Source organism: Shimwellia blattae DSM 4481 = NBRC 105725, assembly GCF_000262305.1.
In the GTDB taxonomy this organism is placed as follows: domain Bacteria; phylum Pseudomonadota; class Gammaproteobacteria; order Enterobacterales; family Enterobacteriaceae; genus Shimwellia; species Shimwellia blattae.
Window position 1 is genome coordinate 3,972,823 of the sequence record NC_017910.1, and the last position, 57,311, is coordinate 4,030,133.

A 57,311-nucleotide genomic window follows, 5' to 3' on the forward strand; every position below is an offset into this window, starting at 1 on the left:
ATTATGGATAAACCGCTGGCAAAAGCACTGATTGTCGGACGCCAGCGCAAAATCACCCGCGTACTACCGTGGATCTTTATTCTGGGCGCCGTGGCACTGGCCGGGCCAAGCTGGCAACGTCAGTTGCCCGCCGCCCTGACACCGCAGAGCAATGTGATGGTCATTTTGCAGCAAGACACGGCCATGCTGGCGGGCGATCTGGCCCCCAGCCGCCATCAGCGTATGCAGAATAAGATAATGTCATTGACAGAGCGCATGCCCGGCACCCGCTTTGGCCTGGTGGTCTATAACACCGGCGCGTGGCTGACAACGCCACTGACGGTCGACAGCGCATTCTACTCGCTCTTTTTACATGCACAATCTCCTGCCCTGTTACCGGCAGGCGAAGGCTCCGGACTCCGCCACGCGGTCGATCTGGCGCTGAAAAATATGCCTTCCGCACCACGCAGTATCATTGTGGTGGCAGATACCCTAAGCGCTGAAGACGCCCGCTGGCTCGCCAGCCAGCAGACCCCCCTGCAACTCTGGGTTCCGGGGACAGCCGACGGCGGCGCGCTGCCGGAGAAATACGCCGCCAGCGCCACCGACACCCGGCTTAACATCGCCCGTTTTCAGACGGTACGCGATAGCGGCGTTCCGGTGACACTGGTCACGGCAGATGAGAGCGATCTGCCGGTGATCCAGAGCCATATTGAACAGAGCGTTACCGCACAGAACAACGCACGCAGCGACCTGCACTGGCGTAACGATGGCTGGATAGTCATCATCCCGCTACTCGCAATAGTGCTGGTCTGGCGGCGGCAGCTCTTTTGCTGGCTGCTGGTCGCCCCGCTATTGCTGTGGCAGCCCGAAAGCCAGGCGGCCTGGCTGGATGCATGGATAAGCCCTGATATTCAGGGGCAGCACGCCTTCTCCCGCGGCGAGTATGAGGCTGCCGCCCGGCGTTTCGCGGATCCGCTGAGAGCGGGGATCGCCTGGTACCGTGCAGGGAACTATCCCGCGGCGACGGTAGCGTTTCGCCAGGCGCCGCAAACACCCGAAGCCCTACTCTGGACGGGCAATAGCTATGCGCAGCAAAAAGAGTGGCAGCAGGCCCTGAACAGCTACGATCGGGCGTTAAGCCTGCGACCGGACTGGCAACTGGCACAGGGAAACCGGGCAAAAATCGCCGCCATCATCATGAAACTGCGCCAGAAAGAGCGCGATCGCCAGTCGGCTCAGGGCGAAGAGCAGGATTACAAGCCCGATGCCATCAGGCACGATCTGAAGCCGGATCAGGGGGTGAAACAGCAGGATATTCAGCCCGTGGCGGGCGGCAATCCACAAATTAACCAGTGGTATGAAAACCTTGCCGTCTCCCCGGCGGGCCTGCTGGAAAACCTCTACCGCACGCAGCCAGGAGACGCCCAATGAAACTGCTCTGGTTATTGCTGATTGCTGTTCTGCCCTGTCAGGCGGCGATGACTATCACGCGCGAACTGATTGCGCCGGAGCATGTGGCCCCCGGCCAGCCAGTACGCGTCGCCGTGACCTTCTGGACTGATACCTGGTTCAATCCGCCACCCGAATGGCCGGATTTCCCGGTGGAGAATGGCACATTGCTGACTACCGCATCGCCAAATCAACTGCTCACCCGCCGTGAAGGCAGCACCAGCTGGAGCGGCGTGCGGATGGAGCGGCAGATAGCCGCATGGGATCAGGGCATGTTGCGGTTACCGGCGACAGAGATCACCCTTTCTGGCGCGGGACAGGCACCGGTAACGGTTCCGCTGCCCGCGCTGGAAAAAGCAGTGACCTGGCCGGAGGACGTGCAGCAGCCCGACCATTTTCTGCCCGCCTCCGGGCTGTCACTCAGCCAGAAAATAAATCTCTATCACAGCAGTGGTGATAACACACTGCGGGCCGGTGATGTTGTTGAACGTGTCGTTACCGTGCGGGCAAGTGACGTGGCAGCTGCGCAGATTCCACCGCTGCTCTACGCCATTGCCGGGACGCACACTCAGCGTCTGACGCCGGTGAGCCAGCCGATAACCACCGGGCGCGGAGAGACGACAGGCACGCAACGGACAGAAACTCTGCGCTATCTGCCAGTGGACGCGGGCGTCGTCACGCTGCCGCCTGTCCGGCTACGCTGGTGGGATACCACACATCAGCAGTGGCAGGTCGCCGAACTGCCCGGTAGCACCTACCCGGTGGCAGCTCCGAAGGCAGCAGGAGCTGAAGCGGCGCTGCGTGGGGAGATTCACACCCCCGCCTGGCTGACGACCCTGCAGGCCGCCGCCGTGATCGCTGCCGCCTGGTTGCTCTTTTTCTTTCGCCGCGCGTTACTGCGCAGCGGCCGTTTTCTCTTTCGCCGGTGGCATCGTTTCTGGCATCCCCTTTCGCTGCCGGGACAAATCCCGGAAAACAGGAGTAAATAATGAAACGCACGTTGATTGCAGCTCTGCTACTCAGCCTCTGTGGCACCGCCGCCGCAGACCCGCTCTCCGCATGGAACGATACGGCATCGAAGCGCGCCATTGAGGCGTGGGTTCAGAATGCCACTAAACCCGGCAGTGACACCTTTATCCCGCCGGAAAAACGCTACGTGGTGTTTGATAATGACGGCACCCTGTGGCCGGAAGCACCGCTCACTTTCCAGATCCAGTTCGCGCTGGATGAGATAAAACGGCTTGCCCCCGAACACCCGGAGTGGGCGAAAGATCCGCTGCTCAGCGCGGTGATGAAAGGCGACACCAAAACTATCGCCGCTGCCAGTCAAAAGGGGCTGATGAAGATCCTGGCGCTCACCCATAGCGGCATGACAACCGGGGAGTTTAACCAGCGCGTGGCCGAGTGGGTCACCTCGCACAAAGATACCCGCTTTGGCTGCCGCTACGACCAAATGGGTTACCAGCCAATGCGTCAGCTGCTGGATTACCTGCGTGAAAATGGTTTTAAAACCTGGATAATCTCCGGCGGCGGCATCGATTTTATGCGCGTACTGTCGCAAAAAATGTACGGTATTCCGCCAGAACAGGTAGTCGGGTCATTCTCTTTGAGCGAGTTCTCTCTCACGGACAACGGCACCCAGTTGCGTAAAACGATGCAGGGGGCATTCAACGATGATGCCACCAGCAAGCCCGTGGCTATACACCTTTTTATGGGGCAGCGCCCGGTTGCCGCCTTTGGCAACAGTGATGGCGACCTTGCCATGCTGCAATATACCGCCGCGAACCCGGACGCCAAAACCTTCGGCCTGCTGGTACATCACACTGATGCGGCCCGCGAATATGCTTATGACAGCCACCCGCCCGCCAGCGGGAAACTGGTAGAAGGATTAAAACAGGCGAAAGAGAAAGGCTGGACCATCGTGGATATGAAGCAGGACTGGAAAACAGTCTTCGATCCCGCTCAGTGCCCGGTTAAACCCATACCGTGATATCACCCCCCGCAGGGGACGCGTACCCCTGCGGGATAATGGCATTTATTGCTCAACTGTCGAACAGTTCGCCTTATAATATTAACCTTTTAATTACAATTAGAAATGATTATGAATCTGACGCCTCCACAACGCCCAAATAATGCATTACAACGTGTCTGCACTATTCTTAAGCCAGAATCAGAAGAGCTCCGGGTTCCCCCCAGAAAGTACATTACGTGGAAACACAAAGGCCACCAGCAAATTTATTTCTTTCTGGACGGCCAGTTCTCCATTTTACGGGAGTCAGATAAACTGCTGCTGGTTACCGTCTTTGAGCCCTATATATTTGGCATTGCAGAAATGATTCAGCCTGTGAACAGCCATATTATGCGTACCGAGTCTGAAGTCACATTATTACGAATAAGTGCGGAGAAAGCCCATCAGCTCATTCAACAGCACCAGTTATGGGAAGATATCGCCTCTATTCTGGCTTATAACACGGCCTATCTGGTGTATCGTGACGTCTTAACCTTACAGCAAGGAACGTACAACATTATATGTAACCATCTTCGGGACATGATCTTATTGCCGGAGGAGATGCGCTCAAAAATAACCATCCTTAAATATATTCAGGACAGAACACACCTGTCCAGAAGTAGTATATTGAACATCATATCCAGCCTGAATAAAAATCATTACATCAGTTACAGGCGCGGAGGATATTTAATATCCGTCAATGACCTGCCTGACCATTTATGAGCATCAGCAATGACAGGTTTCATTGCTGTTCACCTGATGAAAGCAACGCCATAAAAAATAAGTAAATTTTTCATTTACATCACATTGCCGCATTGTGGATACAGCATTTCTGCAATGCATGGTGGTGCCATAAAACGCGTATTTAATCATTTTTATTTATATTAGTATTTTTATAGGAAACATACACTTTGACACAATTATAAAACCCATAAATAAAATGATTCAATGTTATCTTTATCCTGTTTTTTAATTTAAATGGAGCGCCAAATGAAGGCCGGTTTTTTCACAAAAATAGTTCTGTGTTCTACGTTTATTGCTGTCGTGGGTTGTTCATCCAAAGTACCGGATAAAGAAAAATACTCTGGTTTTTTAAGTGATTATTCAAAACTTAAAAAAACGGAAAGCAGCACAGGCAAGCCAGTATTACGCTGGGTTGATCCAAATTTTAACCCGGATAACTATGACAGCATCGTATATAACTCATTAATTTATTATCCGACCCCAAAACCATCCACTCAAGTGGGTGAAGATATGCTTAACCAGTTACTGACATATACTGATAATAGCCTGAAAAATGCCCTTGCGAAGCGTAAACCACTGGTAAAAACCCCCGGACACCGGAGTTTAATTTTCAGAGGGGCAATCACAGGCGTCAGCAGCACAAACGAAGGCCTTCAGTTCTATGAAGTATTACCGGTGACGCTACTGGTTGCCGCCACTCAAATGGCGACAGGACACCGTACCATGGAAACCCATTTATTTGTTGAGGAGGAGCTTATTGATGCATCAACCCATAAACCTGTATTACAGGTCGTCAGATTAGGTGAAGGGAAAGATATCAGAAATCAGAGCACACCAATGAACTTAGCCAATCTGAAGCCGGTTATTGATAACCTGGGAACGGATGTCACGGCATTCAATATTAAGAAATAATTTTTAACGCGCTGAAATTCCACGGCCCGAACAAATATCCCGGCGTCATTTCCAGACTGATACCACAAAACAAACAGGGCGCCACTGGCGCCCTGTTTGTTGCCCTGTCCGCAATCAGTCAGAGAGCGTTGCGTTCCGGGCTTTGACCTTAAAGCCAATCCAGAACACCAGCGCAACCGACAGTACCGACGGCAGGAAGTTAGAGCCGATAGCCGGGTATTCCGCCCGCACCACGGCGCTGTACAACAACACGCCGAGAATAAAGCAGGCAGCGGCCAGGCCGGGTAACCCCACGGGCATGGTCTGATTCTGATACCGCTGATGCAGGCAGTATACCGCCAGCACCAGGGCAATAATCGGAAACACAGAAAACGGAACAATAGAGCTGAATAACGCAGCACAGCTACCGTTAATCGATAACCCGGCAATTAATGCCAGTAGCAAGGTGCCGCGTTCCTGAATGGATTGTTTCATTGCTTATCCTTTACTACATCTTCAGATTTAACACCCGCCGCGACTTTTTCCTGTTCGCGACGATACCAGTAATACGCCCCTTTAGAAATCATCCGCAGCTGTAGCACAAGCCGCTCTTCCAGCTGGCGGCGCTGCTCGGTATCGATATCCAGCGCCTCTGCCCCGGCACTGAATACGATGGTCACCATCGCTTCAGCCTGCGCTTCTGTAAAGCTGCGCGGCATGCGGTTTTCCAGTTCCAGATAATCCGCAAGCTCGGCAATAAAGTGCTGGATCTCCCGGGCGACCGCCGCACGAAACGCGGCAGACGTGCCGGAGCGCTCACGCAGCAACAGCCTGAAAGCATTGGGATTATTGCCGATGAATTCCATAAATGTGGAGACAGACGTGCGGATGACACTCCCGCCCCTGGCGATGCGCTGGCGCGCCTGGCGCATCAGCTGGCGCAGCATCAGGCCGCTCTCATCCACCATGGTCAGCCCCAGCTCATCAACATCACGGAAATGGCGATAAAAAGATGTCGGAGCAATTCCGGCCTCTCTGGCCACCTCACGTAAACTCAGGCTGGCAAAACTGCGCTCCGCACTGAGCTGGCTAAATGCCGCTTCAATTAGGGAACGTCGTGTTTTTTCTTTTTGTTGCGCTCTGACACCCATCACTCTGCCTGAATCCCTCCACACCCAATCAGGGCACTATACCAGAGTTTCACGCTATCCGGTTTGCAATGGTTTGTGAATGAATGTTTACGAATTATATCGTCCGGATCCCGGTAAAGCGCACAATGATAATTGGGTTATCCGGGCATCGATGTTACTATTGTGTTGCTTTTATGTATAAGAACAGGTAAGCCTTACCATGCCACACACCTACGATTATGATGCAATAGTGATTGGTTCCGGTCCCGGGGGCGAGGGCGCCGCCATGGGGCTCGTTAAACAGGGCCAGCGCGTCGCGGTTATCGAGCGCTATACCAATGTGGGCGGCGGATGTACCCACTGGGGAACGATACCTTCCAAAGCTCTCCGCCACGCCGTCAGCCGCATTATTGAATTCAACCAGAACCCGCTTTACAGTGACCACACCCGTCTGCTCCGCTCCTCCTTCGCTGATATTCTCAACCACACGGATAGCGTCATTAACCAGCAAACCGCTATGCGCCAGGGTTTTTATGAGCGTAACCGCTGCGAGCTGCTCAGCGGCCATGCCCGGTTTATTGATGAGCACACCATCGCTCTGGAGTGCGAAGACGGCACCATAGAAAACATCACCAGCGATAAGTTTGTCATCGCCTGTGGCTCCCGCCCTTACCGGCCGGAAGATGTCGACTTCACCCACCCGCGCATTTACGACAGCGATTCTATTCTCAGCCTGCACCATGAGCCACGCCATGTCATTATCTATGGTGCCGGGGTGATCGGCTGCGAATATGCGTCTATCTTCCGGGGGATGAACGTAAAAGTTGATTTGATCAACACCCGTGACCGGCTGCTGGCTTTCCTTGATCAGGAGATGTCAGACTCCCTGTCCTATCATTTCTGGAACAGTGGCGTGGTCATTCGCCATAACGAAGAATATGAAAAGATAGAAGGCGTGCAGGATGGCGTTATCGTCCACCTGAAGTCCGGGAAAAAGGTCAAAGCCGACTGTCTGCTGTATGCCAACGGCCGCACCGGCAACACAGACTCCATGGATTTGCACAATGTCGGCCTTGAGGCTGATGGCCGCGGGTTGCTGAAGGTCAACAGCATGTACCAGACCGCACAGCCCCATATTTATGCTGTCGGGGATGTTATCGGCTACCCGAGCCTGGCCTCCGCGGCCTATGATCAGGGGCGTATTGCCGCCCAGGCGATGGTCCGTGGCGAGGCGAGCGCCCACCTGATTGAAGACATTCCGACCGGGATTTACACCATTCCGGAAATCAGCTCAGTGGGGAAAACCGAGCAGCAGCTCACCGCCATGAAGGTGCCTTATGAAGTGGGACGCGCCCAGTTTAAACACCTGGCCCGGGCGCAAATCGTCGGCATGAATGTCGGATCGCTGAAGATCCTCTTTCACCGCGAAACGAAAGAGATCCTCGGGATCCACTGTTTCGGGGAGCGTGCCGCCGAGATAATACACATCGGCCAGGCCATCATGGAACAGAAAGGCGGCGGTAATACGATTGAATACTTCGTTAACACCACCTTTAACTATCCCACTATGGCTGAAGCCTACCGGGTTGCGGCACTGAACGGGTTAAACCGCCTGTTTTAATGTACCGTCAAAGTGGCCATCCATCTGGCTGCGGATGGCCTCTGCCAGCTGCTCATAGCGGCTGCGCAGCGGCGAGCCCGGGCGATAGACCAGCCCGACGGTGCGCCGTGGCTCGGGTTTATTGCACGGCAGATACACCACCCCATCCCGGCGGCGCTCTGGCGGCACCGCCAGGGCGGGCAGCAGCGTAATACCGCTACCGGCCGCCACCATATTGCGCAGCGTTTCAAGGCTGGTTGCCCGGAAATGGGTGTCTTCATCAGCCCCGGCTTCAAAGCAAAAACCCATCGCCTGATCCCGCAAACAGTGGCCGTCTTCCAGCATCAGCAGCTTTTCGCCCGCCAGATCGTGCATCGGCACTTTGTCGCGGCTGGCCCAGGGGTGATCTTCATAAATCGCCAGCAGCATCGGCTCGTCGAACAGCGGCACCTCAATAAACGCCTCGCTCTCTTTCACCAGCGCGAGTATTGCACAGTCGAGTTTGCCGCTGTCCAGCTGGGCCAGTAGCTGGTGTGTCTGGGCCTCATGCAGGTACATTTCCAGTTTGGGGAAGGTCTGGTGCAGCATCGGAATAATATGGGGCAACAGGTACGGCCCAACGGTGGGGATCAGGCCAATATGCAGCGGGCCGGACATGGTTTCCCCCTGCTGGCTCGCCATCTCCTTGAGGACTTTGACCTCCCTCAATACGGTGCGCGCCTGCTCCACCAGCAGTAAACCTGCCTGGGTAAATAACACTTTACGGCTGGTGCGTTCCAGCAGCATCACCCCCAGCTCATCTTCCAGCTTACGAATCTGCCCACTCAGGGTAGGCTGGCTCACATGACACGAATCTGCAGCACGCCGGAAATGGCGATGCTCAGCAAGCGCAACAAGATACTCCAGATCACGAATATTCATTAATCATCCTCCACCGCCATGATAGACCATGGCGATAGAAAGCATAGCAACCAACGATTATCCCTATCAAGTGCCCCGGGTGATAATCCTTACCACTCACCGGCAACCTGGCACGATATGCCTGGTTACCCTCTCTCCGGTGAACTGAATTACTAAAGCCAACGTGAACTTTCGGCGGACTTGATGTCCGCCATTTTTTTATCCGCCACCCAAACAAAAAACCCGGCATACGCCAGGTTTTGTTGAGTATTGCCCGGTTACGCCAGGCGCTGCTTTGCCTCCGCTATGGCGCTGGCGACCTGAGGGCCACTGACCCCGCCCTTCGCCGCACGCTTCTCAAGGCAGGAAGCCAGGGACAAAATATCATACACATCCTGCCCAATGACCGGGCTGAAGGCCTGCAATTCACCCAGCGCCAGCGCTTCCAGCGGCTTCGCCTGGCGAATGGCTTCTACGACGGCCTCGCCAACGATATGGTGCGCCTCGCGAAACGGTACGCCTTTAGCCACCAGATAATCGGCAAGCTCGGTGGCGTTCGCATAGCCCTGCTGGGCCGCTTCCTGGCAGCGCGGGCGTTTTACCTGAATACCGTCCAGCACCAGCACCGCCATGTGCAGGCAGTCCGTCCAGGTGTCGAGAGCATCGAACAGCCCTTCTTTGTCTTCCTGCATATCTTTGTTATAGGCCAGCGGCAGCCCTTTCAGGGTCATCATCATGCCGGTAAGCGCCCCCTGCACCCGGCCGGTTTTACCGCGGATCAGCTCCAGGGCATCCGGGTTCTTTTTCTGCGGCATCAGTGATGAGCCAGAGGTCACCCGGTCAGACAACTCCACAAAGCCTGCTTCGCCGGAGTTGAAGAAAATCAGATCTTCGGCAAAGCGGGACAAATGCACCATCCCGATAGCCGCATCGGAGAGCAGCTCCAGCACATGGTCGCGATCGGAAACGCTGTCCAGGCTGTTACGGGTAGCGCTGGCAAAGCCCAGCCAGCCGGCTAACTGCTCACGGTCAATGTTATAGGCCGTTCCCGCCAGCGCGCCGCACCCCAGTGGGCTGACATCCAGGCGTTTGAGTGTATCCTGCAGGCGGCTCTCGTCCCGGGCCAGCATCTCCACGTAGGCCATACACCAGTGGGCAAAGGTCACCGGCTGGGCGCGCTGCAGGTGGGTATAGCCCGGCATCACCGCATCCTGGTTATTTTCCGCCGTTACCACCAGCGCCTGTTGCAACTGGCGGGTGGCCGCCAGCAGCTCGCTGACCTGCGCTTTACACCACAGCTTCAGATCGGTCGCGACCTGATCATTACGGCTGCGCCCGGTGTGCAGCTTCTTACCCAGCTGGCCGACTTTCTCAATCAGTTTTCCTTCCACCCAGCTGTGAATATCTTCCGCGTCGCTTTCCAGAATGGCCTGCGGATGCGCCTGCACCTCTTCCAGCAGCGCGGTCAGTGCCTGCTCCAGCTGCTGCTGCTCTTGTGCGGTCAGCACACCAACGGTCACCAGCGCTTTGGACCAGGCGACAGAGCCCGTAATATCCTGCTCAGCCAGGCGATAGTCGAAGCGTAAAGAGTCGTTAAACTGTTTAAACCGCTGATCCGCTGCCTGTGTAAAACGCCCGCCCCAAAGTGCCATAATTATGCTCCAGAAAATCCAGTCATTTCAGAATCACAGGGCACCATGCCCTGCTGTTACTCTTAAAAAATCACGCAATACCGGTTACGCCAGAATACGGGTGCCGATGGCGACCCCGTTAAACAGCGCCGGTAACTGCTCTGCATGACGCCAGGAGGCAATATCCACCGGGCGGCCCAGCGTGCGGGCCGCATCCAGCGCCGCGTTCACCTTCACAATCATGCCGTCGGTAATAATGCCCTGGGCTATCAGTTGTTCCGCTTTTGCGGCGGTCATTTCAGCAATACGCTGGCCCTTGCCGTCGAGGATGCCGCTGACATCCGACAGCAGAATCAGATCCGCCCCGAGGGTTTCCGCCAGCGCCGTTGCCGCCTGATCCGCATTCACGTTCATCAGCTCGCCACTCTGCGTGACGCCAATTGAGCTGACCACCGGCAGGTAGCCACTACTCAGCAGCAAATTCAGCAGGTTCGGGTTGCCCGGGGTCGCCTTGCCCACATGGCCTAAGGATTCATCAAGCTGCGTGACATTCACGCTGCCGCCATCGCCCAGGAACAGGCCCACTGCGTCCAGGTGGTGCTTAACCGCCCAGGCCAGCAGGGTTTTGTTGGCGCTACCGGCCAGCGCCCCGGTGATAATATCAATCTGATCGGCAGGCGTTACCCGCAGGCCATTTTTTTTCTCTACCGGAAGGGAGAGCTTTTTCATCAGCTCATCCACGACACAGCCGCCACCGTGCACAATTACCAGAGGTCGCTGATGGGTCTGACGATACTCAACAAGCGCGCTAAATAACCGCGCCAGCGCTTCTTCGCTATCCAGCAGTACACCACCAAGTTTGATAATTAACGGGTTCATCTTTTCACCTTGCGACCGGTTAAATAAGTGATTGTGTTTCGGCAAAATCAAACCGAATATTCATGCACTGAATGGCCTGCGCCGCAGCGCCTTTCAGTAAGTTATCTTCTGTGGCCACCACGATAAGGTGCGTGTCCTGCACGGCAAACCCGATATCACAAAACGGCAGCCCGACCACGTTTTTCAGTGCCGGTACGCCGGTGTCGTACAGCCGCACCAGCGGTTTATCTTCGTAGGCCTGCTGATAGCACGCCGCCACCTGCCCGTGCGTGACGCCGGGCTTCAGACGGCAGGTAATGGTTTCCAGGATACCGCGCGGGAAGTTACCCAGATGGGGGGTGAACACCACCTCCGCCCCCAGGTGGCTGGCAATCTCCGGCTGATGCCGGTGAGTAAACAACCCGTAAGGTTGCAGGCTCACTTCACAAAAGCTGTTCCCGAGCGCCGCTTTACGCCCGGCTCCGCTCACCCCGCTGGTGGCGTTAATCACCGGCCACTGGGTCAGATCCAGCAGCCCTTCTTCAATCAGCGGTTTCAGCGCCAGCTGGGCCGCCGTCGGGTAGCACCCCGGCACCGCAATCAGCTGTGCTTCTTTCAGGGCACCGTGTTCCCATTCCGCCAGGCCATATACGGCCTGCTCCAGCCACTGTGGGTGCTGGTGGGTAAAGCCATAATAGCGGGTATAAAAATCAGGATTATTTACCCGGTAAGCACCGGACAAATCAAAAACAACGCAGCCTGCCGCCAGGAATTGCGGCGCCAGATCGTGGCTGACCTCATGGGCCGTTGCCAGAAAAACCACATCAACGTTATGGGCGAATGCGCTGATATCCGCCATCGGCTGCAGGGGAAGGTCAACAATACCCTTCAGTTGCGGGTGTAAATCAGAAATCAGTTTTCCTGCATCTGAACTTTGCGCAGAAACCGTCAAAGCGGTTATGTTCATATGGGGGTGGCGGTTGACATAGGTAGCAAGCTCTGCGCCTGTGTAACCGCTGGCACCCACAATCAGCGTATTCAACATCGGGGCTGTAAACCTTATTTGCGTTGTCATGGTTTGTCAGGCAATGGCTGCCGCCATACCCACGGTGATGAGCGTGGTGGTTGTACACCCGAAACCGGGGTTTCTTTACGCTCTGCGTTATTGTATTTTTATTCAAAATAAATGCATGAATATTGATACTATCCAACCAAAGGTATGTCAACAGTGAAGATGAAATTACCGCCATTTATCGAGATTTACCGCGCCCTGATCGCCACACCATCGATCAGCGCCACCGACAGCGCACTCGATCAAAGCAATGCGTCTTTAATCAATCTGCTGGCCGGATGGTTTAGCGATCTGGGCTTCACGGTGGAAGTGCAACCTGTTCCCGGCACCCGCAACAAATTCAACCTGCTGGCCAGCACCGGCACCGGGGCCGGTGGCCTGCTGCTGGCGGGCCATACCGACACGGTGCCGTTTGATGACGGCCGCTGGACCCGGGACCCCTTTACCTTAACTGAGCACGACAACAAACTTTACGGCCTCGGCTCTGCCGATATGAAAGGCTTCTTTGCCTTTATTCTTGATGCATTACGGGATGTGGACGTCACAAAACTGGCGAAACCGCTCTATATCCTGGCCACCGCAGACGAAGAAACCAGCATGGCCGGTGCCCGCTACTTTGCCGAACACGCCACCATCCGGCCGGACTGCGCCATTATTGGTGAGCCCACCTCTCTGCAGCCGGTGCGCGCCCACAAAGGCCATATGTCCAGCGCTATCCGGGTGACCGGCCAGTCTGGCCACTCCAGCGATCCGGCCCGTGGCGTTAACGCCATTGAGATTATGCACGATGCCATCGGCCATATTCTGACCCTGCGCGACACGCTGAAAACCCGCTACCACCACGCCGCATTTACCGTGCCGTACCCCACCCTGAATCTCGGCCATATCAGCGGTGGTGATGCCGCTAACCGGATTTGCGCCTGCTGCGAGCTGCATATGGATATTCGCCCGCTGCCGGGGCTGACGCTTTCTGATCTTAACGGCCTGCTGGCTGATGCGCTGGCACCGGTGAGCGAGCAGTGGCCGGGGCATCTGGCTATCAGTGAATTACACCCGCCGATCCCGGGCTACGAATGCCCGGTAGAGGATCCGCTCGTCCAGGTGGTGGAGAAACTGCTCAACACCCGGACCGAAGTCGTGAATTACTGTACCGAAGCGCCGTTTATTCAGAATCTCTGCCCGACCCTGGTGCTGGGCCCGGGCTCCATTGAGCAGGCCCACCAGCCCGATGAATATCTCGAAACCCGGTTTATCAAACCAACCCGGGAATTAATTACCCAGGTTATTCATCATTTTTGCTGGCACTGATCATTCGGTAAAAAGGGGGGAATTCCCCTTTTTTATCCTCCGGTTTTTTACTTTTCGATAAGAATTACTTATTTGCCATTCCCCGGGTTAAATTTCGTAAATTTGCGCGGTTTACTCGTTTGCTGAACCGTTTTCGCAACAATTGACGAATGGGATCTATCGTGGCTTTATAAAAGACGGTGTTGAACCCGCGAGGGTGAAATTGGGTAATTCTTCCCGAAAACTGACTGGTACAGTCCAGCGGGCTGTTTTTCCGGAAAGCACAGGGTAAAAATAAAAGATTGGGTGTCTGGGGTCATATGAACGAACGCTATTCCGCTTTGCGAAGTAATGTCAGTATGCTCGGCAAACTGCTCGGGGATACCATCAGGGACGCGCTGGGAGAAAATATTCTCGACCGCGTAGAAACCATCCGTAAATTGTCCAAATCTTCCCGTGCCGGCAATGAGTCAGATCGCCAGGCGCTGCTCACCACATTGCAGAATTTATCGAACGATGAGCTGTTACCGGTAGCCCGCGCCTTCAGCCAGTTCCTGAATCTGGCCAACACTGCCGAGCAGTACCACAGTATGTCTCCCCACGGCGAGGCGGCCAACAACCCGGAAATTATCGCCAATACCGTGCGCAAACTGCGGGAAGAGCACGCCCTGTCTGATGCGGATATCCGGCACTCGCTGGAGTCCCTCTCCCTGGAGCTGGTGCTGACCGCCCACCCGACCGAAATTACCCGCCGCACGCTGATCCACAAACTGGTGGAGGTCAACAGCTGCCTGAAACAGCTCGACCACAACGATCTGACCGATTATGAGCGCAATCTGGTGATGCGCCGTCTGCGCCAGCTGATTGCCCAGTCATGGCACACGGATGAGATTCGTAAACACCGCCCGACCCCGGTAGACGAAGCCAAATGGGGCTTTGCCGTGGTGGAAAACAGCCTCTGGGAAGGGGTGCCGAATTACCTGCGCGAGCTGAACGAACAGCTCGATGAAACCCTGGATTACAAGCTGCCGGTGGACTTTGTCCCGGTGCGCTTTACCTCCTGGATGGGGGGAGACCGGGACGGTAACCCGAACGTGACCGCCGATATTACCCGCCACGTGTTGCTGCTCAGCCGCTGGAAGGCCACCGATCTGTTCCTGAAAGATATCCAGGTGCTTATTTCTGAGCTGTCGATGGTGGAATGTACCGATGAGCTGCGCCAGCGGGTGGGGGATGAAGGCGAACAGGAGCCATACCGCTACCTGATGAAACAGCTGCGCAGCCAGCTGATGTCCACCCAGGCCTGGCTGGAAGCGCGCCTGAAAGGCCAGAAACTGCCGAAGCCCAAAGATCTTATCACCCACAACGCCCAGCTGTGGGACCCGCTGCTGGCCTGTTATAACTCCCTGCAGGCCTGCGGCATGGGGATAATCGCCAACGGCGAGCTGCTGGACACCCTGCGCCGGGTGAAAGCCTTTGGCGTGCCGCTGGTGCGGATAGACATCCGCCAGGAGAGCACCCGCCACAGCGAAGCGCTGGGCGAAATTACCCGCTATCTGGGCCTTGGCGACTATGAAAGCTGGTCAGAGGCCGACAAGCAGGCGTTCCTGATCCGCGAGCTGAACTCCAAACGCCCGCTGCTGCCGCGCCAGTGGGAGCCCAGCGCCGACACCCGTGAGGTGCTCGATACCTGCAAGGTGATTGCCGAAGCGCCCCAGGGCTCCATTGCCGCCTATGTTATCTCCATGGCGAAAACCCCGTCCGACGTGCTGGCAGTCCACCTGCTGCTTAAAGAGGCGGGGATCAGCTTCGCCATGCCGGTGGCCCCGCTGTTTGAAACCCTCGAAGACCTGAACAACGCGAACGACGTAATGAGCCAGCTGCTGAGTATTGACTGGTATCGCGGGTTTATTCAGGGCAAACAGATGGTGATGATTGGCTATTCGGACTCGGCCAAAGATGCAGGCGTGATGGCGGCCTCCTGGGCCCAGTACCAGGCGCAGGATGCACTGATCAAAACCTGCGAAAAAGCCGGTATCGCGCTGACCCTATTCCACGGGCGCGGTGGCTCTATTGGCCGCGGCGGCGCACCGGCCCACGCGGCCCTGCTGTCGCAGCCCCCGGGCAGCCTGAAAGGCGGCCTGCGGGTGACCGAACAGGGCGAGATGATCCGCTTCAAATACGGGCTGCCGGAAGTGACCGTCGCCAGCCTGTCGCTGTACACCAGCGCCATTCTTGAGGCCAACCTGCTGCCGCCGCCGGAGCCCAAACCGGAATGGCGCCGGATTATGGACGAGCTTTCGACCATCTCCTGCGATATGTACCGTGGCTACATTCGTGAGAATAAAGACTTCGTGCCCTATTTCCGCTCCGCAACGCCAGAGCTGGAGCTGGGTAAACTGCCGCTTGGCTCGCGCCCGGCCAAACGCCGCCCTACCGGTGGCGTTGAGTCGCTGCGCGCGATCCCCTGGATCTTCGCCTGGACCCAGAACCGCCTGATGCTGCCCGCCTGGCTGGGTGCCGGTGCCGCACTGCAAAAAGTGGTGGAAGACGGCAGGCAGAGCAAGCTGGAAGCCATGTGTCGCGACTGGCCGTTCTTCTCTACCCGCCTGGGTATGCTGGAGATGGTGTTTGCCAAAGCGGATCTGTGGCTGGCGGAATACTACGATCAGCGCCTGGTAAATACCGCCCTGTGGCCCCTGGGGCTGGAGCTGCGCAAACAGCTGGAGGCCGACATCAAACTGGTGCTGGCCATCGCGAACGATGCCCATCTGATGGCCGACTTACCGTGGATAGCAGAGTCAATTACGCTGCGTAATATCTATACCGACCCGCTTAACGTGCTCCAGGCCGAGCTGCTGCACCGCTCGCGCCAGGCCGAAGAGCAAGGCGCCCAGCCGGATCCCCGGGTGGAACAGGCGCTGATGGTGACCATCGCCGGGGTTGCGGCAGGTATGCGTAATACCGGTTAATCCCGTTTATCCTCCCTTCGCGACTTTCTGGCCAGCCGGAAAGTCGCGAATTGTGCTATAGTTGCCCGGCGCAATTATTTATGCTGCCGTCTGGCTGACGCTCAGGATTGCTTAAGGTTTTGGCATTACCCTCAGCGTATTTTCACCAGACAGGTCATAATATGCACACTACTCACTCCCAGGCTAAACCAACATTTAGCTGGAAAGCCCTTGGCTGGGTACTTCTCTATTTTTGGTATTTCTCCACCGTTTTACAGGTTGCCATACTTATCTCCGGGTACAGCGGTACGAACGGTTTCCGGGACTCTCTGCTCTACAGCTCCCTGTGGCTGATCCCGGTATTTTTATTCCCGAAATACACCCGCACAATTGCCGCAGTGATCGGCGTTATCCTGTGGGCCGCCTCCCTGGCGGCGCTGAGCTATTTTGTTATCTACGGCCAGGAATTCTCGCAAAGCGTGCTGTTTGTGATGTTTGAAACCAACGCCAACGAGGCCCGCGAATACATTGGCCAGTATTTCAGCCTGAAACTGGTGTTGTGTACCGCCGCCTATACCCTGGGTGCCGTGTTGTTGTGGACCCGGCTGCGCCCGGTCTATATCCGCAGGCCCTGGCACTGGCTGGTGTCGTTCGCCATTCTGTTCGGCCTGATCCTGAACCCCATCGGCCTCAATATCCTGAAGGGGAAAAATATCGCCCAGGCCTCTGGCGCACTGATGGGCCGGATGGAGCCCGCCGCCCCCTGGCAGCTGGCCGTGGGGTATGTGCAGTACCGCACCCAGCTCAACAGCCTGAACGCCCTGCTCAGTGAGAACAACGCACTGCCGCCGCTGCAAAACCTGAAAGACCTCTCCGGCAATGCCCCGCGCACCCTGGTCCTGGTGATAGGCGAATCCACCCAGCGTGGCCGTATGAGCCTGTATGGCTACCACCGGGAAACCACCCCGGAGCTGGACGCCATACACAAAAACGATCCGCGCCTGGCGGTATTCAACAACGTGGTGACCTCACGCCCGTATACCATTGAAATTCTGCAGCAGGCGCTGACCTTTGCCGACGAAAAAAACCCGGATCTCTACCTGAGCCGCCCCTCGCTGATGAACATGATGAAGCAGGCAGGCTACAAGACATTCTGGATAACCAACCAGCAGACCATGACCAAGCGCAACACCATGCTGACGGTGTTCTCTAAGCAGACGGACGAGCAGTTCTATATGAACCAGCAGCGCACCCAGAGCGCCCGGGAATACGATACCAACGTGCTGGAGCCGTTTAAAAAAGTGCTTGCGGATCCGGCGCCCCGGAAATTTATTATCGTGCATCTGCTGGGTACACACATTCGCTATGAATTCCGCTACCCGGAAAACTGGGGCAAATTCGACAACAAAACGGATGACTTACCCCCGGGGCTGAACGACACGCAAATTACCGACTACAACACCTACGACAACGCGAACCTGTACAATGACCACGTGATAGCCAGCCTGATTAACGACTACAAGGCCACGGACCCTAACGGCTTCCTGCTCTATTTCTCTGACCACGGGGAAGAGGTATACGACACGCCGCCGCACCAGACCCAGGGGCGTAATGAGGAGACCCCCACCCGCCATATGTATACAGTGCCGTTTATCCTCTGGACATCAGAAAAATGGCAGCAGGCTCATCCGCGCGACTTTAGCGGCGATGTGAACCGCAAATACAGCAGCGCCCAGCTTATCCATACCTGGTCTGATTTAGCCGGTCTGCAATATGACGGCTACGATCCGAGCCGTTCGCTGGTCAGCCCGCAGTTTCGCGAAACCACCCGCTGGATAGGTAACCCGTACAAGAAGGGGGCACTGCGCGATTACGATAAACTGCCCTACGGGGATCAGGTGGGGAACCAGTAACCGGAAACACAAAAGCCACCGTCAGGTGGCTTTTGTCGTTCAGGCAGGCGGCTTACAGGGCCGGGCGCACGCCGAGGGTATGGCAAATGGCGTAGCTCATTTCTGCCCGGTTCAGGGTGTAGAAATGGAAATCCTTCACCCCTTCGCGGCTGAGGATTTTCACCATATCCATGGCGATATTGGCCCCCACCAGCTTGCGGGTTTCCGGGTCGTCATCCAGCCCCTCAAACATGTTGCTCATCCAGCTCGGCACCCGCACGTTGGTCATGGTGGCGAACTTCTGCAGCTGCTTATAGTTACTGACCGGCAGGATCCCCGGCACGATCTCCGCGTCGATCCCGGCGGCCACGCAACGATCGCGAAAGCGCAGGTAGCTTTCCACATCAAAGAAGAACTGGGTAATGGCGCGGTTAGCACCGGCATCGATTTTACGCTTCAGGTTAATCAGATCCGCCTGGGCGCTTTTTGCCTCCGGGTGGACTTCCGGGTAAGCGGCCACCGAGATGTCAAAATCCCCCACTTCCCGGAGCAGAGAGACCAGATCGGCGGCGTACATTTCCGGTTTGCCGCTGTTGGGCGGTAAATCCCCGCGCAGCGCCACAATATGGCGGATACCGTTTTCCCAGTAGTCCCGGGCAATGGTGCGCAGCTCGTCGCGGGTGGCGTCGATACAGGTCAGATGCGGGGCCGCTTCCAGACCGGTGCGATCTTTAATGCCTTTAATAATGCTGTGGGTGCGGTCGCGCTCGCCGGAGTTTGCCCCGTAAGTTACGGAGACAAATTTCGGCTTCAGGCTGCTTAAGCGATCGATGGAGTGCCACAGGGTTTGCTCCATTTCACTGGTGCGCGGCGGGAAAAACTCAAAAGAAACATTAATCGGGCCGGCTTCTGCCAGGCTCTGATTCAGAGCATCCCGCTGACTGGCGTGAAAGAAACTCATACCTTACCTCATCAATCGCTTCTGATAATTATGTGTTGTGTATTGTGTTATTTGCCGTCTATCCGTTTAGACGTCCAGATGTAAAAATGACGGAAAAGCGCGGTGCCGTCAACTAAATAATCACCACCGCCGGTGAGGAATTTTCAGCTAACATGAATTTTCTTCACCATGCAAATAAAAACGGGCTGGCTTACGCCAGCCCGCACGGGGATCGGAACCACTTACGCTGATGCCGGTTACAGTAACTGGGCCAGCCGGTTGATGTCGGACTGGAGAGCCCCGGCCGTTACATCGCGCCCGGCCCCGGGGCCACGAATAACCAGCGGGTTATCGCGATACCAGCGGCTTTCAATGGCAAACACATTATCGCAGGGCAGTAACGCGGCCAGCGGCTGCTCCGGGCGCACCGCCTCGACACCCACCCGGGCTTTGCCGTTGGCATCAAAACGCGCCACGTAACGCAGCACCAGACCCATCTCCTGGGCGGCCTCAAGGCGCTGAGTCATCTGCTCGTTCAGGGCGTCTCCGTTTTCAAAGAAGAAGTCCACCGATCCCGCTTCGCAATCCTGGGGCACCAGAGACTCCACCCGCACCTGATCCGGCTCGATGTCATAGCCCGCTTCCCGGGCGAGGATCACCAGCTTGCGCATCACGTCTTTGCCGGAAAGATCCACCCGCGGGTCCGGCTCGGTCAGCCCCTGCTGCCACGCCTGATCCACCAGCTCCGTGAACGGCACGCTACCGTCGAACTGCAAAAACAGCCAGGACAAGGTGCCGGAGAAGATCCCACTCAGGGAGAGGATAGTATCCCCGCTGTCGCGCAGATCGCGCACCGTATGGTTCACCGGCAGGCCCGCGCCCACCGTCGCGTTATACAGCCAGTGGCGGCCGGTCTTGGCAAACGCGTCGCGGATCTGCCGGTACTGCTGGCTACCGCTGGCGCCCGCCAGCTTGTTGGCGCTTATCACGTGGAACCCGTGGCTGGCAAAATCCAGGTAGCGATCCGCCAGCTCTTCACTGGCGGTGACATCCAGCACCACCAGATCGTCATACGGGTGGTTACGCATCCACTGGAACAGCTCTTCTTCATCCACGCCGGTGGCGTCGTCGTTAAAGAACGCCAGCGCCCGGCTGGCATTCAGCCCCTGGTAATTCAGCAGGCTGCGGCTGCTGTCTACCACACCGGCGAGCACAAACTCAAAACCAGTACGGGCAGAGAGCGTCTCCTGCTCGCGGGCAAACAGCTCCAGCCAGCGGGAGCCGATATTCCCTTTCCCGAACAGCACCAGACCAATGCGCTTCTCAGCGCGGAACAGTGACTGGTGCAGCCCCTGGACCAGGCTCTCGGTCGGGCCGCCGCGCAGTACTGCCACCAGGCTTATCCCCTGCTCGGACTGCCAGACAAACTCCACCGGCTGATCGTTAAGCTGCTGCCAGAAACGGTGGCCGTGCAGCGGGTTGCGGCAGACACCGGCCCCCACCATCGCTACCAGCGCCATCCCCTCACGCAGGGTCAGCTCACCCGGCAGCGCCGCCTCCTTCAGCAGCCGGAGGGCGCTTTCCACCACTTCTGCGGTATAGCAGAATTGCAGCAGATGGCGATCCGGATGCACACCGGTCGCCAGCGGGCGCACCTGGGCACGCTTGAGCAGCGTCTCTATCTCTTTTTGTACCCGTTTCACGTCCTGGTCTGCCGGTACGCGGTATTCAATCAGCGCCACACCATCGTGGCTGGTGACAATACGGGCACCGGTCCCGGAAGCCAGCACCCGCTCAATACGGGTAGAGCCCTGCTCCGGGGTGTAGCTGCAGCGCAGTTGCAGATCCACATCGCTGCCGGATACCGGCTGCAGGGTGCGGGTGTGCAGCACCGGCGCGGCCAGGCGGGCCAGTTCACTGGCTTCATCCAGGCGCAGCAGCGGCAGCAGGCAGGCGTCTTTAACTTTGCGCGGATCCGCGCTGTAGACCCCGGCCACATCACTCCAGATAGTCACCCGGTTCACCCCGGCCAGCGCGCCGACCTGGGTGGCGGAATAGTCAGAGCCGTTGCGCCCCAGCAGCACCGTTTCCCCGGCGTTGTTGCGGCAGATAAACCCGGTCACCACCAGGCGCTTATTCGGGTGCTGGGCCATCAGTTGCTGGAGCAGCGGCCAGGAGAGGCTTTCATCTACCTCGGGTTGGGCGGCCCGTTCGGCGCGCAGAAAATCCCGGGCATCCAGCCAGGCCGCGGCCATATCCTGCTGGTTCAGAACCTCAGCCATCAGCCGGGCAGACCAGATCTCCCCGTGCCCGACCACTTCGGCGTAGACCGCATCGGTAATGTTGCCGTCCAGCAGCGCCGCCAGGCGCTCCAGATCGTGAATAAAACGGTTAATCAGTATCCCGGCGGCATCGGCAGGCAACAAACCGCTAATCAGCTCGCTCTGGTAGCGGCGCAGCGACTGCTGGACCTGGTGCGCCGCAAGACGATCGGTCTGGCTCAGCTTCAGCCAGCTTATCAACTGATTGGTGGTACTCCCCGCCGCAGACACCACCATCATGTCACCCGGGCGGGAATAATCGGCCATGATACCCGCCACGCGCAGGTAACATTTCACATCGGCCAGGCTGCTGCCGCCAAATTTATGCAGTTGACGACCGGCCGTCTCTGCAGGCACTGAAACACTCATACTTACCCCTTTGCTGCTGCCCGGAAGCCATTTTCCAGGTCAGCAATTAAATCATCACTGTCTTCAATACCCGTGGAAATACGTAACAGCATGTCAGAAATGCCCGCTGCGGCACGTGCCTCTGGCGCCATGCCCGCATGGGTCATTGTCGCGGCGTGGGAGATCAGGCTCTCCACACCACCTAAAGATTCTGCCAGTGTAAACAGAGATAACCCGCTCAGAAAGCGGCGTAATGTCTGCTCATCACCGTGCAGCTCAAAACTCAGCATCGCCCCAAAGCCCTTCTGCTGGCGGGCGGCAATCTCATGGCCCGGGTTCCCCGGCAGCGACGGGTGGTACAGTTTTTTAACCTGCGGCTGGTTTTGCAGATACGCCACAATGGCCTGCGCATTACGCTGGGCTGCGTCCATACGCGGCCCCAGGGTACGCAGCCCGCGCAGCAGCAGGTAGCTGTCAAACGCCCCGCCGGTCACGCCAATATTATTGGCCCACCAGGCAAGCTCCGTGGCCTGCGCCTCGTCTTTGGCGATAACCACCCCGGCCACCACATCCGAATGGCCGTTAAGGTACTTGGTGCAGGAGTGCAATACCAGGTCCGCCCCCAGTTCCAGGGGGTTTTGTAGCGCAGGGCTCAGGAAGGTATTGTCTACCACGCTGACCGCCCCCGCTTCCCGGGCCAGGTGGCAAATTTTCGCAATATCTACCACGCGTAACAGCGGATTACTCGGACTTTCTACCAGGACCAGTTTAGGTTTCTGCGCCAGGGCGGCGGCCAGGGCCGCTTCATCCCCCTGATCCACAAACAGCACCCGGTAGCACCCGCGCTTTGCCAGGCTATCAAACAGGCGATAACTGCCGCCATAACAATCATGGGGGGCGACCAGCAGATCACCGGGCTGTAAAAAGACCGTGGTCACCAGATGAATCGCCGACATGCCGCTACTGGTCAGCACCGCGCCAGCCCCGCCTTCCAGCTCGGCCAGTGCACGCTGCACCACGTCACGGGTCGGATTGCCGCGGCGTGAATAATCGTGGGCGCGGGGTTCGTTAAACCCGGTGAAATTATAGGTGCTGGAGAGGTGGATAGGAGGAACAACGCAGCCAAACTGCTCATCGTTGTTTAAACCGCTACGTACTGCAATGGTGGCCTGTTTACGCGTCATGATCGGTTATATCCTGGCTTGTCGGGTAATATTTGGCCTTCAGAGTAATCATTGTGAATATAGACGTCAATACATCTGGACATCTAAACTTCTTTGCGTATAGATTGAGCAAACCGTGAATAGCCGTTAAAATTATACGCATTAGTGTGGTAAAACCGCGCAGGCCCTGGCAAAACGCTTTATCCTGCACGCTTACACCCTAAATTACATGTAATCATTCTGGCCGGTATCGCCCTGGCAGGCGGCTGGCGCACAATAACGATTGAGAGGATTAAAGGTATCCCATGGCTGAATGGAGCGGCGAATATATCAGCCCTTATGCTGAGCACGGTAAAAAGAGCGAACAGGTTAAGAAGATCACAGTTTCCATTCCTCTGAAAGTACTGAAGATCCTCACTGATGAACGTACCCGTCGCCAGGTGAATAACCTGCGCCACGCAACCAACAGTGAACTGCTGTGTGAGGCATTCCTGCACGCGTTTACCGGGCAACCACTGCCAAACGATGACGACCTTCGTAAAGAGCGCAGTGATGAAATTCCGGAAGCGGCAAAAGTGCTGATGCGTGAACTGGGGATCGATCCGGACACCTGGGAGTATTGATCTCCGCCCGCAGAAACAAAAAAAGCGCCCGCAGGCGCTTTTTTTGACTCGTGCAACTTATTTGCTGCCCGGGATGCTGAAGCGTTTGTTGAAACGCTCAACACGACCACCGGTATCAACAACACGCTGTTTACCAGTGAAGAACGGGTGGCATTTGCCACATACGTCCAGGTTCAGGTCGTGACCCACGGTAGAGCGGGTTTTGATAACATTACCGCAAGAGCAAGTTGCAGTAATTTCAGTGTAATTCGGGTGAATACCTTGTTTCATGGGAAACCTCTGTCTAAGGCCGCGTCGCTCTTCCGGCCCTAACGCCAGACACCACGCGTGGTTGATAATGATGTATATTGAAGGCGAAAATCGCGCATCAAAGGCGGCGAATTATACAGAGAGTTTCCGCCCTGTGCAATCTGATCCGCTTTTCTCACTGGTGCAGTGTACACTGTGCCGTGATTTTTCACATCCCGGAGCCTGAATGCCTGTTGCCCATGTTGCCCTGCCCGTCCCCCTGCACCGCACCTTCGACTATCTGATCCCGGCAGATATGCCGGTCGCTGAGGGTTGCCGGGTTCAGGTGCCGTTTGGTAAGCGCAACATGACCGGCATCGTCACCGGATGCGCAGACACCAGCGAGCTGCCGCCCGACGGGCTGAAGACCATCGAATCCCTTATCGACACCACCCCGCTGCTCCCGGCCTCCTTATGGCAGCTGCTACGCTGGGCGGCGAACTACTATCACTACCCCATTGGCGAAGTTATCTTCCATGCTCTGCCGGGGTTACTGCGCCTGGGCAAACCGGCACAGTCCGCCCCCCTGTGGTACTGGTACGCCACCGAACAGGGCATGGCCACCGATATCAACACCCTGAAACGCGCCCCGAAGCAGCAACAGGCGCTGGCCGCCCTGCGCCAGGGAAATATCTGGCGCCACCAGGTGGCAGAAATGGAGATCACCGAGACGGCACTCCAGGCGTTGCGGGCCAAAGGGCTGAGTGATTTACGCAGCCAGCAGCCGGACGTGCGCGACTGGCGCCCCCAGTACAGTACCGCCGGGGAGCGCCTGCGCCTGAACACCGAACAGGCAACCGCAGTCGGGGCGATCCACAGCCAGCTGGATACCTTCAGCCCCTGGCTGCTGGAAGGGATAACCGGCTCCGGCAAAACCGAGGTCTACCTGACCGTGCTGGAAAACGTGCTGGCGCAGGGGCGCCAGGCGCTGGTGCTCGTACCGGAAATTGGCCTGACCCCCCAGACTATCGCCCGCTTTCGCGAGCGCTTTAACGCCCCCGTAGAGGTGCTGCACTCCGGCCTGAATGACGGCGAGCGGCTCGCCACCTGGCTGAAGGCCCGGGACGGGGAAGCGGCAATCGTCATCGGTACCCGCTCCGCCTTATTTACGCCGTTTAAAGATCTCGGCGTGATTGTGATTGATGAAGAGCACGACAGCTCCTATAAACAGCAGGAAGGCTGGCGTTACCACGCCCGGGACTTAGCGGTATACCGGGCACATGCGGAAAATATCCCCGTGGTGCTCGGCTCTGCGACACCGGCGCTGGAAACCCTGCACAATGTGCAGCTCGGAAAATACCGCCGCCTGACCCTGACCCGGCGGGCCGGTAATGCCCGCCCGGCGGCCCAGCATGTGATTGACCTTAAAGGCCAGCAGCTACAGACCGGCCTTGCGCCCGCATTAATAGCCCGGATGCGCCAGCACCTCAGCCAGGACAACCAGGTTATTTTGTTTCTTAACCGTCGCGGCTTCTCCCCGGCGCTGCTGTGCCACGACTGCGGCTGGATAGCCGAATGCCCGCGCTGCGATCACTACTACACCTTTCACCAGGCCCAGCGCCACCTGCGCTGCCACCACTGTGACAGCCAGCGCCCGGTTCCCCCCCAGTGCCCCCAGTGCGGCTCCACACACCTGGTGCCGGTGGGCATGGGCACCGAGCAACTGGAGCAGGGGCTGGCGCCGTTTTTCCCGGGCGTGCCGCTGTCGCGTATTGACCGGGACACCACCAGCCGCAAAGGGGCGCTGGAGCAGCAACTGGCGGAAGTGCACCGGGGCGGGGCCAGAATACTGATAGGCACCCAGATGCTGGCCAAGGGCCACCACTTCCCGGATGTCACCCTGGTAGCGCTGCTGGATGTGGACGGCGCGCTGTTCTCCGCCGATTTCCGGGCCGCAGAGCGCTTTGCCCAGCTTTTTACTCAGGTCTCCGGCCGGGCCGGTCGCGCCGGTAAAGCCGGGGAAGTGCTCCTGCAAACCCACCACCCGGAGCATCCGCTATTACAGACCCTGCTCCACCAGGGGTACGACGCCTTTGCCCGGCAGGCGCTGGCCGAGCGCCAGAGCGTGATGCTGCCCCCCTGGAGCAGCCATATCCTGATCCGCGCCGAAGATCACGACAACCAGCAGGCCGCGCTGTTTTTACACCAGTTGCGCAATCTGCTGATGGCCAGCCCGCTCACCGACAATCAGCTCTGGCTGCTGGGGCCGGTGCCTGCCCTGCAGCCCAAACGCAACGGCCGCTTCCGCTGGCAGTTACTGCTACAGCACCCCTCCCGCGCCCGGCTGCAACGCATCATCAGTGCCAGCCTGCCGCTGGTGCACACGCTACCGGAGTCGCGGCGGGTTAAGTGGTATCTGGATGTGGACCCGATTGAGAGCTGAATCGTCGGCGGAAAAACCTCGCGTGCGATCAGCGCCGCAAAATTTAATGCAGTTCACATTTTTGCTGAAAGAACTGTAACTTCCCGCCCTGATATCTGTTAAAAATGTGAGCACGATCAGACAACAGGAATGTCGACGCCCACAGAGCGCAGGTGTGAGGAGATGAAGTTGAAACAAGACAAGCAGGCTGCCACAGCCGCGACGATGAAAGACGTTGCCCTGAAAGCGAACGTTTCTACCGCCACGGTTTCCCGCGCCTTAATGAACCCGGATAAAGTCTCGCAGGCGACACGGAGTAAAGTGGAGCAGGCGGCGATTGCTGTAGGTTATCTGCCCCACGCGCCGGGACGCAACGTTAAACGCCATGAATCCCGCACTATTCTGGTGATTGTACCGGATATCTGCGACCCCTTTTTCAGCGAGATTATTCGCGGCATCGAAGTGACCGCAGCAGAACAACAGTACCTGGTGCTGATTGGCGACTGCGCACACCAGAACCAGCAGGAAAAAACCTTCATCGATCTGATTATCACCAAGCAAATCGACGGCATGCTGTTGCTGGGCTCGCGCCTGCCTTTTGACGCCAGCAAAGAAGAGCAGCGCAACCTGCCGCCCATGGTGATGGCGAATGAGTTCGCCCCCGAGCTGGAGCTGCCCACCGTACATATTGATAATCTTACGGCCTCTTTTAACGCGGTATCGTATTTACAGGAGCTGGGGCACCAGCGTATCGCCTGTATTGCCGGGCCGGAAGAGATGCCCCTGTGCCACTACCGGTTACAGGGCTATGTGCAGGCGCTGCGCCGCCGTGGCGTAACGGTCGATCCCCACTATATTGCCCGGGGGGATTTTACCTACGAGGCGGGTGCCGCCGCCATGGAGCAGTTACTGAACCAGCCAACACCGCCCACGGCGGTGTTTTGCCACAGTGATGTGATGGCGCTGGGCGCCCTGTCGCATGTTAAGCGCTGCGGCCTGAAAGTACCGGAAGATATGTCTATTATTGGCTTTGATAATATCGCCCTGTCCCGGTTCTGCGACCCGCCGTTAACCACCGTCTCCCAGCCCCGCTTTGAGATTGGCCGGCAGGCCATGCTACTGCTGCTTGACCAGCTTCATGGTCAAATGGTGGAGAGCGGCTCCCGTTTGCTGGACTGTGAACTGGTTTTACGCGGCTCTGTGCGTGCTCTGCAAGTAAAATGAGCATGATTAAGACTCCGCAATCTGGTCAAAGGCCCGCCCCTTAAGTAACATGGCGGGCTGAGATACAAACGACAACAGCGAAACGATAGTGGCACAACGAGATTATGTACGTCGCGGGCAACCTTCCCCCGCACGACGCAAAAAAACGAACTCACGCAAAAAGGCGCGCTCCATGCCTGCTGTCTCGCCAGTGATGATCGGCATCGCTGCGGCTGTGCTGGTGGTGTTCATTGGCGGCCTGTATTTCATCACGCACCACAAAAAAGAAGAGAGCGAGGCGCTGACCACCCAGAAAGTGCCGGGTAACGGCCTGCCGCCGAAGCCCGAAGAGCGCTGGCGCTATATCAAAGAGCTCGAAGGCCGCCAGCCCGGCGTGCGTACCCCCACAGAGCCCACAGCCGGTGGCGAGATAACCAACCAGAGCCAGCTGACAGACGAGCAGCGCCAGCTACTGGAGCAAATGCAGGCCGATATGCGCCAGCAACCCACCCAGCTGAGTGAAGTGCCGTGGAATGAGCAGACCCCGGCCCAGCGCCAGCAGACTCTGCAGCGCCAGGCCCTGTGGAATGCCCGGCATCAGCAGGAGCAAGAACAGGTACGCAGCCAGCCGCGTATGGCTGAGCAACCGGCAACACCACCACGCAGTGTCGCCGCGGCCCCGGTGCAGAGCCAGCCCGCCCGTCCGGTGCAGCAGCATAAACCTGCCGCTCAGCCCTATCAGGAACCGGTGCAGAGCCCGCCGAAAACCGCCGCGGTCAGCAAACCGGCACCGGTGACCCAGGAAACCGCACCGAAAGCGGCAGACAAAACAGACACCCGCCGCTGGATGATCCAGTGCGGCTCATTCCGTGGCGCAGAGCAGGCGGAAACCGTGCGCGCGAAACTGGCGTTTGAGGGTTTCGATTCGCGGATCACCACCAATAACGGCTGGAATCGTGTGGTAATTGGCCCGGTGAAAGGTAAGGACGCCGCAGAAAGCACCATGGGCCGCCTGAAAGTGGCCGGCCACCCAAACTGTATTCGTCTTTCTGCCGGGGGTTGAAACCCCCGAAATCCCCCCCATCTATACTCTCATCTGTAACCCCGTTTGCCGTAAGGGCAAGCGGGGTGCCCATATTCAGCTAGTTATAAGGGGTCTGCCCGTGACAACAATAGTGAGTGTGCGCCGTAACGGCCATGTGGTAATTGGTGGTGATGGTCAGGCCACGTTAGGTAACACCGTGATGAAAGGCAACGTGAAGAAAGTCCGTCGCCTGTATAACGACAAAGTTATCGCCGGGTTTGCCGGGGGTACTGCCGATGCCTTCACCCTGTTTGAGCTCTTCGAGCGTAAGCTGGAGATGCATCAGGGGCATCTGGTGAAAGCCGCAGTAGAACTTGCCAAAGACTGGCGTACCGACAGAATGCTGCGCAAGCTCGAAGCGCTGCTGGCGGTGGCGGACGAAAACGCCTCGCTTATCATCACCGGTAACGGGGATGTGGTACAGCCGGAAAACGATCTGATTGCCATCGGCTCCGGCGGGCCATACGCCCAGGCCGCTGCCCGTGCACTGCTGGAAAATACCGAATTAAGCGCCCACGATATCGTGGAAAAAGCCTTAGGAATTGCTGGCGATATTTGCATCTACACCAACCACTTCCAAACTATCGAAGAATTACCGTCTAAAGCGTAAGGATCGAAGCCATGTCTGAAATGACCCCACGCGAAATTGTCAGCGAACTGAACAAACATATTATTGGTCAGGATGCGGCAAAGCGTTCTGTAGCGATTGCCCTGCGTAACCGCTGGCGTCGTATGCAGCTTAACGAAGAGCTGCGCCACGAAGTTACCCCGAAAAATATCCTGATGATCGGGCCAACCGGGGTGGGTAAAACTGAAATTGCCCGCCGCCTGGCGAAACTGGCCAACGCGCCGTTTATCAAAGTAGAAGCGACCAAATTCACCGAAGTGGGCTATGTGGGGAAAGAGGTTGACTCCATCATCCGCGATCTGACGGATGCCGCAGTGAAAATGGTACGTATGCAGTCGATTGAAAAGAACCGCTACCGCGCCGAAGAGCTGGCCGAAGAGCGCATTCTTGACGTGCTGATCCCGCCGGCAAAAAACAACTGGGGCCAGGCGGAATCGGTGGCTGAGCCTTCTGCTGCGCGCCAGGCCTTCCGCAAAAAACTGCGCGAAGGGGAGCTGGACGACAAAGAAATCGAAATCGATCTGGCGGCGGCACCGATGGGCGTAGAAATTATGGCGCCTCCGGGTATGGAGGAGATGACCAGCCAGCTGCAGTCTATGTTCCAGAATTTAGGCGGCCAGAAACAAAAACCGCGTAAACTGAAAATCAAAGACGCCTTAAAGCTGCTTATCGAAGAAGAAGCCGCCAAACTGGTGAACCCGGAAGAGCTCAAGCAGCAGGCTATCGAAGCCGTTGAACAGCACGGCATCGTGTTTATCGACGAGATCGATAAAATCTGCAAACGCGGCAACTCCCAGGGGCCGGATGTCTCCCGCGAGGGGGTACAGCGTGACCTGCTGCCGCTGGTTGAAGGCTGCACCGTATCAACCAAACACGGCATGGTCAAAACCGACCACATTCTGTTTATCGCCTCCGGCGCGTTCCAGATTGCCAGCCCGTCGGATCTTATCCCGGAACTGCAGGGCCGCCTGCCGATCCGCGTTGAGCTCCAGGCCCTGACCGCTGAAGATTTTGAACGTATCCTGACGGAGCCAAACGCTTCTGTGACGGTACAGTACAAAGCGCTGATGGCAACCGAAGGGGTGGATATCGAATTTACCGACGACGGCATCCGCCGTATCGCCCAGGCCGCATGGCAGGTGAACGAGAGCACTGAAAACATCGGTGCCCGTCGTCTGCATACTGTGCTGGAGCGTCTGATGGAAGATATCTCCTATGACGCCAGTGATCTCAACGGTCAGCGCATTATCATCAATGCAGAATATGTCGGTAAACATCTGGATGAGCTGGTTGCAGATGAAGATCTGAGCCGTTTTATCCTATAATCGCTGGCATTATCGTTTTCATCATTCCGGATGGGGGCCACTGCCCCCATTTTTTCTGGCTGGCGACAATTAAAAATGACCGATTCACACCCTGCAGGCAAAACGCAGGCATGGCTGGAAAGCCTGCGTCCAAAAACCTTACCGCTGTGCTTCTCCTCAACGCTGATGGGCTCTGTGCTGGCCTGGTGGCAAGATCTGTTTAACCCGCTGGTCGCCCTGCTGGCGCTGATCACTGCCGGGTTACTGCAAATTCTCTCCAACCTTGCCAATGACTATGGCGATGCGGTCAAAGGCAGCGATAAGCCGGACCGGATCGGGCCACTGCGCGGCATGCAAAAAGGGATGATAACCCAGGCGCAGATGAAAAAAGCCCTGATGCTGACCGTGGCGCTGATTTGCCTTTCCGGGATCCTGCTGGTCTCCGTTGCCTGCCGCACCCCGGCAGACTTTATGGGCTTTTTGCTGCTCGGATTACTGTCGATTATCGCCGCCATCACCTACACCGTGGGCACCCGTCCCTATGGCTATATGGGGCTTGGGGATATCTCGGTACTGATCTTCTTCGGCTGGCTGAGCGTGATGGGCACCTGGTATTTACAGGCGCACACCCTGACCTTTTCCATTGTCCTTCCGGCAACCGCCTGCGGCCTGCTGGCAACGGCCGTACTGAACATTAATAACCTGCGCGATATCGACAGCGACCGGCAAAACGGCAAAAACACCCTGGCGGTACGCCTCGGCCCGGAGGGGGCACGCCGCTACCACGCCTGCCTGCTGGGGGGGACCCTGCTGTGCCTGGCGCTGTTTAATATTATCTGGCTGCAAAGCCTGTGGGGCTGGCTGTTTATTCTGGCGGCACCAGTGCTGGCAAAACAGGCCGGTTATGTACTGCGTGAGCGGGATCCCGTTGCCATGCGCCCGATGCTGGAGCGCACGGTAAAAGGCGCACTGCTGACTAACCTGTTGTTTGCACTGGGTGTTGTGCTCAGCAAAGTGCAATTTTAAATGACGAATATCAATTAACAATTGATGATTTTGCCAACAATTCACTTTACGCGATATACTGACTACTCGTGCAGCAATTGAACGTTAAACCTATGAAATACGATACTTCCGAGCTTTGCGACATCTACCAGGAAGATGTCAACGTCGTTGAACCCCTGTTCTCCAACTTTGGTGGGCGGACATCGTTTGGCGGGCAAATCATCACAGTGAAATGTTTCGAGGACAACGGATTGCTGTATGAAATGCTGGAGGAGAACGGCCAGGGCCGTGTGCTGCTGGTCGATGGTGGCGGCTCAGTGCGTCGCGCACTGATCGATGCCGACCTTGCCCGGCTGGCCGTACAAAATGAGTGGGAAGGCATTGTGGTCTACGGCTCTGTGCGCCAGGTAGACGCGCTGGAGGAGCTGGATCTGGGAATTCAGGCCATTGCCGCTATCCCGGCGGGTGCTGCCGGTGAAGGCGTCGGCGAAAGCGACGTGCGGGTGAATTTTGGCGGCGTGACGTTTTTCTCCGGTGATCATCTGTATGCGGATAACACCGGGATTATTCTGTCTGAGGATCCGCTCGATATCGAGTAACGCACCGGCCTGACAACCCGCCACAAAAAAGGTACCGTAACCGGTACCTTTTTTATGTCCGCAACGGATGGGTAATCAGACCTCGTCCATTTTACCCAGCAGCGCCTGCAGACGATCCTGCCAGCCGTTTTGCTGTTCTTTCAGGCGTTCGTTTTCACGCGCCGCCTCTTCAGCGCTGCCCTGAGCCTGCTGAACTTCCTGAGTCAGGGTATTGTTTTTTTCTTTCAGTTCTTCGATTTCCATCTGCAGCAGCGTGATAGTATCAACCGCCTGCTGGACCTTCGCTTCCAGTTTTTCAAAAACTTCAAATGACATTGTCATACCTCTCCCGAATTGCAAGGCGTTGTCGGATAACTACCCCGTCCCAAAATGAGTGGTGACGCCTTAAAACACGCGCACACTACGCAGTTCTCCGATTGTAAGAAGCCCGACTGCCCGTGTCCAGCGGGATACCGCGCTCTTTGCATTTCCTGTCAATTTTCAGCAAACCGGAAATACCGGCAACAGCGCTAAAAAAATGTTAACGGCGCGAAACTATATGGCGCTTCCGGATTCGTAAATTCTGCTGCACATCGACTTTTTGGCGCGAAAACGCGCACTTTTTTGACGCGCCACGCATATTTCAATTTCGGTATTTTTCGTTTTTACGCGTTAACGATAAATTAACACCACGCCCATGAGGCAATAGTCGCAGGGATGCCTAACGACAATAACCATTCATTTCGCCTTCAGGACCCGATTATGAGTCAAACAGCAGCTCCATCTTTACGAGGTCAGTGTATCGCAGAGTTTTTAGGTACCGGGTTGTTGGTCTTCTTCGGTGTGGGATGCGTCGCGGCGTTAAAAGTCGCCGGGGCCGCATTCGGTCAGTGGGAGATCAGCGTTATCTGGGGATTAGGTGTGGCACTGGCCATTTACCTGACCGCAGGCGTATCCGGGGCGCATCTCAACCCGGCCGTTACACTCGCACTCTGGATGTTCGCAAACTTTAATAAACGTAACGTCGTCCCTTTCATTCTTTCCCAGATGGCCGGTGCGTTTTGCGCCGCCGCGTTGGTTTACGGGCTTTACTACAATTTATTTTTCGATTTTGAACATACCCACCATATGGTGCGCGGCAGCGTCGGCAGCCTGGAGCTGGCGGGGGTCTTCTCGACTTACCCGAACGTTCACCTGAACTTCATCCAGTCTTTCGCGGTTGAACTGGTGATCACCGCCGTCTTAATGGGACTGATTATGGCACTGACCGATGACGGCAACGGTATTCCGCGTGGCCCGCTGGCGCCGCTGCTGATTGGCCTGCTGATTGCGGTTATCGGGGCATCTATGGGCCCGCTGACCGGCTTTGCCATGAACCCGGCACGTGATCTGGGGCCTAAAGCACTGGCGTGGCTGGCAGGCTGGGGAGACGTGGCCTTCACGGGCGGCTTGCCTGTTCCCTACTTCCTGGTACCGTTATTCGCACCCGTCGCTGGCGCCGTCGTTGGCGCGTTCAGCTACAAGAAACTGATTAGCCCGTACCTGCCAGGTGCTGCCCAAAAAGCACCCGCAGAAACGGCAGAGCAACCTGCGGCACACCAGCCGAATGCTTCACTATAATTTGAATGTCAGGACGCCAATTATGACTACCGAAAAGAAATACATTGTCGCGCTCGACCAGGGCACCACCAGCTCCCGCGCCGTGGTCATGGATCATGATGCTAACATTGTCAGCGTCTCACAGCGTGAATTTGAGCAAATCTACCCCAAAGCAGGCTGGGTTGAGCACGACCCCATGGAGATCTGGGCCTCCCAGAGCTCAACACTGGTCGAAGCACTGGCCAAAGCGGATATTGGCTCTGATCAGATTGCCGCCATCGGGATCACGAACCAGCGCGAAACCACCATCGTCTGGGAAAAAGAGACCGGCAAACCCATTTATAACGCCATTGTCTGGCAGTGCCGCCGCACCGCGGATATCTGCGAGCAGCTAAAACGCGACGGCATGGAGGAGTATATCCGCCACGCCACAGGCCTGGTGATCGACCCGTATTTCTCCGGTACAAAAGTAAAATGGATCCTCGACCACGTAGAAGGGGCCCGTGAGCGGGCCAGACGCGGCGAGCTGTTATTCGGTACTGTGGATACCTGGCTTATCTGGCGTATGACCCAGGGCCGGGTACACGTCACCGACTACACCAACGCCTCACGCACCATGCTGTTCAATATCCACGACTTACAGTGGGACGACAAAATGCTGGACGCCCTGGACATCCCGCGGGAGATGCTGCCAGAGGTGCGTAAATCCTCCGAAGTTTACGGCCAGACCAACATTGGCGGTAAAGGCGGCACCCGTATTCCCATCTCCGGGATCGCCGGGGATCAGCAGGCGGCCCTGTTCGGCCAGCTGTGTGTTAAACAGGGGATGGCGAAAAACACCTACGGCACCGGCTGCTTTATGCTGATGAACACCGGCACCCAGGCGGTACGCTCCGGCCACGGGCTTCTGACCACCATCGCCTGCGGCCCACGCGGGGAAGTGAACTACGCCCTTGAAGGGGCGGTATTTATGGGGGGTGCCTCCATCCAGTGGCTGCGCGACGAAATGAAGCTGATTAACGACGCGGCCGACTCGGAATACTTTGCCGGTAAAGTGAAAGACAGCAACGGGGTGTATGTGGTTCCGGCGTTCACCGGCCTGGGTGCCCCGTACTGGGATCCCTATGCCCGTGGAGCCATCCTCGGGCTGACCCGTGGGGTAAACGCTAACCATATTATCCGCGCCACCCTTGAGTCTATCGCCTACCAGACCCGCGATGTGCTGGAAGCCATGCAGGCAGATGCGGGTATCCGCCTCCACGCCCTGCGGGTAGACGGTGGCGCCGTGGCCAACAACTTCCTGATGCAGTTCCAGGCCGATATCCTCGGCACCCGGGTTGAGCGCCCGGAAGTGCGGGAAGTGACCGCCCTCGGGGCCGCTTATCTGGCGGGCCTGGCGGTTGGCTACTGGCAAAACCTCGACGAGCTGAGCGAGAAAGCCACCATTGAGCGTGAATTCCGCCCCGGTATCGAGACCGTGGAGCGTAATTACCGTTACGAAGGCTGGAAAAAAGCCGTTAAACGCGCGCTTGCCTGGGAAGATCACGATCAGTAATCCCGTCTGACTGCGGGGGCTGCGGCCCCCGCCTCTCCCCTTCCCTTATCCCTGCTCATCTTCCGGCTGCTTTGCATGTGCTACACTCCGGGCAATTTCTTTGCTGAATGGGTGTGCTATGAGACGAGAACTTGCCATCGAATTTTCCCGGGTAACGGAAGCGGCGGCGCTGGCTGGCTACAAATGGCTGGGCCGGGGCGACAAAAACGCCGCAGATGGCGCGGCGGTAAACGCCATGCGTATTATGCTTAACCAGGTCAATATCGACGGCCAGATTGTTATCGGTGAAGGGGAAATCGACGAAGCCCCGATGCTGTACATCGGTGAGAACGTTGGTACGGGCAAGGGCGACCAGGTTGATATCGCGGTAGACCCCATTGAAGGCACCCGGATGACCGCCATGGGCCAGGCCAATGCGCTGGCAGTCATGGCCGTGGGCGATAAAGGCTGCTTCCTGAACGCGCCGGATATGTATATGGAAAAGCTGATTGTCGGGCCCGGCGCCCGGGGGGTTATTGATCTCAGCCTGCCCCTGGAGGAAAACTTTGCCCGCGTTGCCACCGCCCTCGGCAAGCCGCTGCACGAGCTGACAGTCACCATTCTCGCCAAACCCCGCCATGAGCAGGTTATCGCCGCCATGCAAAAACTGGGCGTGCGTATTTTCGCCATTCCGGACGGTGATGTGGCCGCCTCTATCCTCACCTGTATGCCGGACAGCGAAGTCGACGTGCTGTATGGCATTGGCGGTGCCCCTGAAGGGGTGGTATCTGCGGCGGTTATCCGCGCGCTGGACGGAGACATGCAGGGCCGCCTGCTGGCGCGCCACCACGTGAAGGGTGATACCCCGGAGAACCGCCGCATCGGTGAGCAGGAGCTGGCACGCTGCCGGGCGATGGGGATCGAAGCAGAACAGATCCTGACGCTCGATCAGATGGCCAAAAGCGATAATGTGGTGTTCTCCGCCACCGGGATCACCAAAGGCGATCTGCTGGAGGGCATCAGCCGTAAAGGCAATATGGCCACCACGGAGACACTGCTTATCCGCGGTAAATCACGCACCATCCGGCGGATTAAATCTGTCCATTATCTCGACCGCAAAGACGCCAGCCTGCACCAGTACCTCCTGTAATCATCCGTTTGTCGGATTGAGCTTTCCAGCCCCTGCGGGCTGGAAATGTTCCCCGGCTGCGGCGAAGATAAAGGCAATCTGATCAACAGGAGGCGCAAAATGGCCGATTGGGTTACCGGAAAAGTTACCCGTGTTCAGCACTGGACAGACTCACTTTTCACCCTCACTGTAGACGCACCTGTCGCCCCGTTTACCGCCGGGCAGTTCACCAAGCTAGGCCTGGATATCAACGGCGAGCGCGTTCAGCGCGCCTATTCCTACGTGAATGCGCCCGACAATCCCGAACTGGAGTTCTACCTGGTCAATGTGCCGGACGGCATGCTCAGCCCGCGGCTACACGCCATGAAACCCGGGGATGAGCTTCAGGTGGTGGCAGATGCCGCCGGTTTCTTCGTGCTGGAAGAAATACCCGACTGCCAGACCCTGTGGATGCTGGCAACCGGCACCGCCCTGGGGCCCTATTTATCCATTCTGGAGCAGGGGCAGGATCTGGCGCGCTTTAAAAACCTGGTGCTGGTGCATGCGGCACGTTATCAGCAAGATCTGAGCTATCTGCCGCGTATGACAGCCCTGGCACAGCGCTATGAAGGCAAGCTGCGTATTCAGACCATCGTCAGCCGTGAGGCGGCCCCCGGCTCGCTACAGGGCCGGATACCGGAGCTTATCGCCCGGGGGGCACTGGAGCAGGCGGTAGGCTTACCGCTGGACAGCGCCACCAGCCACGTGATGCTGTGCGGTAACCCGCAAATGGTCCGGGATACCACGCAACTGCTCAAAGAGACCCGGCAGATGACCAAACACCTGCGCCGCCGCCCCGGGCATATCACGGCGGAGCATTACTGGTAACCCGGGTGGTCAGTGGAATTTCACGTCCGTGGTCTCTTTGCCGTATTTATTCTCCCCCTGGGTGCCGGTAAACGCCCCCAGGTCGAGAATAATCATCACCATGATCAGCACCGGAATAAACCGGCCCAGGGCCCATTCCCAGATACCGCCCACCACGGACCAGTTCCCCGCCAGCAGCATCCAGGCGAGGATCAGCAAAAACGCCCAGGCACCGGATTTTCCCCGGTCATGCAGGCGCTTTACCACCACGCAGGCGGTTGGCCACAGCAGGCACACCAGCATAAACGCCGCGGTTTGCATGTTGAGCATCGCCTTACCGGCCAGTGAAAACAGAATCACCATGGCAGCCAGCCACAGGCCAATCCAGATCCAGAAATCCCGCCGCCCGATACGGCCGCGAAAAGAGAACAACCATTGCTGTAGGGTCATGAATATTCCTGATGATAATAATCACGCTAGTGTACCTCAGCGGGACGGGTCTTTGACAAGCCGGCGCAATCCCGATTTAATTCCGGAAGATAACTGCCCTGCCAGGAGCGCGATACCGATGAAAATATTGCTACCCGTACTGGCGCTTGCCTGCACTGCCCTGGCGGCCAGCCAGGCGGGCGCAGCACCCGATACCACTGCCCCGACAGCGGTCTATTTACTGCCAGGCTCCCCGACCTTTGATCTGTCCATCAGCCAGTTCAGGGCGCGCTTTAACCTGAATAACCCGACACTGCCGCTGGAGGAGTTTCGCGCCATTGCCCCGGGCAGCGACGCTGCCAACCTGACCCGGGCCGCCAGTAAGATCAATGAAAACCTCTACGCCTCTACAGCCCTGGAGCGCGGCACCTTAAAAATTAAGAGCATGCAAATTACCTGGCTGCCTATCCAGGGGCCGGAGCAAAAACCCGCCCGGGCCATGGCGCTGAACTATATGGCTGCCCTGATCCGCACCTTTTCCCCGGCCCTGAGTGAAGCCCAGAGCCAGCAGAAGCTCAGCCAGCTATTAACCAGCGGTAAAAACAAACGCTACTTTTCCCGTAACGACGGCGCAATCCGCTATGTTGTGGCAGATAATGGCGAAAAAGGGCTGACCTTCGCTGTTGAACCGATTAAGCTAGCGTTATCAGAGAATTTAAACACCGGCACTCATTAACGAAAAACAAAGCCTTTATAGTGTGTTGTCTCTATACTGTTTCACAGAACCTGCTGCCCTGAGAGGCAGCGTTATTATTTGCTAATCCGCGTGGAGAAATAAAATGCGACATCCTTTAGTGATGGGTAACTGGAAACTCAACGGCAGCAAACAAATGGTCAACGAACTGATTGCTGGCCTGCGTAAGGAACTGTCCACTGTTGATGGCTGTGACGTAGCAATCGCCCCGCCTCTCATGTATGTAGAACTGGCCGACCGTTATATCGGCGGCAGCCATATCCACCTCGGTGCTCAGGACGTGGGCCTGCACCGCTCTGGCGCTTACACCGGTGAAATCTCCCCGACCATGCTGAAAGACGTGGGCGCTGAGTACATCATCATCGGCCACTCTGAGCGCCGTACCTATCACGGTGAAACTGACGAGCTGATTGCTGAAAAATTTGCCGTACTGAAAGAAGAAGGCCTGATCCCGGTACTGTGCATCGGTGAAACCGAAGCTGAAAACGAAGCCGGTCAGACTGAAGAAGTGGTTGCCCGCCAGATCGACGCGGTGCTGAAAACCATGGGCGCGAAAGCACTGGAAGGTGCCGTTATCGCCTACGAACCTGTATGGGCTATCGGTACGGGTAAATCCGCAACCCCGGCTCAGGCACAGGCAGTACACAAATTTATCCGCGACCATATCGCTAAAGCCGACGCCCAGGTAGCAGCAGGCATTATCATCCAGTACGGTGGTTCCGTGAACGCTGCGAACGCCGCAGAGCTGTTTGGCCAGCCGGATATCGACGGCGCGCTGGTTGGCGGTGCATCCCTGAAAGCAGACGCTTTCGCGGCCATCGTTAAAGCGGCAGCCACTGCGAAAAAAGCGTAATTCACCCGCGCTGTTTTCACAAAATAACACCTCCTGCGGGAGGTGTTATTATTTACAGCATCCCCAGCAGCCGGTACCAGCCATATTCCAGCGGTAACACAATCACCCAGGTGATTGCCGCCAGCGCAAAACACAGCGTCATTCCCGCCCGTGCGGGCACCCTTCCCAGCGCCATCGCCACCACGATGGGGGATGCCTGATACGGCAGCAGCGGGGTGGAATAACCAATCACCTGAATCAGGATCACCGCCAGCATCGGAAAACCGGTGGCACTGGCAAAACTGTCCGCCATGGTGCTGTACAGCGCCGGTACCCCGTTTGCGGTCATAAAAAAGTTCATGGCGGTGGTGATCCCCACCAGCGACGCAAAGCTGACAAAAGGCCGCTGTGGATCCAGCGGTGTTATCTTCAGCAGCGCCTGGCCGAGCAAGGTGCCGATACCGGTCAGGGTGACGACCGCCGCCAGCCCGAGAATTCCGGCAATATAAATACAGGTGCGGATATTCACCCCGCTGGCAAACTCATCGCTGGTCACACACCCCACCCGGGGCAGCAGCGTGATAACCGCCGCCGCCAGGCCAACCCAGGCCGGGCCAATACCGTGCCAGCCTTCGGTGAGCCACAGCAGCAGCACCGCCACCAGCAAACCGGCAAGGCGTTTTTCTGCAAGGCTCACCGGGGGGAGCGCCAGCGCCTGGCGCGGCGGCCGGGGCTTGCCCGGAAACAGCCAGCAGATAACCACCACCATCAGGATACCGCGCAGTACCCCCAGCAGCGGCCCGTTAAGCAGTAAATAAGGCAGGTAATTAAGGTGGATCCCCCAGGCCCCCTCAGCGGCGCCGCTCATCACCATATTGGGGACATTGGCCGGCAAAATGGAGGCCGACAGCTGAAAAGTGCCAAACCCCACCCCGAGAGCAAGGCCATACCACGCCCGGGTGCCCTCTTCGATTCCGACCCGCTGCGCCATGGCCGCCACAATAGGCATCAGCAGTGCGATACGCCCCATATTCGAGGGCATCACAAACGCCAGGGCGTAGCTCAGCAGCACAACGCAGCCGACCATTTGCCACCAGCTCCCGGTCAGCCGGGCGGATACCATGGCTGCCACCCTGTCTGCCAGGCCCGTTTTTCGTATCGCCACCCCGAGAATAAAACCGCTCAGCACCAGCCAGAATGCCGATGACGCAAACCCGCTGAACAGCGCCTGTGCCGGAACCACTTTGGTAATAATCGCCAGCGCAAAAAACAGCAGTGCCGTAATAAACTCCGGCAGTGCAGAGGTTGCCCACAGCCCGATGGTCAGCAGAATCAGCACACCGGGCCAGAACAACGGATGGGTTACCCATAATGCCATGCTTTCTCCTTATTTTCTGACCGGTGGCCGGGGCAGAATGCCGCAATCATGATCCTGAAGCTCCTCAGCAGACGCAAAATTCAGTGTGAGGTAATCCCTCTCGGTCGCCAGGAGCACGAAGCTGTTATCACCAAGGCTTGCCAGCGCCAGGGACCAGGCCCCCATATTCTGGCGGGCACCGGGGATCTCATTTGCCAGCAGAATAAACGGGCCATCCTCCACCAGCGTTTCCCGGCTCACTTTGCGGGCCAGGTACGGGTGGCCTGCCAGGTTTCCCGCCCGGCTCCAGCGGCTGCCCGCATCGGCCGCCCAGTGGTCCAGTTGCTGGCGCACGTCTTTACGCAGGCAGGAAATGTGGATATGTAACTGGTTCTGGGAGCGCCCGGAGGGGGAGTTGATCGCCAGGGAGAGGGCGCTGTCCGGTATGGGCTGGCCGTAGCGCTCGCTCAACAACCCCCGAGCCTGCCAGGCCAGCCAGAAGAAATTGGCCGTATCCAGAGAGAGCAGCTGCGGGCTTTCAATACCGCGGATCTGCGCAACGGGCATCAGCAAATACTGCAAAGGCCCGTTAATATCTTTCAGTGTGACGTAATTCTCTGCCATGCTGACACTGTGACAGGGCGCCGGATCCTGATGCTGTTGTTGCCCCGGCACGCACTGCCTGCTGACAATCTGCCACAGGGCATCCGGGTGGTACGGGCGCAGTATCAGCCAGGCGCTGCCCAGAATCCCCAGCACAATCGCTATCCCTGCTCCCCATTTTGCAGCCCGCATAATAACCTCTGATTAACATTCTCACCTCAGAGTACCGAAAAAGGCCACAAAGCGAAACGGCCCCGCAGGGCCGTTATCATTCTGATTGCTGAAGTGAACACCCCTGCCGGGCGGCTCACATCGTGCTTGTCAGGTTTTTCAGGAAAGCGTCAATCTGCTCTGCCGTGGCAGCATCTGACTGGTAGAAGATATCCAGTTTCGTATCCTTCAGCCCACACCAGTGGAAAACACCTTCAACTACCTGAGTGTGTATTGCCTGTGTATAGCCGTGCTTGTCGAAGCCTTCAGGATCGCCCGCGGCCGTCGCGATAAGGCGTACCGGAACCTGACGTAAGTTACCCACAACCCGGCCGTCTTCTGTCATTTTGTACGCCCAGTCCAGGGTGAGTACGCGGTCAAACCAGCCTTTCAGCAGCCCAGGCACTGACCACCAGTACACCGGGAACACAAACACCAGCATATCAGCCCGCTCCACGCGTTGCTGCTCACGCAGAACATCGGCGGGAAGCGCGCCAGCATTCCCGTGGTATACCTCAAGATCCGTCTGTGACATCGCCGGAGAAAAGGCCTCGGCATGGAGATCGGCAACCTCTACCTGCGTTCCCTGATCACGCAGATACCCGGCAATACCTGCCGCCAGTGAATGGGATAACGAATTTGCGACCGGATGAGCCGTTACGATAAGGGCATTATCCACTACATTTTTTACAGACATAACTACCTCATTACGGGATTAATTGCCTGCTATATTACCATTAGTAACTTGATTGGCAATCCGTATGACGTAATCATTTTGCGCTCGCGGTGTAGGCCTCCAGTACGCCCTGTATCGCACCGCTGAGTATATCTTCTGCCACATTACGCGCGAGAACCCCGTTGCTGGCCGCAGCGCCAAGCGCATCAGCCGCGCCAATAATGGCCGTTACTGCTGCCTCACCCTGAACGCCTTTTAACAAAATATAGGGCGAAAGCACGGAACGCAGGCAGTCTTCGCTATCAGCGACGCATGTCTCCCGGAAGGCCTGTAGCGCCCGGGAGCCCGATAACGCGGCAGCAATGGGACCCGTCTCAGGCCCGGCGCTGATAGAGCAATCAATATAGGCAGCGCTGAAAAAACGCACGGTCTTTTCCAGCGTTTTGTTATCGACCTTCAGCGTTTCACGGAATCTTGCCAGCTGCTTATCGCTGAAATCCTGATACAACGCCATCAGCAACCCTTCACGGTCGCCAAAGTGATCGTAGGGAATAGGTTTTGTCACGCTGGCCCGCTCAGCCAGATATCCCAGCGTCAGCGCTTCAGTACCTTGCTGGCGCACGATCCCGCGAGCAACCTCCAGCAACTGCATCCGTCGGTCCTCTTTTTTTAAACGCTTAACAACCATAACACCCTCACACCATTACCTACCAAAGGTAGTTTGTACGCTTTATCTGAAAGGAAGTACGCCGCGTATTGATACCACCTCATGATTGCCAGAGCAGCGCGATGTATTTACCGGGCCTGACGAGCCAATGATGCCACAAACTGATTTGTGAGAGGAGGTTGGGGGATGTGCTGGTCACGCTTTGCAGTGCAAGAACAGGAGGAGCCGCCCCTGGGGGCGGCTCCTGTGCCAGAGAGGGTCGCTGGCACTTTACTGGACTGGCGGGGCATTTTCAGCGGCTAGCGTTTTGATATCTGATCAAACGTGCCGCCGTTTGAGAAGTGCTCTTTCTGGGCTTTGGTCCAGCCACCGAACACCTCATCGATAGTAAACAGTTTCAGTTTCGGGAAGGCATCCGCATATTTTTGGGCAACTTGAGGGTCCCGCGGGCGGTAGTAATTCCGCGCCGCAATATCCTGCCCCTGCGGAGAGTAGAGATACTTCAGATAGGCCTCAGCAACTGCCTGGGTGCCTTTCTTCTCGACAACTTTATCAACAACAGAGACGGTCGGCTCCGCCAGGATAGACTCGCTCGGGGTGATGACCTCAAACTTGTCCTTACCCAGCTCATGGGTTGCCAGCAGCGCTTCGTTTTCCCAGGCGATAAGCACATCACCAATACCGCGCTCGACAAAGGTGTTCGTGGAGCCACGGGCACCGGAATCCAGCACTTCTACGTTCTTATACAGCGCTTTTACGAAATCCTGTGCTTTTGCCTGATCGCCGTTATTGTGATGCAGTGCATAGCCCCAGGCGGCCAGGTAGTTCCAGCGCGCGCCGCCGGAGCTTTTCGGGTTCGGCGTAATAACGGACACGCCGGGTTTAACTAAATCGTTCCAGTCATGGATTTGCTTCGGGTTACCTTTACGCACCAGAAACACAATGGTCGAGGTATAGGGCGCGGAGTTATCGGCCAGGCGTTTGATCCAGTTTTTATCAAGGCGCCCGCGCTCAGCAATGGCGTCCACATCGTAGGCCAGGGCCAGGGTGACCACGTCAGCATCAATGCCGTTAATCACGGATGTGGCCTGCTTGCCGGAGCCGCCGTGAGACTGGCGAATAGTGACCGTATCCCCGGTTTCCTGCTTCCAGTGCGCGCTGAACGCTTTGTTATACTGGTCGTACAGTTCGCGGGTGGGATCGTAAGACACGTTTAACAGCTGAATATCTTTGGCCAGAGCACCTGCAGAGGCCAGCAACACGGTTAAGCCAATTCCCCACTTATTCATGACCTGCTCGCTTATTGTTATGGTTAAGTAATACGCAGAGCCTGCCAGAAGCCGGGGGGATTATTAAAGAATAAAAAAAACATGGATATAACTAAACGCGATATACACGGCGATAAAAAAGCCGGGAAATCCCGGCCTCTTCGCATTAGTACAGTTTTTTAGCGCAGTCCAGCCAGTCGCCTTTAAACGGCCGCTTCATATGCTCAATGGCGTCAATAATATCGTGATGAACCAGTTTTTCGTTCTGAATACCGACGCAGCGGCCACCATAGCCCTGCAGCAGTAATTCAATGGCGTAAGCGCCCATACGGGAGGCCAGAATACGATCGTAAGGCACCGGCGAGCCGCCACGCTGAATATGGCCCAGAACCGTGGCGCGGGTTTCGCGGCCGGTCTCTTTTTCAATGTAGGTGGAAAGCTCATGCACGTCGCACATGTGCTCGGTGATGGCGACAATCGCGTGTTTTTTGCCTTTCGCAATACCGGCTTTGATGCCTTCAACCAGCTCTTCGCGGTTAAATTCAACCTCCGGCACCACGATATACTCACAGCCACCGGCAATGGCCGCAGCCAGGGTCAGATCGCCACAGTAGCGGCCCATCACTTCAACAATTGAAATACGCTGGTGGGAAGAAGAGGTGTCGCGCAGACGGTCAATCGCTTCAACGACCGTGCTCAGCGCCGTAAAGAAGCCGATGGTGTAGTCAGTGCCTTTGATGTCGTTATCGATAGTGCCCGGCAGGCCGATGCACGGGAAACCCATCTCGGTAAGACGTTTGGCCCCCATGTAGGAACCGTCACCACCGATAACCACCAGCGCATCCAGACCCCGTTTTTTCATGTTTTCGATGGCAACGGCGCGCACGCTCTCTTCACGGAATTCAGGGAAACGCGCAGAGCCCAGGAAGGTGCCGCCGCGGTTGATCATGTCGGAAACGCTGTAACGGTCCAGGCTAATCATGCGATCTTCATACAAGCCGAGGTAGCCGTCATAGATACCATAAACTTCAAGACCTTCAGTTAACGCCGCACGAACCACGCCACGGATCGCCGCGTTCATGCCTGGCGCATCACCGCCGCTCGTCAATACACCGATTTTCTTAATCATGACAACCTCTGAACTTAGAATGCAAGAGAAATCCTATTGCCGGACACCGCAACCGGGCGTAACCGCGTTCATCAACCAGGTCCATAATATAACAGCAATTCTTAGCTGAATTGATTCAGGTCAGGCATCGTGATGACAAATTAAACCCTTAAAGGTCACTTTTTGCACTAACCATGGAATTTACAACTGTCCTTGCGGGGGCTCAGTGACGACCACTGAGCACGGATCCTGGTGAATAATGACATCTGCGTCCGGAAAGCGCTGCAGGATGGCCTGCTCCACGCGATCCGCAACGGCATGAGCCTCAACAAGTGGAAGTTCATCTTCCAGTTCGATATGCACCTGGATAAAGCGCGTAACCCCTGACTGGCGGGTGCGCAGGTCGTGCGCCCCACGGACGCCGGGGCATCCTTTCACTATATCCGCAATCGCTTGTTGCTCGTCATCTGGCAGCGCCCTGTCGAGCAGGGACTGCACCGCCTCATACCCCATGTGTAATGCACTATATAAAATATAGATGCCAATCCCCAGAGCAAACAGAGAATCGGCCCGGTGCCATCCATACCAGGATAAACCCAGCGCTATCAGAATCGCACTATTCATTAACACATCTGACTGGTAATGGAGCATATCAGCCCGAATCGCCTGACTACCGGTTTTTCTGACAACCCAACGCTGAAATGTTACCAGGATCACAGTACAGACCAATGCAATGACCGTAACCACTACCCCAACCCCCGGGCTGCTCATTTGTTCCGGCCGCGCAAGGTGCTGGATACTGGTCAAAAACAGAAACAGCGCCGACCCGGAAATGAACATACTCTGGGCCAGGGCCGCCAGCGATTCGGCCTTGCCGTGACCAAAAGAGTGTTCGCTGTCGGCAGGTTGTAGCGAATAGCGCACCACCAGAAGATTCGTCAGCGAGGCGGCCATATCCACCAGGGAGTCCACCAGCGCCGCCAGAATACTGACAGAGCCGGTAACCCACCACGCCAGTACCTTGATGATCAGCAGCAGTAGCGCCATTACCGTTGCGGCCAGCGCCGCGCGGCTGACAAGCCGCCTATATTGTTGATTCATAATTGCTCCAGCACAGGAATGCTGGCTAGTATAGCGAGGATCTTGTCAATCTGAAGGCAAAAAAAACCCCGCCAGAGGCGGGGGAAGACAGGGATGGTGTCTATGGCAAGGAAAACCTGGAATACTGCTACTCTGCTACTGATTGCGGGCGCTGTAACTTGACAGCTGCAACGAGGAGGAATCTCCCGTTTCCGCCAGCTCATGGAGCTTTTCCATGTGCTGTTGATGTTTCTGGTTTAATACGGCCTGTTGCTCCGGTGTCAGCAGGCGGTACATCTGGTTACGCACTCTGGCCATTTCGACCTGGCGCTGTATGCCTTCCTGCGCCATTTTCTCTGCCTGTTGACGAACAGCGCGTTCATCAAATTTTTCTGCTGTCACCAGGCGATGCATGGCATCGATTTCGCTAACATTAACAGGAGCGCTGTTGTGGCGGGCCTGCTGCATCAGATCCCGCATTTGCTGGCGCTGATGTTCGGTTAAACTGATGCCGTCAAACATATGTAACTGCCGGGCCGGATGCTCTGCTCTGTTGCGGTTATCGCCCGACAATTCAGCAGAATGACTGGCGAAAGTGCTCAGCATCAGCGTCAGACCCGTTACGGTGGCGATAACATTGCGCATCACTTAACTCCCGATATTTTGCGTGCTGCGATTCAACGACATGCAGTCTACGAATTACGCTGCAAACTAGCGTCAGGGGGTGTAAAACAACGTAAAGTCATGGATTAGCCAACCTGGATGACGTAATTTCTGCCTCGGAGGTAACAAAAATGAATAAAATTCTGTTAGTCGATGACGATCGGGAGCTAACGTCCTTACTCAAGGAGTTGCTCGACATGGAAGGTTTTAATGTGCTGGTCGCCCATGACGGCGAACAGGCACTCAGCTTGCTGGATGACAGCATCGATCTGTTATTACTGGATGTTATGATGCCGAAGAAAAACGGTATCGACACTCTTAAAGAACTACGCCAGACACACCAGACCCCCGTTATTATGCTGACCGCCCGCGGTAGCGAACTTGATCGGGTGCTCGGCCTTGAGCTTGGCGCTGATGATTACCTGCCAAAACCGTTTAATGACCGGGAGCTGGTCGCCCGTATCCGCGCCATTTTGCGCCGTTCACACTGGAGCGAGCAGCAGCAAAGCAGCGAAACCGGTTCGCCCAATCTGGAAGTTGACGCCCTGAGCCTGAATCCTGGCCGCCAGGAAGCCAGCTTCGACGGGCAAACGCTGGAGTTAACCGGCACGGAATTCACCCTCCTGTATTTACTGGCCCAGCATCTCGGCCAGGTGGTTTCCCGCGAGCATCTCAGCCAGGAAGTGCTCGGCAAGCGCCTGACCCCGTTTGACCGGGCAATCGATATGCATATTTCTAACCTGCGCCGGAAGCTGCCGGAGCGCAAAGACGGTCACCCCTGGTTTAAAACACTACGCGGGCGCGGCTACCTGATGGTGTCCGCTTCATGATAAGCAGCCTTACCGCGCGCATTTTCGCCATATTCTGGCTGACTCTGGCGCTTGTACTGATGCTGGTATTGATGTTGCCCAAGCTCGACTCACGCCAGATGACAGAGCTGCTGGAAAGCGAGCAACGCCAGGGCGTGATGATCGAGCAACATGTTGAAGCAGAACTCGCCACCGACCCTCCCAATGATCTTATGTGGTGGCGGCGTCTGTATCGCGCAATTGAGAAATGGGCTCCGCCCGGTCAGCGGCTGTTGCTGGTTACCAGTGAAGGCCGCGTTATTGGCGCCCACCGCGATGAAATGCAGATCATTCGTAACTTTATCGGCCAGTCCGATAATGCCGATCATCCCCAGAAGAAAAAATATGGCCGCCTGGAAATGGTGGGGCCGTTTGCCGTTCAGGATGGCGAAGATAACTACCAGTTATACATGATTCGCCCCGCCAGCAACTCCCAGTCAGACTTTATCAACCTGCTGTTCGACAGGCCGCTGTTGTTGCTGATTGTGACCATGCTGGTCAGCTCGCCGCTGCTGCTGTGGCTGGCGTGGAGCCTGGCAAAACCGGCCAGGAAGCTGAAAAACGCCGCCGATGAAGTCGCCCGGGGGAATTTACGCCAGCACCCTGAGCTGGAGTCCGGCCCTCAGGAGTTCCTGGCAGCAGGCGCCAGCTTTAACCAGATGGTCACCGCGCTGGAGCGGATGATGACCGGTCAGCAACGGTTAATTTCCGATATTTCGCACGAGCTGCGCACCCCGCTGACCCGCTTACAACTGGGGACCGCGTTATTACGCCGCCGTAACGGCGAGAGCAAAGAGCTTGAGCGCATCGAAACGGAAGCCCAGCGGCTGGACGGTATGATTAACGATCTGCTGGTGATGTCCCGCGAGCAGCAGAAAACCGCCCTGGTCAGCGAAACCCTGAAAGCCAGCCAGCTGTGGGGTGAAATGCTGGACAACGCCGCCTTTGAGGCAGAGCAGAAAGGCAAGTCGCTGAAGATAACCTACCCTCCCGGCCCCTGGCTGCTGTACGGCAACCCGAACGCCCTGGAGAGCGCGCTGGAAAATATTGTCCGCAACGCGCTGCGCTATTCACACACTGAGATAGCCGTGAATTTTGCCGTGGATAATCAGGGGATCACCATCACCGTTGATGACGACGGCCCGGGGGTTGACCCGGCCGATCGCGAGCAAATCTTCCGGCCCTTCTTCCGCACCGACGAGGCGCGCGATCGCGAATCGGGCGGCACCGGTCTGGGCCTGGCGATTGTCGATAACGTGGTGAAACAGCACCGGGGCTGGGTAAAAGCCGATGACAGCCCGCTGGGCGGGCTGCGCCTGACCCTGTGGCTGCCGCTTTACCACCGTAACAAGCAATAACACACCGGGCCGGGAGATCCCTTCCGGCCCAAAGTCTGCTATTCTGCGCCCCCTCATAAGGGGGCTTTCATGCTTAATATCGTCTTATACGAACCAGAAATTCCACCGAATACCGGCAATATCATCCGCCTGTGCGCCAATACCGGTTTCCATCTGCATATCATCGAGCCCATGGGGTTTACCTGGGACGATAAACGCCTGCGCCGTGCCGGTCTGGATTATCATGAATTTGCCGCCGTGGTGCGCCACCATGACTACGCCGCGTTTCTGGAGAGCCAGCAGCCACAGCGGCTGTTTGCCTTAACCACGAAGGGCACACCGGCCCACAGCGCGGTACAGTACCAGGACGGGGACTATCTGATGTTTGGCCCGGAAACCCGCGGGTTACCGGCAACTATTCTGGATGCACTGCCTAAAGAGCAAAAAATTCGTATTCCGATGCTGCCGGACAGCCGCAGTATGAACCTGTCGAACTCGGTGGCGGTGGTGGTGTTTGAAGCCTGGCGCCAGCTGGGTTACCCGGGCGCCGTGCTGCGCAGCTAAGCAATGGCCTGCCGGTGGCAGGCCAGACGCACTCAGATACCGTCCCCGTACTCAAAACCGTGGTTGATACCGTTAAAGTGCTGGTTCATATCGATGGCGGGCTTTTCGCTTTCCGGCTTACCGACGATGCGCGCCGGAACCCCGGCAGCGGTGGTGTGCGGCGGAATGGGCTGTAATACCACCGAGCCCGCGCCGATTTTGGCCCCGCGCCCGACTTCGATATTACCGAGGATTTTCGCCCCCGCGCCAATCATCACCCCTTCACGGATCTTCGGATGGCGATCGCCGCTGGTTTTACCGGTCCCACCGAGGGTAACTGACTGCAGAATGGAAACGTCGTTTTCCACAACGGCCGTCTCACCAATCACAATACCGGTGGCGTGGTCCAGCATAATGCCGCGGCCAATGGTGGCCGCCGGGTGAATATCGACCTGAAACGTCACCGACACCTGGTTTTGTAGAAAGATTGCCAGCGCGCGCCGCCCCTGGGACCAGAGCCAGTGGCCGATCCGGTATGCCTGCAGGGCGTGGAAGCCTTTCAGGTACAGTAGCGGGGTGGAGTATTTGTCGACCGCCGGGTCGCGGGTGCGCACCGCCTGAATATCACAGGCTGCGGAGGCTATCATTTCAGGATCAGCCGCGTAGGCCTCTTCCACCACTTCACGAATGGCGATGGCGGGCATAATCGCGGAAGAGAGCTTATTGGCCAGCATATAACTCAGTGCGCTGCCCAGATTTTCATGTTTCAGCAAGGTCGCGTGGTAAAAACTAGCCAGCATAGGTTCACAGTCCGCAAGGGATCTGGCTTCGGCTTTGATATTGTTCCACACATTGTCCAGTTCTTCACACGGCATTGCTCTCTCCAGAAAAAAGGTGCCGGTAAGCCTCGCGGCTTCCGGCGCTATGCAGGTAATGACCGTCGTTTCCTTACTGATTGCCTCTTTCGTCCTTACGAGTCCGGCCTAATAGCGTTAATGCTGCCTCGCGCGCATTTTTTCCGCAATATAATACCTGATAAATTTCCTCGGTTATTGGCATTTCCACACCATTACGTGCCGCAAGTTCGCGCACTTCTCTGGTGTTACGGAAACCTTCAACAACCTGGCCAATCTTCGCCTGGGCGCTGGCCACATCGAGCCCCTGCCCGAGCATCATCCCGAAGCGACGGTTACGGGACTGATTATCAGTACAGGTCAGCACCAGATCCCCAAGCCCCGCCATGCCCATAAAGGTTTCCGGATCTGCGCCCAGGGCAACCCCCAGCCGGGTCATCTCTGCCAGGCCCCGGGTGATAAGCGCCGTGCGCGCATTGGCGCCAAAGCCTATCCCGTCGGACATGCCAGCACCGATGGCGATAACATTCTTCACCGCACCGCCCAGCTGCACGCCAGTCATGTCCGGATTGCTGTATACCCGGAAACTCTTCCCGCAGTGCAGCAGTTGCTGAAGGTCGTGGGTAAACACGCTGTCGGTAGAGGCCACCGCAATCGCCGTGGGCAGGCCAGACGCCAGCTCCTTCGCGAAGGTTGGCCCGGAGATCACCGCCAGCGGGATGGTATCCCCCAGCGCTTCTCTGGCGACATCCTGTAACAGGCGGCCGGTCTCTGCCTCCAGCCCTTTTGTCGCCCACACAATGCGGGCATCCGGGCGCATCAGCGGTTTAATCTGGCGCAGCACGTCGCCAAAGACATGGCTTGGCACCACCACCAGAATATCCCGGCTGGCGGCCAGCGCCGTTGCCAGATCGGATTCCAGGTACAAAGAGTCAGGGAACGGGACATCGGGGAGAAATGCGGCGTTGCAGCGATCGGCCTGCAGCGTAGCGATATGGGCCGGATCATGGCCCCACAACACCACATTGTGACCATTTCTTGCCACGGTAATGGCAAGGGCGGTGCCGTAAGATCCGGCACCGATAACAGTCATGGAAGCATTAATGCTGTTCATCAGGCATCCTGATGTTCTGGCGTACCTTCGCCGGACTGTTGCTGCAGATAGTTCATGAACAGTGCATCGAAGTTAACCGGTGCAAGGTTCAGCTGCGGGAACGTGCCGCGGGAAACCAGACTGGTAATACATTCACGCGCGTAAGGGAACAGAATGTTCGGGCAGTACGCACCCAGGCAATGCGCCATCTGAGTACCTTCAATACCCGCGATGGAGAAAATACCCGCCTGTTGAACTTCACACAGGAACGCAGTCTCTTCACCCAGGGTCGCGGTTACGGTAACACGCAGTACCACTTCATACACATCGTCCGCCAGCTGGGTAGAGGCAGTATCCAGGTCCAGTTTTACTTCCGGCTGCCAGTCTTTCTGAAAGACCTGCGGGGCAGACGGTGCTTCAAAAGAGATATCTTTGGTGTAAACACGCTGGATCTGAAAAGCCATTTCGGCGCTATTTTGTTCTGACATGAGTCAACCCTTAAAAGTATAGTCCTTAGTAAAATATGCTGCTGCCTCAGCGCAGCAGGGGATCGAGTCCACCACGCGCATCCAGCGCGTACAAGTCGTCACAGCCACCAATGTGCTGCCCGTCAATAAAAATCTGAGGAACGGTCGTTCTGCCACTGCGCTGGATCATCACATCGCGCAGCGCTGCATCGCCGTCAATCGGTAGCTCATCAAACACCACCCCTTTGCTGGCCAGCAGTTCTTTCGCACGACGGCAGTAAGGGCAGGTTGCTTTGGTATATATTTCAATTTTCGCCATAACGACACCTCAACAGAGATTATTTACCGCGCACCAGGGGGAGGTTTTCACCACTCCAGCCGGCAATCCCTTCTTTCAGGACCATAACGCGCTCAAAACCGGCTTTCGTCAGCAGGGCGGCAGATTCCTGCGCATTCATACCGCTGGCGTCAACCACAATAACCGGTCTGGATTTATGTTTATCCAGCTCACCAAAACTGCCACTTTTGATTTCAGTGGGCAACAGGTTCACTGCGTTGGTGATATGGCCTTTACGGAAGTCATCGCGCTGGCGAAGATCGACCACAACGGCATCTTCTTTATTGATCAGATGCGTCACCTGGCTGCGGGTGATGACTTTAACCTTAGAGGTCAGGCCTTTAAGGGTGGTGACAATAACTGCCGCCAGTAAACCGACCCACGCGATACTCAGAATGGGGTGACGGCTAACAAATTGCATAATTTCTTGCATGGGGGGTAACAACTCCCGAGAGGTTGAACAAAAAACCAGGAGGGGAGTATACCTGCGTGTTGTGCCAATTACAGCCAGTCGTCAGGCTGATATCTCTTTTCTGCGGCCTGCAACCTGAAAAATCCGCCGCAGACCGCAAAAGCAGCTCGCCCCCCGACATTTTTTTTGATCTTCTGAGGCTATTCACCGACGCTTACTGTAGTAAAATTACGCAAATTTTTTTGTCTTTGACCTACAGAGGTTGTTGCAATGTCAGTGTCTAAAAAACCAATGGTCCTGGTAATTCTGGATGGCTACGGCTATCGCGAAGATCAGCAGGATAACGCCATCCTTAACGCGAAAACCCCGGTAATGGATAACCTGTGGGCCACCCGTCCACACTCGCTCATCAATGCATCGGGCCTGGAAGTGGGTCTGCCGGACGGGCAGATGGGTAACTCCGAAGTGGGCCACGTCAACCTGGGTGCCGGGCGCATCGTCTATCAGGATCTGACCCGCCTTGACGTGGAGATCAAAGATCGCCAGTTTTTCGCCAACCCGGTACTGTGCGGCGCGGTTGATAACGCCGTAACCACCGGTAAAGCGGTGCACATTATGGGCCTGCTGTCTGCCGGCGGCGTGCACAGCCACGAAGACCACATTATGGCGATGGTAGAACTGGCGACTGAACGCGGCGCTGAGAAAATCTATCTGCACGCCTTCCTGGATGGCCGCGATACCCCGCCGCGCAGCGCTGAATCGTCGCTGAAAAAATTTGAAGATAAATTTGCCCAGTCAGGTAAAGGCCGCGTGGCCTCTATCGTTGGCCGTTACTTTGCTATGGACCGCGACAACCGCTGGGATCGTGTTGAGCAGGCTTATGATCTGCTGACCATGGCAAAAGGCGAATTCCAGGCCGACAGCGCTGTCGCTGGCCTGCAGGCTGCCTACGCCCGTGATGAAAACGACGAGTTTGTGAAAGCCACCGTTATCCGCGCCCCAGGCCAGGCAGATGCCGCAATGGAAGATGGCGACACGCTGATTTTCATGAACTTCCGTGCCGACCGCGCCCGCGAAATCACCCGCGCCTTCGTTAATCCGGACTTCGACGGTTTTGCCCGTAAGAAAGTGGTAAAACTGAGCAACTTCGTGATGCTGACCGAATACGCTGCCGACATCAAAACCGCCTGCGCCTACCCGCCTGCCTCTCTGGCGAACACCTTCGGTGAATGGATGGCGAAACACGACAAAACCCAGCTGCGTATCTCCGAAACGGAAAAATACGCCCACGTCACCTTCTTCTTTAATGGTGGTGTGGAAGAGCCGTTCCCGGGCGAAGACCGCATCCTGGTGAATTCACCTAAAGTGGCCACATACGATCTGCAGCCGGAAATGAGCTCCGCTGAACTGACCAGCAAGCTGGTTGCCGCCATCGGAAGCGGCAAGTACGACGCTATCATCTGTAACTACCCGAATGGCGATATGGTCGGCCATACGGGCGATTACAACGCGGCCGTTGCCGCTGTGGAAGCGCTGGATAACTGTGTTGATCAGGTCACCAAAGCCGTGATGGCAGCAGGCGGCCAGCTGATGATCACCGCCGACCACGGTAACGCCGAACAGATGCGCGACCCGGCAACAGGCCAGGCCCACACCGCCCATACCAGCCTGCCGGTTCCGCTTATCTATGTTGGCGACAAAACCGTTCAGGCCGTAGAAGGCGGGAAACTCTCTGACCTTGCGCCGACCATGCTCAGCCTGATGGGAATGGAAATCCCTCAAGAGATGACTGGTAAGCCGCTGTTCATCGTGAAATAATCCTGCCCCATGAGGGGAAAGGCGCTTATTTCATTCTCCAGGGGCACAATTAAGCCCCTGCTTTACGCCAGCGTGATCAGCGCTGGCGTATTGGTATGCCCTTTTTTTGCCCACGCTGACGATCGCGCTCAGCTTAAAACCATTCAGCAGGATATCGCCTCGAAAGAGCGCGTGGTACGCCAGCAGCAACAGCAGCGCAGCGCACTCCAGGCCCAGCTTAAGATTCAGGAGCAGGCCATTGCCGATGCGACCCGCAAACTGCGCGATACCCAGAACACCCTCAACGATCTGAACCGTCAGATAGCCACCATGAATGCGTCGATCACCAAACTGGAGCGCCAGAAGGCCGCCCAGGAGCAGAACTTGTCCGCCATGCTGGACGCCGCATTCCGCCAGGGGCAAACCTCCGGCATTGAGTTTGTGCTTAACGGTAAAGAGACGGAGCGTACTGAACGGCTGCAGATGTACTTTAAATACTTCAATCAGGCCCGTCAGCAGGCCATTGAAGCGCTGCAAAAAACCAGTGAAGAGGTCGCCGCCCAGAAAGCGGTGCTGGAAGATAAACAGTCCCGGCAACAGACCCTGCTCTATGAGCAGCAGGCAGAGCAGCGCCGCCTGCAGGCCGCCCGCAGCGAACGCCAGAAAACCATCAACGGCCTGAATTCATCCATTCAGAAAGGCCAGCAGCAGATCACCGAGCTGCGCCAGAACGAAAATCGCCTGCGCAGCAGCATTGCCCGGGCGGAAGCCGCAGCCCGCGCGAAAGCAGAGAGCGAAGCCCGCGAAGCCGATAAGGTCCGCTCCCGCCAGCAGGATGCCTCCCGCAAGGGGACAACCTATAAACCGACCGAGAGCGAACGCTCGCTTATGGCCCGCACCGGGGGGCTGGGCGCGCCACGCGGCCAGGCCTTGTGGCCGGTCCGGGGCTCGCTGCTGCACCGCTACGGCGAGCAGTTACAGGGCGAGCTGCGCTGGAAAGGGATTGTGATCGCCGCCTCTGAAGGCACCGAAGTGCGCGCCATTGCCGACGGCCGGGTGATCCTCGCCGACTGGCTACAGGGCTATGGCCTGGTGGTGGTTGTCGAGCACGGGAAAGGCGATATGAGCCTGTATGGCTATAATCAAAGTGCCCTTGTCCGGGTGGGTACACAGGTCCGGGCAGGTCAGGCAATTGCGCTGGTCGGTAACAGCGGCGGCCAGGGCAGGCCATCACTCTATTTTGAGATCCGTCGCCAGGGCCAGGCGGTAAACCCACAAGCATGGTTGGGAAGATAAGTTTTGCTGCATTTTCGTCATTTTCTTTCAGCACTGGTTGCCGCGCTGGCCGTGCTCAGCACCAGCGCCAGCGCCGGTAAGCTCGCCATTGTTATTGATGATTTCGGTTATCGCCCCCAAACCGAAAACCAGGTGATCGCGATGCCTGCCAATATCTCGGTGGCGGTACTGCCAAATGCCCCCCACGCCCGGGAGATGGCCAGTAAAGCCCACGCGGCGGGCCACGAGGTGCTGATCCACCTGCCTATGGCCCCCCTCAGTAAGCAACCGCTGGAAAAAGACACCCTGCGCCCGGAGATGAACAGCGCCGAAATTGAGCGCATCATCCGCGAAGCGGTGGCTAAAGTCCCCTATGCGGTGGGCCTGAATAACCACATGGGCAGTGCGATGACCTCCAGCCTGCCCGGCATGCAGAAAGTCATGCAGATCCTCGATCACTACAGTTTTTACTTTCTGGACAGCGTCACCATCGGCAACAGCCAGGCCATGCGCGCCGCCGCGGGCACCCGGGTGAAGGTGATTAAGCGTAAAGTCTTTCTGGATGACAAGCAGAATGAAACGGACATCCGCTACCAGTTTAACCGGGCGATAAATCTGGCCCGGCGTAACGGCTCGGCGATCGCCATCGGGCATCCGCACCCGACCACGGTAAGAGTGTTACAGCAAATGGTCTATAACCTGCCGCCGGACATCACACTGGTACGCCCGAGCAGCCTGCTTAATGAGCCCCAGGTGGATAACACCAGCGCACCGGTTGTGCAGCAGACCAGCCAGCGCACCGCAGCTGCGCCGTCACTGAAGGCGATGCTCAAAATGTGCACCACAAGGCGGCCACCGCAGCCGGTGTATGCCACCGTCTGGTTTACAGTTATTGCCGACAGTATCCGCCAGAGCAATCTGGCCATGTATCTGACACACCAGTGGCAGGGCTGGCAAAACAAACGGCCACCCGGCCAGTAATCAGCAGACAGGCGCGCCACCGCGCGCCTGTCTGTGCTGTCAGTCCCAGCTCAGGATCACTTTACCGGACTGGCCTGAACGCATCGCGTCGAACCCTTTCTGAAAGTCATCAACAGAGAAGCGGTGGGTGATGATCGGTGACAGATCCAGCCCGGACTGAATAAGCGCCGCCATCTTATACCAGGTTTCGAACATCTCGCGGCCGTAAATACCCTTGATGAACAGCCCCTTGAAGATAACCTTGTTCCAGTCGATAGCCATATCGTCTGGCGGAATACCCAGCATGGCGATCCGCCCGCCGTGGTTCATGGTGTCCAGCATGGTGCGAAAAGCAGCGGGTGCCCCGGACATTTCCAGCCCCACATCGAAG

The 57,311-nt window shown here is 56.9% G+C and carries 55 protein-coding genes (2 of these 55 only partly in view); 29 read left to right on the top strand and 26 right to left on the bottom strand.

The window, feature by feature from the left end; genetic code table 11:
- The 5 genes from EBL_RS18580 to EBL_RS18600 form a co-directional block, all read left to right on the top strand.
- Positions 1–1,413, top strand: partial view of a tetratricopeptide repeat protein gene (locus tag EBL_RS18580; protein WP_002442725.1) — the 3' portion only. It extends 102 nt beyond the left edge of the window; 1,413 of the gene's 1,515 nt are visible here — the last part of the coding sequence; the start codon falls outside the window, past its left edge; the stop codon is at positions 1,411–1,413.
- On the top strand, positions 1,410–2,420 hold the full coding sequence (locus tag EBL_RS18585) for a BatD family protein (protein ID WP_002442723.1): 1,011 nt from the start codon (positions 1,410–1,412) through the stop codon (positions 2,418–2,420). The genes EBL_RS18580 and EBL_RS18585 overlap by 4 nt, the downstream gene beginning before the upstream one ends.
- The gene (locus EBL_RS18590) at positions 2,420–3,421 is read left to right on the top strand and encodes an HAD family hydrolase (protein ID WP_002442721.1); all 1,002 of its coding nucleotides are present in this window, start codon (positions 2,420–2,422) and stop codon (positions 3,419–3,421) included. The genes EBL_RS18585 and EBL_RS18590 overlap by 1 nt, the downstream gene beginning before the upstream one ends.
- 111 nt (positions 3,422–3,532) lie before the next feature.
- Entirely contained in the window at positions 3,533–4,162 is a 630-nt protein-coding gene (locus EBL_RS18595) for a winged helix-turn-helix transcriptional regulator (protein WP_002442719.1), read from the top strand.
- 267 nt (positions 4,163–4,429) lie between these two features.
- Entirely contained in the window at positions 4,430–5,095 is a 666-nt protein-coding gene (locus EBL_RS18600; RefSeq protein WP_002442717.1) for a DUF3313 domain-containing protein, read from the top strand.
- Positions 5,096–5,209: 114 nt separating this feature from the next.
- Here the strand turns inward: EBL_RS18600 and EBL_RS18605 are convergent, their stop codons facing one another.
- Both EBL_RS18605 and fabR read right to left on the bottom strand, forming a co-directional pair.
- Complete coding sequence (locus EBL_RS18605; protein WP_002442715.1) at positions 5,210–5,569, bottom strand: YijD family membrane protein; 360 nt, start codon at positions 5,567–5,569, stop codon at positions 5,210–5,212.
- Positions 5,566–6,228: an HTH-type transcriptional repressor FabR gene (gene fabR / locus EBL_RS18610; protein WP_014716253.1), complete on the bottom strand. Its 663-nt coding sequence runs from the start codon at positions 6,226–6,228 to the stop codon at positions 5,566–5,568. Before fabR ends, EBL_RS18605 begins: the two co-directional genes overlap by 4 nt.
- Positions 6,229–6,424: 196 nt before the next feature.
- Here fabR and sthA point away from each other — a divergent pair, with 196 nt between their 5' ends.
- Entirely contained in the window at positions 6,425–7,825 is a 1,401-nt protein-coding gene (gene sthA, locus EBL_RS18615; protein WP_002442710.1) for a Si-specific NAD(P)(+) transhydrogenase, read from the top strand.
- Here sthA and oxyR read toward each other — a convergent pair.
- From oxyR to argC, 4 genes are all read right to left on the bottom strand, one after another.
- Positions 7,808–8,725 (bottom strand): DNA-binding transcriptional regulator OxyR, encoded by a 918-nt coding sequence (gene oxyR, locus EBL_RS18620; protein WP_002442708.1) that lies wholly within the window; start codon positions 8,723–8,725, stop codon positions 7,808–7,810. The two genes, sthA and oxyR, sit on opposite strands and share 18 nt — an antisense overlap.
- A gap of 257 nt (positions 8,726–8,982) precedes the next feature.
- Positions 8,983–10,356, bottom strand: a complete 1,374-nt coding sequence (gene argH, locus EBL_RS18625) for an argininosuccinate lyase (protein WP_002442706.1) — start codon at positions 10,354–10,356, stop codon at positions 8,983–8,985.
- Between the two features lie 84 nt (positions 10,357–10,440).
- Positions 10,441–11,214 carry an acetylglutamate kinase gene (argB, locus tag EBL_RS18630; protein WP_002442703.1) on the bottom strand — a complete coding sequence of 258 codons (774 nt, stop codon included), beginning with the start codon at positions 11,212–11,214 and terminating at the stop codon, positions 10,441–10,443.
- Between the two features lie 19 nt (positions 11,215–11,233).
- Positions 11,234–12,238, bottom strand: coding sequence for an N-acetyl-gamma-glutamyl-phosphate reductase (gene argC / locus EBL_RS18635; RefSeq protein ID WP_002442701.1), 1,005 nt, complete (start codon positions 12,236–12,238; stop codon positions 11,234–11,236).
- A 183-nt stretch (positions 12,239–12,421) separates the two neighbouring features.
- On the opposite strand from argC, the gene argE reads away from it, so the two are divergent.
- The 3 genes from argE to EBL_RS18650 all read left to right on the top strand — a co-directional run bounded on the left by argE (position 12,422) and on the right by EBL_RS18650 (position 18,416).
- A complete protein-coding gene (gene argE, locus EBL_RS18640; protein ID WP_034920416.1) occupies positions 12,422–13,573 on the top strand; it encodes an acetylornithine deacetylase in 1,152 nt (383 codons plus the stop codon).
- Positions 13,574–13,872: 299 nt separating this feature from the next.
- The gene (ppc, locus tag EBL_RS18645; protein ID WP_002442697.1) at positions 13,873–16,524 is read left to right on the top strand and encodes a phosphoenolpyruvate carboxylase; all 2,652 of its coding nucleotides are present in this window, start codon (positions 13,873–13,875) and stop codon (positions 16,522–16,524) included.
- A gap of 161 nt (positions 16,525–16,685) precedes the next feature.
- Positions 16,686–18,416 (top strand): phosphoethanolamine transferase CptA, encoded by a 1,731-nt coding sequence (locus tag EBL_RS18650; RefSeq protein ID WP_002442695.1) that lies wholly within the window; start codon positions 16,686–16,688, stop codon positions 18,414–18,416.
- Positions 18,417–18,468: 52 nt separating this feature from the next.
- On the opposite strand, the gene metF is transcribed toward EBL_RS18650, so the two are convergent.
- The 3 genes from metF to metB all read right to left on the bottom strand — a co-directional run bounded on the left by metF (position 18,469) and on the right by metB (position 23,188).
- The gene (gene metF, locus EBL_RS18655; protein WP_002442693.1) at positions 18,469–19,356 is read right to left on the bottom strand and encodes a methylenetetrahydrofolate reductase; all 888 of its coding nucleotides are present in this window, start codon (positions 19,354–19,356) and stop codon (positions 18,469–18,471) included.
- Positions 19,357–19,592: 236 nt separating this feature from the next.
- Entirely contained in the window at positions 19,593–22,025 is a 2,433-nt protein-coding gene (locus EBL_RS18660) for a bifunctional aspartate kinase/homoserine dehydrogenase II (RefSeq protein ID WP_002442691.1), read from the bottom strand.
- A gap of 2 nt (positions 22,026–22,027) precedes the next feature.
- Entirely contained in the window at positions 22,028–23,188 is a 1,161-nt protein-coding gene (metB, locus tag EBL_RS18665; RefSeq protein ID WP_002442689.1) for a cystathionine gamma-synthase, read from the bottom strand.
- 284 nt (positions 23,189–23,472) lie between these two features.
- On the opposite strand from metB, the gene metJ reads away from it, so the two are divergent.
- Positions 23,473–23,790 carry a met regulon transcriptional regulator MetJ gene (gene metJ / locus EBL_RS18670; RefSeq protein ID WP_002442687.1) on the top strand — a complete coding sequence of 106 codons (318 nt, stop codon included), beginning with the start codon at positions 23,473–23,475 and terminating at the stop codon, positions 23,788–23,790.
- Positions 23,791–23,847: 57 nt separating this feature from the next.
- Here metJ and rpmE read toward each other — a convergent pair whose 3' ends face one another.
- A complete protein-coding gene (gene rpmE, locus EBL_RS18675) occupies positions 23,848–24,060 on the bottom strand; it encodes a 50S ribosomal protein L31 (RefSeq protein ID WP_002442685.1) in 213 nt (70 codons plus the stop codon).
- Between the two features lie 205 nt (positions 24,061–24,265).
- On the opposite strand from rpmE, the gene priA reads away from it, so the two are divergent.
- The 7 genes from priA to rraA all read left to right on the top strand — a co-directional run bounded on the left by priA (position 24,266) and on the right by rraA (position 32,263).
- Positions 24,266–26,461 (top strand): primosomal protein N', encoded by a 2,196-nt coding sequence (priA, locus tag EBL_RS18680; protein ID WP_002442684.1) that lies wholly within the window; start codon positions 24,266–24,268, stop codon positions 26,459–26,461.
- 162 nt (positions 26,462–26,623) lie between these two features.
- Positions 26,624–27,664: a DNA-binding transcriptional regulator CytR gene (gene cytR, locus EBL_RS18685; protein WP_014716257.1), complete on the top strand. Its 1,041-nt coding sequence runs from the start codon at positions 26,624–26,626 to the stop codon at positions 27,662–27,664.
- Positions 27,665–27,752: 88 nt separating this feature from the next.
- Positions 27,753–28,706 carry a cell division protein FtsN gene (gene ftsN, locus EBL_RS18690; RefSeq protein WP_002442679.1) on the top strand — a complete coding sequence of 318 codons (954 nt, stop codon included), beginning with the start codon at positions 27,753–27,755 and terminating at the stop codon, positions 28,704–28,706.
- Positions 28,707–28,806: 100 nt separating this feature from the next.
- Entirely contained in the window at positions 28,807–29,337 is a 531-nt protein-coding gene (gene hslV / locus EBL_RS18695; RefSeq protein ID WP_002442677.1) for an ATP-dependent protease subunit HslV, read from the top strand.
- An 11-nt stretch (positions 29,338–29,348) separates the two neighbouring features.
- Positions 29,349–30,680, top strand: coding sequence for an HslU--HslV peptidase ATPase subunit (gene hslU / locus EBL_RS18700; RefSeq protein WP_002442675.1), 1,332 nt, complete (start codon positions 29,349–29,351; stop codon positions 30,678–30,680).
- Between the two features lie 75 nt (positions 30,681–30,755).
- A complete protein-coding gene (gene menA / locus EBL_RS18705; RefSeq protein ID WP_002442673.1) occupies positions 30,756–31,685 on the top strand; it encodes a 1,4-dihydroxy-2-naphthoate polyprenyltransferase in 930 nt (309 codons plus the stop codon).
- Between the two features lie 92 nt (positions 31,686–31,777).
- Complete coding sequence (gene rraA, locus EBL_RS18710) at positions 31,778–32,263, top strand: ribonuclease E activity regulator RraA (RefSeq protein ID WP_002442671.1); 486 nt, start codon at positions 31,778–31,780, stop codon at positions 32,261–32,263.
- A 75-nt stretch (positions 32,264–32,338) separates the two neighbouring features.
- Here rraA and zapB read toward each other — a convergent pair whose 3' ends face one another.
- Entirely contained in the window at positions 32,339–32,584 is a 246-nt protein-coding gene (gene zapB, locus EBL_RS18715) for a septal ring assembly protein ZapB (protein ID WP_002442669.1), read from the bottom strand.
- Between the two features lie 420 nt (positions 32,585–33,004).
- On the opposite strand from zapB, the gene EBL_RS18720 reads away from it, so the two are divergent.
- The 4 genes from EBL_RS18720 to fpr all read left to right on the top strand — a co-directional run bounded on the left by EBL_RS18720 (position 33,005) and on the right by fpr (position 37,371).
- Positions 33,005–33,862 (top strand): MIP/aquaporin family protein, encoded by an 858-nt coding sequence (locus tag EBL_RS18720; RefSeq protein WP_014716261.1) that lies wholly within the window; start codon positions 33,005–33,007, stop codon positions 33,860–33,862.
- A 22-nt stretch (positions 33,863–33,884) separates the two neighbouring features.
- Positions 33,885–35,396 carry a glycerol kinase GlpK gene (gene glpK, locus EBL_RS18725; RefSeq protein ID WP_002442664.1) on the top strand — a complete coding sequence of 504 codons (1,512 nt, stop codon included), beginning with the start codon at positions 33,885–33,887 and terminating at the stop codon, positions 35,394–35,396.
- A gap of 118 nt (positions 35,397–35,514) precedes the next feature.
- A complete protein-coding gene (gene glpX, locus EBL_RS18730; protein ID WP_002442662.1) occupies positions 35,515–36,525 on the top strand; it encodes a class II fructose-bisphosphatase in 1,011 nt (336 codons plus the stop codon).
- 99 nt (positions 36,526–36,624) lie between these two features.
- Positions 36,625–37,371 (top strand): ferredoxin--NADP(+) reductase, encoded by a 747-nt coding sequence (gene fpr / locus EBL_RS18735; protein ID WP_002442659.1) that lies wholly within the window; start codon positions 36,625–36,627, stop codon positions 37,369–37,371.
- 9 nt (positions 37,372–37,380) lie between these two features.
- Here the strand turns inward: fpr and EBL_RS18740 are convergent, their stop codons facing one another.
- A complete protein-coding gene (locus tag EBL_RS18740; RefSeq protein ID WP_002442657.1) occupies positions 37,381–37,800 on the bottom strand; it encodes a DUF805 domain-containing protein in 420 nt (139 codons plus the stop codon).
- A 118-nt stretch (positions 37,801–37,918) separates the two neighbouring features.
- Here EBL_RS18740 and EBL_RS18745 point away from each other — a divergent pair, with 118 nt between their 5' ends.
- Positions 37,919–38,515 carry a YiiQ family protein gene (locus EBL_RS18745; RefSeq protein ID WP_002442654.1) on the top strand — a complete coding sequence of 199 codons (597 nt, stop codon included), beginning with the start codon at positions 37,919–37,921 and terminating at the stop codon, positions 38,513–38,515.
- A 103-nt stretch (positions 38,516–38,618) separates the two neighbouring features.
- Positions 38,619–39,386, top strand: coding sequence for a triose-phosphate isomerase (tpiA, locus tag EBL_RS18750; RefSeq protein WP_002442652.1), 768 nt, complete (start codon positions 38,619–38,621; stop codon positions 39,384–39,386).
- Between the two features lie 52 nt (positions 39,387–39,438).
- On the opposite strand, the gene EBL_RS18755 is transcribed toward tpiA, so the two are convergent.
- The 8 genes from EBL_RS18755 to cpxP form a co-directional block, all read right to left on the bottom strand.
- Positions 39,439–40,743 carry an SLC13 family permease gene (locus tag EBL_RS18755; protein ID WP_002442650.1) on the bottom strand — a complete coding sequence of 435 codons (1,305 nt, stop codon included), beginning with the start codon at positions 40,741–40,743 and terminating at the stop codon, positions 39,439–39,441.
- Between the two features lie 9 nt (positions 40,744–40,752).
- Complete coding sequence (locus tag EBL_RS18760; protein WP_002442648.1) at positions 40,753–41,517, bottom strand: CDP-diacylglycerol diphosphatase; 765 nt, start codon at positions 41,515–41,517, stop codon at positions 40,753–40,755.
- Between the two features lie 115 nt (positions 41,518–41,632).
- Complete coding sequence (locus EBL_RS18765) at positions 41,633–42,232, bottom strand: NAD(P)H-dependent oxidoreductase (protein WP_002442647.1); 600 nt, start codon at positions 42,230–42,232, stop codon at positions 41,633–41,635.
- A gap of 73 nt (positions 42,233–42,305) precedes the next feature.
- Positions 42,306–42,899 carry a TetR/AcrR family transcriptional regulator gene (locus EBL_RS18770; RefSeq protein ID WP_002442645.1) on the bottom strand — a complete coding sequence of 198 codons (594 nt, stop codon included), beginning with the start codon at positions 42,897–42,899 and terminating at the stop codon, positions 42,306–42,308.
- 278 nt (positions 42,900–43,177) lie between these two features.
- Positions 43,178–44,167, bottom strand: a complete 990-nt coding sequence (locus EBL_RS18775) for a sulfate ABC transporter substrate-binding protein (RefSeq protein WP_002442643.1) — start codon at positions 44,165–44,167, stop codon at positions 43,178–43,180.
- Between the two features lie 145 nt (positions 44,168–44,312).
- Entirely contained in the window at positions 44,313–45,275 is a 963-nt protein-coding gene (pfkA, locus tag EBL_RS18780) for a 6-phosphofructokinase (protein WP_002442640.1), read from the bottom strand.
- A gap of 180 nt (positions 45,276–45,455) precedes the next feature.
- Positions 45,456–46,355 carry a CDF family cation-efflux transporter FieF gene (gene fieF, locus EBL_RS18785; RefSeq protein ID WP_002442638.1) on the bottom strand — a complete coding sequence of 300 codons (900 nt, stop codon included), beginning with the start codon at positions 46,353–46,355 and terminating at the stop codon, positions 45,456–45,458.
- A gap of 135 nt (positions 46,356–46,490) precedes the next feature.
- Positions 46,491–46,979 (bottom strand): cell-envelope stress modulator CpxP, encoded by a 489-nt coding sequence (gene cpxP / locus EBL_RS18790; RefSeq protein ID WP_002442636.1) that lies wholly within the window; start codon positions 46,977–46,979, stop codon positions 46,491–46,493.
- A gap of 149 nt (positions 46,980–47,128) precedes the next feature.
- On the opposite strand from cpxP, the gene cpxR reads away from it, so the two are divergent.
- From cpxR to trmL, 3 genes are all read left to right on the top strand, one after another.
- Positions 47,129–47,827 carry an envelope stress response regulator transcription factor CpxR gene (gene cpxR / locus EBL_RS18795; RefSeq protein ID WP_002442635.1) on the top strand — a complete coding sequence of 233 codons (699 nt, stop codon included), beginning with the start codon at positions 47,129–47,131 and terminating at the stop codon, positions 47,825–47,827.
- Positions 47,824–49,203 carry an envelope stress sensor histidine kinase CpxA gene (gene cpxA, locus EBL_RS18800; protein WP_002442633.1) on the top strand — a complete coding sequence of 460 codons (1,380 nt, stop codon included), beginning with the start codon at positions 47,824–47,826 and terminating at the stop codon, positions 49,201–49,203. Before cpxR ends, cpxA begins: the two co-directional genes overlap by 4 nt.
- A 69-nt stretch (positions 49,204–49,272) precedes the next feature.
- Positions 49,273–49,746, top strand: a complete 474-nt coding sequence (gene trmL, locus EBL_RS18805; RefSeq protein ID WP_002442631.1) for a tRNA (uridine(34)/cytosine(34)/5-carboxymethylaminomethyluridine(34)-2'-O)-methyltransferase TrmL — start codon at positions 49,273–49,275, stop codon at positions 49,744–49,746.
- 32 nt (positions 49,747–49,778) lie between these two features.
- On the opposite strand, the gene cysE is transcribed toward trmL, so the two are convergent.
- From cysE to EBL_RS18830, 5 genes are all read right to left on the bottom strand, one after another.
- Positions 49,779–50,600 (bottom strand): serine O-acetyltransferase, encoded by an 822-nt coding sequence (gene cysE / locus EBL_RS18810; protein ID WP_002442629.1) that lies wholly within the window; start codon positions 50,598–50,600, stop codon positions 49,779–49,781.
- A gap of 73 nt (positions 50,601–50,673) precedes the next feature.
- Complete coding sequence (gene gpsA / locus EBL_RS18815; protein ID WP_002442627.1) at positions 50,674–51,693, bottom strand: NAD(P)H-dependent glycerol-3-phosphate dehydrogenase; 1,020 nt, start codon at positions 51,691–51,693, stop codon at positions 50,674–50,676.
- The gene (gene secB / locus EBL_RS18820) at positions 51,693–52,160 is read right to left on the bottom strand and encodes a protein-export chaperone SecB (protein ID WP_002442625.1); all 468 of its coding nucleotides are present in this window, start codon (positions 52,158–52,160) and stop codon (positions 51,693–51,695) included. Before secB ends, gpsA begins: the two co-directional genes overlap by 1 nt.
- Positions 52,161–52,206: 46 nt before the next feature.
- Complete coding sequence (gene grxC / locus EBL_RS18825) at positions 52,207–52,458, bottom strand: glutaredoxin 3 (protein ID WP_002442621.1); 252 nt, start codon at positions 52,456–52,458, stop codon at positions 52,207–52,209.
- A gap of 19 nt (positions 52,459–52,477) precedes the next feature.
- Positions 52,478–52,909: a rhodanese-like domain-containing protein gene (locus EBL_RS18830; protein ID WP_002442619.1), complete on the bottom strand. Its 432-nt coding sequence runs from the start codon at positions 52,907–52,909 to the stop codon at positions 52,478–52,480.
- Positions 52,910–53,158: 249 nt separating this feature from the next.
- On the opposite strand from EBL_RS18830, the gene gpmM reads away from it, so the two are divergent.
- Genes gpmM through EBL_RS18845 form a run of 3 tightly spaced genes read left to right on the top strand, consistent with a single transcriptional unit; the run spans position 53,159 to position 56,941 of the window.
- Entirely contained in the window at positions 53,159–54,706 is a 1,548-nt protein-coding gene (gene gpmM, locus EBL_RS18835; RefSeq protein ID WP_002442617.1) for a 2,3-bisphosphoglycerate-independent phosphoglycerate mutase, read from the top strand.
- A 9-nt stretch (positions 54,707–54,715) separates the two neighbouring features.
- Positions 54,716–55,981 (top strand): murein hydrolase activator EnvC, encoded by a 1,266-nt coding sequence (gene envC / locus EBL_RS18840; protein ID WP_014716262.1) that lies wholly within the window; start codon positions 54,716–54,718, stop codon positions 55,979–55,981.
- A 6-nt stretch (positions 55,982–55,987) separates the two neighbouring features.
- Positions 55,988–56,941 (top strand): divergent polysaccharide deacetylase family protein, encoded by a 954-nt coding sequence (locus tag EBL_RS18845; RefSeq protein WP_373278434.1) that lies wholly within the window; start codon positions 55,988–55,990, stop codon positions 56,939–56,941.
- A 39-nt stretch (positions 56,942–56,980) separates the two neighbouring features.
- Here EBL_RS18845 and tdh read toward each other — a convergent pair whose 3' ends face one another.
- Positions 56,981–57,311, bottom strand: partial view of an L-threonine 3-dehydrogenase gene (gene tdh, locus EBL_RS18850; RefSeq protein WP_002442609.1) — the final stretch only. 695 nt of this gene lie beyond the right edge of the window; 331 of the gene's 1,026 nt are visible here — the last part of the coding sequence; its start codon lies off the right edge, out of view; the stop codon is at positions 56,981–56,983.

What these genes read in the sequence shown, in the direction of transcription:
- EBL_RS18585 (WP_002442723.1), top strand. Translation starts at nt 1,410, where the DNA reads ATGAAACTGCTCTGGTTATTGCTGATTGCTGTTCTGCCCTGTCAGGCG.
- EBL_RS18590 (WP_002442721.1), top strand. Translation starts at nt 2,420, where the DNA reads ATGAAACGCACGTTGATTGCAGCTCTGCTACTCAGCCTCTGTGGCACC.
- EBL_RS18595 (WP_002442719.1), top strand. Translation starts at nt 3,533, where the DNA reads ATGAATCTGACGCCTCCACAACGCCCAAATAATGCATTACAACGTGTC.
- EBL_RS18600 (WP_002442717.1), top strand. Translation starts at nt 4,430, where the DNA reads ATGAAGGCCGGTTTTTTCACAAAAATAGTTCTGTGTTCTACGTTTATT.
- EBL_RS18605 (WP_002442715.1), bottom strand. Translation starts at nt 5,569, where the DNA reads ATGAAACAATCCATTCAGGAACGCGGCACCTTGCTACTGGCATTAATT.
- sthA (WP_002442710.1), top strand. Translation starts at nt 6,425, where the DNA reads ATGCCACACACCTACGATTATGATGCAATAGTGATTGGTTCCGGTCCC.
- oxyR (WP_002442708.1), bottom strand. Translation starts at nt 8,725, where the DNA reads ATGAATATTCGTGATCTGGAGTATCTTGTTGCGCTTGCTGAGCATCGC.
- argH (WP_002442706.1), bottom strand. Translation starts at nt 10,356, where the DNA reads ATGGCACTTTGGGGCGGGCGTTTTACACAGGCAGCGGATCAGCGGTTT.
- argB (WP_002442703.1), bottom strand. Translation starts at nt 11,214, where the DNA reads ATGAACCCGTTAATTATCAAACTTGGTGGTGTACTGCTGGATAGCGAA.
- argC (WP_002442701.1), bottom strand. Translation starts at nt 12,238, where the DNA reads ATGTTGAATACGCTGATTGTGGGTGCCAGCGGTTACACAGGCGCAGAG.
- ppc (WP_002442697.1), top strand. Translation starts at nt 13,873, where the DNA reads ATGAACGAACGCTATTCCGCTTTGCGAAGTAATGTCAGTATGCTCGGC.
- EBL_RS18650 (WP_002442695.1), top strand. Translation starts at nt 16,686, where the DNA reads ATGCACACTACTCACTCCCAGGCTAAACCAACATTTAGCTGGAAAGCC.
- metF (WP_002442693.1), bottom strand. Translation starts at nt 19,356, where the DNA reads ATGAGTTTCTTTCACGCCAGTCAGCGGGATGCTCTGAATCAGAGCCTG.
- EBL_RS18660 (WP_002442691.1), bottom strand. Translation starts at nt 22,025, where the DNA reads ATGAGTGTTTCAGTGCCTGCAGAGACGGCCGGTCGTCAACTGCATAAA.
- metB (WP_002442689.1), bottom strand. Translation starts at nt 23,188, where the DNA reads ATGACGCGTAAACAGGCCACCATTGCAGTACGTAGCGGTTTAAACAAC.
- metJ (WP_002442687.1), top strand. Translation starts at nt 23,473, where the DNA reads ATGGCTGAATGGAGCGGCGAATATATCAGCCCTTATGCTGAGCACGGT.
- rpmE (WP_002442685.1), bottom strand. Translation starts at nt 24,060, where the DNA reads ATGAAACAAGGTATTCACCCGAATTACACTGAAATTACTGCAACTTGC.
- priA (WP_002442684.1), top strand. Translation starts at nt 24,266, where the DNA reads ATGCCTGTTGCCCATGTTGCCCTGCCCGTCCCCCTGCACCGCACCTTC.
- cytR (WP_014716257.1), top strand. Translation starts at nt 26,624, where the DNA reads ATGAAGTTGAAACAAGACAAGCAGGCTGCCACAGCCGCGACGATGAAA.
- hslU (WP_002442675.1), top strand. Translation starts at nt 29,349, where the DNA reads ATGTCTGAAATGACCCCACGCGAAATTGTCAGCGAACTGAACAAACAT.
- menA (WP_002442673.1), top strand. Translation starts at nt 30,756, where the DNA reads ATGACCGATTCACACCCTGCAGGCAAAACGCAGGCATGGCTGGAAAGC.
- rraA (WP_002442671.1), top strand. Translation starts at nt 31,778, where the DNA reads ATGAAATACGATACTTCCGAGCTTTGCGACATCTACCAGGAAGATGTC.
- zapB (WP_002442669.1), bottom strand. Translation starts at nt 32,584, where the DNA reads ATGACAATGTCATTTGAAGTTTTTGAAAAACTGGAAGCGAAGGTCCAG.
- EBL_RS18720 (WP_014716261.1), top strand. Translation starts at nt 33,005, where the DNA reads ATGAGTCAAACAGCAGCTCCATCTTTACGAGGTCAGTGTATCGCAGAG.
- glpK (WP_002442664.1), top strand. Translation starts at nt 33,885, where the DNA reads ATGACTACCGAAAAGAAATACATTGTCGCGCTCGACCAGGGCACCACC.
- glpX (WP_002442662.1), top strand. Translation starts at nt 35,515, where the DNA reads ATGAGACGAGAACTTGCCATCGAATTTTCCCGGGTAACGGAAGCGGCG.
- fpr (WP_002442659.1), top strand. Translation starts at nt 36,625, where the DNA reads ATGGCCGATTGGGTTACCGGAAAAGTTACCCGTGTTCAGCACTGGACA.
- EBL_RS18740 (WP_002442657.1), bottom strand. Translation starts at nt 37,800, where the DNA reads ATGACCCTACAGCAATGGTTGTTCTCTTTTCGCGGCCGTATCGGGCGG.
- EBL_RS18745 (WP_002442654.1), top strand. Translation starts at nt 37,919, where the DNA reads ATGAAAATATTGCTACCCGTACTGGCGCTTGCCTGCACTGCCCTGGCG.
- tpiA (WP_002442652.1), top strand. Translation starts at nt 38,619, where the DNA reads ATGCGACATCCTTTAGTGATGGGTAACTGGAAACTCAACGGCAGCAAA.
- EBL_RS18755 (WP_002442650.1), bottom strand. Translation starts at nt 40,743, where the DNA reads ATGGCATTATGGGTAACCCATCCGTTGTTCTGGCCCGGTGTGCTGATT.
- EBL_RS18760 (WP_002442648.1), bottom strand. Translation starts at nt 41,517, where the DNA reads ATGCGGGCTGCAAAATGGGGAGCAGGGATAGCGATTGTGCTGGGGATT.
- EBL_RS18765 (WP_002442647.1), bottom strand. Translation starts at nt 42,232, where the DNA reads ATGTCTGTAAAAAATGTAGTGGATAATGCCCTTATCGTAACGGCTCAT.
- EBL_RS18770 (WP_002442645.1), bottom strand. Translation starts at nt 42,899, where the DNA reads ATGGTTGTTAAGCGTTTAAAAAAAGAGGACCGACGGATGCAGTTGCTG.
- EBL_RS18775 (WP_002442643.1), bottom strand. Translation starts at nt 44,167, where the DNA reads ATGAATAAGTGGGGAATTGGCTTAACCGTGTTGCTGGCCTCTGCAGGT.
- pfkA (WP_002442640.1), bottom strand. Translation starts at nt 45,275, where the DNA reads ATGATTAAGAAAATCGGTGTATTGACGAGCGGCGGTGATGCGCCAGGC.
- fieF (WP_002442638.1), bottom strand. Translation starts at nt 46,355, where the DNA reads ATGAATCAACAATATAGGCGGCTTGTCAGCCGCGCGGCGCTGGCCGCA.
- cpxP (WP_002442636.1), bottom strand. Translation starts at nt 46,979, where the DNA reads ATGCGCAATGTTATCGCCACCGTAACGGGTCTGACGCTGATGCTGAGC.
- cpxR (WP_002442635.1), top strand. Translation starts at nt 47,129, where the DNA reads ATGAATAAAATTCTGTTAGTCGATGACGATCGGGAGCTAACGTCCTTA.
- cpxA (WP_002442633.1), top strand. Translation starts at nt 47,824, where the DNA reads ATGATAAGCAGCCTTACCGCGCGCATTTTCGCCATATTCTGGCTGACT.
- trmL (WP_002442631.1), top strand. Translation starts at nt 49,273, where the DNA reads ATGCTTAATATCGTCTTATACGAACCAGAAATTCCACCGAATACCGGC.
- cysE (WP_002442629.1), bottom strand. Translation starts at nt 50,600, where the DNA reads ATGCCGTGTGAAGAACTGGACAATGTGTGGAACAATATCAAAGCCGAA.
- gpsA (WP_002442627.1), bottom strand. Translation starts at nt 51,693, where the DNA reads ATGAACAGCATTAATGCTTCCATGACTGTTATCGGTGCCGGATCTTAC.
- secB (WP_002442625.1), bottom strand. Translation starts at nt 52,160, where the DNA reads ATGTCAGAACAAAATAGCGCCGAAATGGCTTTTCAGATCCAGCGTGTT.
- grxC (WP_002442621.1), bottom strand. Translation starts at nt 52,458, where the DNA reads ATGGCGAAAATTGAAATATATACCAAAGCAACCTGCCCTTACTGCCGT.
- EBL_RS18830 (WP_002442619.1), bottom strand. Translation starts at nt 52,909, where the DNA reads ATGCAAGAAATTATGCAATTTGTTAGCCGTCACCCCATTCTGAGTATC.
- gpmM (WP_002442617.1), top strand. Translation starts at nt 53,159, where the DNA reads ATGTCAGTGTCTAAAAAACCAATGGTCCTGGTAATTCTGGATGGCTAC.
- envC (WP_014716262.1), top strand. Translation starts at nt 54,716, where the DNA reads ATGAGGGGAAAGGCGCTTATTTCATTCTCCAGGGGCACAATTAAGCCC.